Genomic DNA, 45,981 nt, shown 5'->3' on the forward strand with positions numbered 1-45,981 from the left:
CCGGTTATTAGGTGGCAGTAACTTTTTAAGAATGGCTTCGCGACGCTCCGGTGAATATTTCATGAAAACCTCTGTCTCTCGCCCCACTTTATTGAGAGAGTCTAACATCGGGTGGGGTTCCAACTACCTTGACAGAGGGGGATATTCACTTTGCGACCGTCCAGGCCACCCCAAAATTTCTAAACAAAAGCGAACATTTCCCCCCATCCATTCAACAATAGCGCTCGGCTCAAGAGGGGATAATCGGAAGATTTCTCTTTGGGCAGATTTCGAGTCTGTTCATAGGGGCTATATGTCAGCCAAAATGGGCCTAATTCAAAGGCGGTAGATCAGGCTTGGCGTTAAAATGAGTGAAGAATTTTATTTACCCCGAACACTGAACCATGAGGGTGACTGCCTCACCGAGGAACAGCTGCTTAAGAGCAGTTCTGTCATTATCGTTCTCGCAGAGCCCGGTGCGGGAAAGTCCGAACTTCTGAAAAGCTTAGGACTTCAATTGGGGGTAAAATCGGAATCTGCCAGATTATTCAAGCTTGAGACTGAACCACGTCAATGTGATTTCCTAGTCCTTGATGGGCTTGACGAAGTTGCAAGGCTCAACGAGTCAGGCCTTGATGAGCTTATTTTCAAGGCCAGAAAAAACCAACCTAAGAAGGTTATCTTCGCCAGTCGATCTAGCGAGTGGGAAGAGTCAAACACCCACCTTGTCAAAGAATGCTTCGCGACAGATCCTTATGTTACCTATCTGAATGCTCTTTCAGAGAATGAGCAGCAGGCATTTTTTGGACATCTCTTCCCCGAACAAGATTTTTCGAAGTTCCTACAAGCTGTAGATGCCTTCGATCTTGCTCCACTTCTTGGCAACCCGCTCTTTCTTAGTCTGTTCTCTGAAGCCTTTGTGGAAAGCCAAGGCAATTTTGTGGATAAGAGGCAGGTCTTTCATGACGCGGTTGAGAGGCTCGCCTTTGAGGCAAATAAGCAACGTCCCCAGAGAAACAGCTTTTCGTCTGATGTAAAAATCGAGATATCTAAAGAAGCTTTTACTGTACTTCTACTTTCGGGCGCCGTCGGCATCAGCATTGCGGATACGCTAAAGACGGATCTGTTCCCCCGTCTGCAAAGTATTGTGTCTTCTACCAGGCACAACCCTAACTGTGTCCTGGACTCAAGATTGTTTGTCCCAACTGACGATCAGAACTCTCACCGTCCAGTACACCGGGTTGTCGAGGAATATTGTGCGGCCGAGTATCTTGCTCAACGAATCGATGATCCATGTGATCCATTATCACTACGACAGTGTTTTGCCCTCATAGCCCCCAATTCCGTTGTGCGCGAAGAATTGCGAGGCCTCTTAGGTTGGCTCGCTGCCGTTGGCGGAGAAAGCATACAGCGGGGAGCGATACAGCTCGCTCCGTACGCAGTGTTAGCAAACGGGGACCCTTCCCGATTGACTACGCGCTCAAAAATATACTTACTTCATGCGCTGCGAAAGCAAGCGGATGATGATCCCTACTTCCGTGGTGGTGATGTATGGCGATCGCTCAACATTTCGGGTTTTTTCTCGGCCGATCTCAAGGAGCCAGTTCGCGAGTTATTGTTCGATATAAATGCTGGTATCCAAGTCAGAGCCCTGGTGCTGGATCTTTTGGAAGGAGCGCCTGCTGCAACTGAACTGGACCGGGATCTTACCAACCTGATGCTTGATGTTTCGGAGCCGGCCGGATTGCGCCGTCTCGCTGCTAACTGCCTCGTCGCTATTCACAACCGTGATCACAAGCCGAACCTAGGTGATTTGATAGCCAGAGGCGACGCGGTTTCTCTCGAACTAGGCGCCATGTTTTTCAGGGAACTCGGCAGCCAACAGTTTGGCCGAGAATCACAGAAGGCGCTTCTATTGAGCTCCGCCGTTCTTTATTCAAACGATGATGCACTGAGAGCGGATGACAACGTAGGTTCTCGACTTTTCATCACACGATATATCCACTCTCTCGACGGTAAAGAGGTTGCTTGGCTCCTAGACGAGCTGAGCAAAGGGCTACAATGCACGTGCGGTGCCGAAAACCGGTTTGAGTGCCATTGCAGGGACGGTATCAGCAAGATTATCGGGCATTTGCTCGATCAATTTTTTGAAAGCGAGCATGCCGATATCGAGGCGCCCAGAATTTATCATTGGATCCGAAACCTCAATTTCCACAACGATATCGATGGACAGCGTAGTAAGGCGACGGACGTACTTCAGAAGAACCATTCGCTTCGACAGGAACTATTGAAAATAGCCTGTGATGATCGAACTGCTTCCGAAACCGAAGAGCCTTTTCTCAACCCGTTTTTGTTCCATCCTCACATCCACTCTGGTATTAAGCTACAAGCTCAGGACTCGGTCGTCTTGGCTCGCCATGCCTTTACCGTGGGCAATATGCGCTTGTGGCGTGCTCTCCACATGAGAGCGCTTCCTAAAACACGCGGCAATTTTCAGGAAGTATCAAAGCTTAGACATCTAATGCGCCAACAAGCGGCTGAGGCCAGTGAATTCATGCGCCATTGGTATAAGTTGGAGCGTGAATCCAAGGCATGGTGGGAAGAAAACCAACTAAGGTGGGAGAGGAAAAGCCGCAAGTCCCAAGCAAAACAAGAAAAGCGGTTGGCGCGGAATAGGGCGGCTATGGAGCGTGATCGCGATTTAGTTGAATCCGGGAAAAATCTCGGTTTCCTGGGGAATATTGCTACCCTCTACCTTCACAATCCTGAGGAGATAGAAAGGCGCTTCGGGAATCTCGAAGCAATTCGCCGGTCATTTATCAATTGTCGTCTCCATCTTCAACCTCATCTGCCTTCCCTAGCGGAAACAGCAAACCTTCATTGCACAGGTCGGTTTTTGCCAGCGGAAAGGATCTTGATGGCATCAAGTGTTGAAATATTCCGGGAGACCGGTTCACTCGAAACGCTCGATCAGCAAGCCCTCGAAATACTTAGGGCGAATATCGATCTAAGATTCGATAGCGTCCAAGAAGACGAGTGGGCTCAAATCCGTCAAGAAGCGGATGCTCGCCTGTTCCAAAACGATGCAGACAAGCGCAGCTATTTGATTCGGTTCGTCAAAACACAGCTGGATAGCCATGGTCCCGATTCGAGGCCGGAAGGAGTTCATTTGCTTCGTGATGATCCGATGTTTTCGTCCATTGCCGGTCCGCTTGCTCTTGAGTGGCTCGACGACTATCGCGGCAATAATACTTGGGTGTTGGAATGCCTCTTTGACGCTGCTTTGAAGGCTGGTCGTATGGATGAGCTAGTCGGGCGGGTTCAACAGCGAACGCATGACTGTCTGGAGGCATGGTCGAGTGCGTGCGACAGGACTCCACGCGAGCCAGAACTTGTTTTTTGGTGCTTACGGCATCTTTACTTTGTACCTGACCTCCATCCGCTGATGTCAGATTGGCTTTCAAGCGACCAGGACCTTATTTTCGAGTTTGAGTCGCTGTTCGGCGGGCTAATGAGAACCGGGACTCCGTCCTGGCCACGCCTAAGCGCCCAAAAAATACGTTTGATTCTGGAATCGTTCATTGACGATTGGCCAGCGGTGCACTTACCCACCCATTGGGGTTCTGATAGTCCGAGAGAAGAGCGAGCCTATAGGCTTTTGAATGATCTGGTGTGGCAGATAGCAAATGACCACCCGGAGAGCAGCTTGTTGGTCTTGGACCAGCTCCAAGCTGACGGGCGCTTCGAATGTTTTCGGGAGAAGCTCAAAACGATGAAAAGTGGCGCTTATCGCACGATCGCGCTTAGAAACTATAGTCCGCCGTCCCCCTCCGACATTTTCAATGTGCTTCACCGAGATGAAGTAGTTACGGTTGAAGGCCTCAGGCAACTGGTGCTGGAAGAGCTCGAATCACTTCAGGGTGAAATATCAGGCGGTGAATTTGATACAGGCAATCTCTTTTACAACGGCGATAGGAGGGTCGGAGAAGTTGAGGCTTCTAAACGAGTTGCGGATCGCCTCTCCATCAAACTTCAATCCAAAGGCATTAAGATTGAAATCGAAGACCAGGTTAAGAGCGCAAATCGCTGCGACATCTCAGCAATCAAAATGTTTTCTGGCAAGGAATTAATGCTTCCCATCGAGGCAAAAGGACAGTGGCACGAGGATCTGTATACCGCCGCGTCGATGCAACTCGATCAGCTCTATGCTATTCATCCGGCAGCTCAGGGCCAGGGCATTTACTTAATCTTCTGGTTTGGATCCTGGGAGAAAGTCGAGGGTCGGAAACGGCATGGCCTGGAGACAGCCAGTCAACTAAAAGCAGCCATTGAAGAGCTTCTCGATCACGGACTTAAAGGGCGCATCGACGTCTTCGTCTTGGACGTGTCACGTGGATGAAAAGACCGTAGAACCATCCTAGGACCTCTCCATGCGGCGCAGAGCAAACGGGGTAGAACCCGACGACCGAGACTCGGCCGTGATAGGAAAATTTCTCGAGATGGAACCGGTCCTTGGTGCTCATTGCCACGCTGTCCTTTAGTCAGATCTAGGGGCAGTATGTGGAAAATGCAGTTCGCTAACCTGGAGTTGAAAAAGCTAGTTTTTAGCTATGCGGGGGCATTGAAGTGATCACACCTAACAATTTACGCCACACGGACGCATGAGAGTACGCTTGTGCGCTCTCGCGTTATTCCAAAATCTGAATGTTCGCTTTGCGACCTTTGTGCAGCTGAGCACCTTATAAATTGCATGTGCCAAATTGGCACACCCAAGTTGATTAAGGCAATTAAGTATGCCAACATGGCACACGTAGATTGGGTCCGTCGAATCACTTTTTATCAAGGAAGAGGGTTTTCTTGGGTTCCAGTCGAGCCTATCCCACCATCGGTGAAGAATATGATGAACACACAAGGTAAAGACACTCGCTTGGTCGCCCGTGTCGATGAAGAAACGCAGAGACTTATTGCTCATGCAGCAGAGTTAACGGGCCGCAGCTTGAGTCAGTTCCTGATCTACGCTGCAAAGAAAGAAGCACAAGAGGCCGAGCGTCAGGCGCTACAAATTCAGGTTTCCCGGCAAAGTGCTGATCTTATGCTGGAGCTACTGGATAACCCTGAGCCGATTAACCCAAAGCTTCGAGAAGCTGCACTCAACCACAGGAAGTTGGCTGGTGACTTTAAGAACCGAAGAAATCAGTAAAAAACACAATCGGCGAAAGTTTGACTGCGGTAAACCTGCACTCAACGAGTTCTTAAAGAAAATTGCCCGGCAAAGCAGCCAGAAGATGGCGACACGGACTTATGTACTGATTGAAGATGAGGTCGACCCGACGGAGATCCTCGGTTATTACACTCTTCTTCCCAGCACCGTTGTCTTCCCCCAGGGGTATCCCCTGCAAAAGCGGTTTCCGTCGGATCCGCCGGTTTACCGGCTGGCACGGCTTGCGGTTGATAACTCCGTGAAAGGATACGGATTAGGAGCATACCTGCTGATCGAGTGCCTGAGGCGGGTTGTTGATGCGTCGATTTCAGTTGGAGGTATAGGCTGTGCGGTAGATGCCAAAGACGACGACTCAAAAAGATTCTACGAAAAGTTTGGGTTCGTTGCTATTGATGCCGTTGAGGGTGACTCTTTAGCTCTTTGGCTACCTTTTGAACAATGTCTCGAAGCAGTCGAACTCTCACAGACAAGTGGACGGTAGTCGGGTTCTGCCCCGTTACTGCGGATCTCTCTAAAAAGAGGCGGAATTTCTCCCGGGGGAAAGTGTTGGTCTATCCGCCTGAACGTTCGCTTTGCGACCTATCTGTCAATCTACGGTGTCAGTCTCCGGTCACGTTGTGGCGACATGACCCGAATTATGGTTTCAAAATGAGGCGGCCAAAACTGCTAACGTAAGTCACCATAATGTGGCCGTTCCGGCCAATTTATGCTGACATGACCAATGAGTGGTAAGGAGGCTGGCAAATGGTGGGCCCAGCAGGACTCGAACCTGCGACCAAGGGATTATGAGTCCCCTGCTCTAACCAACTGAGCTATAGGCCCATTCAGCGAACGCTGTTTGGAAAGGTGTTTCCGGAGGGGGGAAACAAAGCGGGCGCCATTATACCGGTGAGGTGTGGCGCCCGCTACTGTTTGCGGGAATTATCCCTGATTACCCTGGTCGTCGATAAAGCCACGCAGGTGATCGGAGCGTGACGGGTGACGCAGTTTGCGCAGAGCCTTGGCTTCGATCTGACGGATACGTTCCCGGGTAACGTCGAACTGTTTGCCGACTTCTTCCAGGGTGTGGTCAGTGTTCATCTCGATGCCAAAGCGCATCCGCAATACCTTGGACTCGCGGGCTGTGAGCCCGGCCAGTACGGAGCGGGTGGCCTCGCGCAGGCCTTCGGCGGTAGCGGAATCCACCGGGGAGAGGGCCTGGATATCTTCGATGAAGTCGCCCAGGTGGCTGTCTTCGTCATCGCCGATCGGAGTTTCCATGGAGATCGGCTCTTTCGCAATCTTCAGCACCTTGCGGATCTTGTCCTCGGGCATTTCCATGCGTTCGCCAAGCTCTTCCGGCGTGGGCTCCCGGCCCATCTCCTGCAGCATCTGGCGGGAGATGCGGTTGAGCTTGTTGATGGTCTCAATCATGTGCACCGGAATACGAATGGTGCGGGCCTGGTCCGCGATGGAGCGGGTGATGGCCTGGCGAATCCACCAGGTGGCGTAGGTGGAGAACTTGTAGCCGCGGCGGTACTCAAACTTGTCTACGGCCTTCATCAGGCCGATATTGCCTTCCTGGATCAGGTCCAGGAACTGCAGGCCGCGGTTGGTGTACTTCTTGGCGATGGAAATAACCAGTCGCAGGTTGGCCTCGACCATTTCCTTCTTGGCACGGCGGGCCTTGGCTTCGCCAATGGAGACGCGGCGGTTGATTTCCTTGATGTCGGCGACATCCAGATCCACTTCGTTCTGCACGTTCTGGATCCGCTTCTGGAGGCGAACAATCTCGTCAATGCGCTCCGAAATCGGCGCTGCGTAAGGCTTCTTGCTTTTGGCGATCTTGTCGGCCCAGTCCAGGTTGACCTCGTTGCCAGGGAAGGATTTGATGAAATCCTTGCGCGGCATTTTGCAGTCACGCACGCAGATCTGCATGATCGCCCGCTCGTTCTCGCGCACGAGATCATTGGTGGAGCGAACCACGTTGACCAGTTCATCGAATGCCTTGTTGGCCAGCTTGAACGGCGCGAACACCTGGCCCAGCTCGTTCAGGGCTTGCTGGGTTTTCTTGTCGGAACGGCCGTGCTTGGCCAGTGCCTTGTTGGCGGCATTCAGCTTTTCGTTGAGCAGTTCGAACCGGAGACGGGTTTCTTCCGGATCGGGTCCGTTATCGGTTTCTTCCTCGTTTGAGGAATCGTCGTCATCGTCGGAGGATGAGCCGGAATCGTCCGAGCTATCGGTGGTGGTGTCCTCGCCCATGAACGGCTCGGCATCGTCCGGGTCCAGAAAACCGGTTACCACGTCGCTGATGCGGCCTTCGTTCTCGATAATGCGGTCGTAGGCCTGGCTAACGGTGCCGGTGATGCCGGGAAAGTGGGCGACGGCAGCCATGACATCGCGGATACCTTCCTCGATACGCTTGGCGATGACGATTTCGCCTTCACGGGTCAGCAGTTCCACAGTGCCCATTTCCCGCATGTACATGCGGACCGGGTCTGTGGTTCGGCCGGCGTCGGATTCTACGGCAGCCAGCGCGGCGGCGGCTTCGGCGGCAGCGGCTTCGTCGGCCGTGGAATCGCCATCGGTCATCAGAAGCGTGTCTGCGTCCGGTGCAACTTCAGACACCTGAATGCCCATGTCGTTGATCATGCGAATGATGTCTTCGACCTGATCCGGGTCAGCGATGTCTTCCGGGAGGTGGTCGTTTACCTCGGCGTAAGTCAGGTAACCTTGTTCCTTGCCTCGTGCAATGAGGTCTTTCAAACGTGATTTTTGCGAATTGCCTGACATAGACACCCTGTGAACTCGCTTTTCAGAAGGAAAAAAGTGAAACAGCCATTATAGCTGTCGCTCGGTTGCTCTGCCACCAAGGAGCCGCGGCTTCATGGTTAGATGGTGATCAGTGCATCAAGTTTCAAGTGCTGTTAGTCCCGGGTTCCACCACTCAGGGCTCTCAGCTCCTGCCGCTCCTCGGTTGTGAGGCTTGACAGGTTTCGTAACAGTGTTGCCAGTCGCAGCTGGCGCGATGCTTCCTCGTTCGGGCTTAGAAGCTCCCTCGCGGCGGCCAGCGTGCTTTCCCGCGCCGGAATGTGCTCGATCCCGTCAAACAGGTGGTAAAACCGCTCCCGGGCTGTGTTGTCCAGTGCCAGTCCGCGAACCAGTGCTTTTCGATCCCGGACGGCCTTCTCCAGAATCCAGCTTGCAAAATTACGGGCCTGGTTAAACTGTCTGGAGCCGCTGGCCAGCTCTGTTACTTCGGTGGCCAGATCCGGCGCCTCCAGCAGGGCAAGGCAGAGAATGCTGTCCTTGCTGAGTTTTACGTCGATGCGCTCTTCGGTAACCCGGTCCCTTCGCTCGCCGTTCCACCTGCCTTTTTGTTGTCCGTGCTGCCGGTTTTGCCACGGATTGCGCCCGCCGCAGAGGCGGAGCATTTCATGCCACATGGCATCCCGGAGGGTGCTTCTTGGCATCTTGTTGAGCATTGGCTCAACCCGGGCCCTCAGTTCGCCCCGGTGTTCTGGCAACTGCAGATCCAGGCCTTCGCTCTGCCGGTCAAACAGGTACCGGGACATGGGTGTGGCGCCGTCAATGCGCTTCTGGAAGGCCTCGGGGCCTTCCTTTCGCACCAGTGTGTCCGGGTCCTCACCCTGTGGCAGCATCAGAAACTGCAGGTGGAGGCCGTCGGCCATCAGTTCCAGCGCATTTTCCATGGCCCGGTCAGCGGCCCGGAAGCCGGCCTGGTCTCCGTCGAAGCAGAACACAATGTGTCTGACCTGTCTCAGCAGGGCCGTCAGGCTGTCCTGATTCGTCGCCGTGCCCAGGGTTGCAACGGCATAATGAATGCCGTGCTGGGCGAGGGCGATAACGTCCATATAGCCTTCAACCACGAGTAATTTGTCGAGCTGCCGGATTGCCTGCCTGGCCTCAAACAGTCCGTATATCTCGCGGCTCTTATGAAAGACATCCGACTCCGGGGAGTTGATGTATTTCGCCTTGTCGTCACCCAGTGTACGACCGCCAAAGGCGACTGTTTTGCCCCGGCTGTTGCGGATCGGGAACATGACCCGGTTCCGGAACAGGTCCCTGGGCCGGCCGTATTTGTCGGAAACCGTGCCGGTCTCGATCAGCGGGCCCTGGAGGTCTCTGTTCGCCGCATCGTACAGGGCGGTACCGGTTGAGGGTGCGTAACCCACCTGGTATTGCTCTACGATGGTGCTGTCCAGGCCTCGCTGCTTCAGGTAGTCCCGGGCATAGGCGCCCTGCTGGCCCTGCAGCGCTGAGTGATAGAAGCGGCTGGCAAAATCCAGAGCGTCTGTCAGTGTTCGGGCCTGCTGGATTTCCTGTTTCGCAGCCCGGTCATAGGGCACTTCCAGTCCGACCCGTTTGGCCAGTTCTTCAACTGCTTCGGTAAAACCCAGTCCGTCGAACTCCCTGACAAAACTGATGGCGTCGCCATGAGCTCCGCACCCGAAGCAGTGGTAAAAGCCCTTATCCGGCCGGACATTGAACGAGGGTGTTTTCTCGTCGTGGAACGGGCAGCAGGCCTTGTAATTGGCGCCGGCTTTCTTGAGTGTAATGCGTGAACCGATCAGTTCCGCCAGATCTATGCGGTCCAGCAGGTTTTCAACAAACTGTTGAGGGATCAGTCCGCTCATGGAGGCTCCACATCAGGCCGTCATCGGAATTGGCCAATAGCCAAAAATGCCGCCGAAGCCAAGCCTCGGCGGCATTTTTGAGTCGCTCTGTGCAGCCTGCGGCTGTACAGGCAATCAGTGCTTTGCAGTCAAGCGGCGTCGGAAAACTTAGTACAGACGCTCGAACTTGCGCTGTTCCCGCTGAAGCTTCTTGAGATGACGCTTAACGGCAGCGGCTGCTTTGCGCTTACGAACAGCGGTCGGCTTCTCGTAGTGCTCACGACGACGCACTTCAGAAAGTACACCTGCTTTTTCGCAGGAACGCTTGAAGCGACGCAGTGCTACGTCAAACGGTTCATTCTCTTTCACTTTAACAGCTGGCATTCGAAAATCACCTACCTGATAGATTCGGTTTCAATTTTGTCCGCCTGGCATGGCCAGATCGGTTCTCGATCCCTGGTCAGATTGGCTAAAACTCGACCAGTGCATAATTTAGGGCGGCAATGATAGCGCCTGGCTTATGGCGAGGTCAATGTTTGTTCGATGAATCTGCCAGTGGGTTTCGGGTTTCTGCTAAAATGCGCCTCGTTTTCAATTCTGCCAATCCATTTCTGCCAACCAATGTGGCCAGACACTATGCTGATACTTGGTATTGAAACCTCCTGTGATGAAACCGGCGTTGCACTGTACGACACCGAGCAGGGCCTGCTGGGCCACGCACTGTTCAGCCAGATAGCCATGCATGCGGATTACGGCGGTGTGGTGCCCGAGCTGGCTTCCCGGGACCACGTCCGCAAGCTCCTGCCACTGTGTGATCAGGTGCTGGCGGATGCCGGGCGAAGCCGCACCGATATAGAGGGCATTGCCTACACCGCGGGCCCCGGGCTGGTGGGCGCGCTTATGGTGGGTGGCGCTGTGGCTCATGCGCTGGGCTTTGCCCTGGGCATTCCCGTGCTGGGTGTGCATCACATGGAGGGGCATCTGCTGGCGCCCATGTTAGAGGACAATCCGCCCGCATTTCCTTTTGTGGCCTTGCTGGTTTCCGGCGGGCACACGCAGTTGGTGCGGGTCGATGGCATAGGTGCGTATGAAATGCTGGGTGAGTCGGTGGACGATGCCGCCGGTGAAGCCTTCGATAAAACCGCCAAGATGCTCGGCCTGGATTATCCGGGTGGCCCCCGGGTGGCGGCACTCGCCGAGAAAGGCACTGAAGGGCGCTACCGGTTTCCAAGGCCAATGACCGACCGGCCCGGGCTGGATTTCAGTTTCAGTGGCCTGAAAACCTTTACCCTCAATACCGTGAATGCTGCCCGGGATTCCGGTGGGCTGGATGACCAGACCCGGGCGGATATTGCTCTGGCTTTTGAGGCGGCTGTGGTGGACACCCTGACCATCAAATGCCGCCGGGCTCTGGAGCAGACCGGCTGCAAGCGCCTGGTTATCGCAGGGGGCGTCAGTGCCAACCGGCGTTTGCGTGCCGGCCTGGAAAAAATGGCGGCCAAACTGAAAGCGGATGTCTTTTATGCCCGCCCGGAGTTCTGTACCGATAACGGTGCCATGATTGCCTACGCCGGCGCCCAACGCCTCAAGGCGGGCCAGCAGGATGGCGAGCGGATCCTTGCGGTGCCCCGGTGGCCGATGAATAGGTTACCGCCGATCAGTGAGCCTAGGTCTGCAGGGCTGGTTGACTGATCTCTCGACGGAGCTTTAGAGGCCAGCCTCCCGGCCCTGTGTGAGCCGGATCAGGTTGTTGCGGTGGCGAACCACGATCAGGATAGCCAGCAGGCCAAACAGGGGCAGGGTTTCCGGCTCGATAAACGCGCTGATAAGCGGCCCGCTGATGATGGCCAGCAGCGAGGCGAGGGCTGAAATTCGCCAGCGCCAGATCACCGGCGTCCAGATGGCAGCCATCACCAGCGTGGTTACCGGCGCCAGGGCAAGACCGGCACCGAGCGCGGTTGCCACGCCTTTGCCGCCCTGAAACCGGTAGAACACCGGGATCATGTGGCCGGTCACTGCGCACAGCGCCACGATAGCCTGAACCATCACCGAGAGGCCGGCAGCGTGAGCCAGCCAGACCGGGAGCCAACCCTTGGCGGCGTCGAGTGCGAGCGTCATCAGGGCTGGCGGCCAGCCTCCGGTGCGGTAAACGTTGGTTGCGCCCGGATTGCCGGAGCCCTGGGTCCTGGGATCCGGTAGCTTCCAGAGCCGGCACACTGGCAGTGCGAACAGCACTGAGCCGGCCATATAAGCGGCGGCATAGAGCAGAACGGTTAATACCGGGTCACTGGGAATCATGCTGTGGGCTCGGAAGCGAAGACGTATCTGGTCATTGTGTGCGAAAATGCCGGCCCTGAAAACGCCGGCCAGCTTGCTCACAATATCCCCTGGTTGTGCGTTATTCAATCACGAACGAGTGGAAGAGTCCGGGAGCCCCCTTGGCAGACAGCGTATTTATCGAAGGCCTGGTTGTGGAGACAGTGGTCGGTGTCTACGACTGGGAACGGGAAGTCACCCAGAGCCTGGTCATCGACCTGGAGATGGCCTGGGATAATCGGGTGCCTGGCCGTTCCGATGATGTTGCCGACGCTCTGGATTACGCCACAGTCAGTCGTCGGATCGGGACCTGTCTGAAAGAACTCAGGCCAAAGCTGCTTGAACACGGCGCCGAGGTCCTGGCCGGGGTTCTGCAGGCAGAATTTGGCGTAATCTGGCTCAGGCTGGCCATACGTAAACCGGGTGCCGTGCCCGGCGCGAAGGCCGTGGGCGTGTGCATCGAAAGGGGGTCGCGGTAATGTCGGGGCCCGTCCGGGTCTACCTCAGTATTGGCAGCAATGTAGACCGGGAGCGATACGTTATCGCCGCGCTTGATGCCCTGCATGAATGGTTTGGTGAACTGAGTGTCTCACCGGTGTATGACAGTGAGGCCGTAGGGTTTGATGGCTCCCCGTTCCTGAATCTGGTCGTGGGTGTCGACACGGTACTGCCGGTTGCCGAGCTGTCCCGGCGCTTCAAGCAACTTGAGGCGGACAATGGCCGGCGCAGGGATGTCCCGAAGTTCAGTGCCCGAACCCTGGATCTGGACATTCTGACCTACGGCGACGTTGTCGGGCGGGTTGATGGTGTTGAGCTGCCACGGGGCGAAATCCTCAAGAATGCCTTTGTTCTTCGACCCCTGGCAGACATTGCGCCGGAAGCCGTGCATCCGGTGTGCGGTAAAGCCTATGGCCAACTGTGGCGTCAATACAACACCGGCCAGAAACTCTGGCCGGTGGATTTCAGCTGGCAGGGGCGGCAGATATCAAGAGCGGTCGCTGGCTGAGCGAAACAGCTCGATGAGGTGGTCGGTGGAGCTGTCGCTGTCCTGGTCGCCGGTGTCCTGGCCAAGCAAGCGAGGCAGAATGCTTTTGCCGAGCTGTTTGCCCAGTTCCACCCCCCACTGATCAAACGAATCCACATCCCAGATCACTCCTTGCACGAAGGTCCGGTGTTCGTAGAGCGCGATGAGTGCGCCGACGGTTTCCGGGGTTGCCTTCTCCATCGTCAGGGTGTTGCTCGGTTTGTTGCCCGCAATCACTTTGTGGGGGGCAAGCTGCTCAATCTCTGCGTCGGAGTGCTTTTCCGCCGCCAGTTCTGCCCTGGCTTCTTCCAGGGATTTGCCGGCCATCATGGCTCTGGACTGGCTGAGGCAATTGGCAAACAGGTCCGCATGATGGGTGGCAACGGGATTGTGAGTGGTCAGGGGAATGATGAAGTCCGCCGGAATCAGGCGGGTGCCCTGGTGAATCAGCTGATGGTAAGCGTGCTGGCCGTTGGCGCCAACCCCGCCCCAGATGACCGGCCCGGACTGCCAGGCCAGAGCCTCGCCGCCCTGGGTCACGCTCTTGCCGTTGCTCTCCATATCCAACTGCTGGAGATGGTCCGGCAGGCTGCGCAGGTAGTGATCGTAGGGCAGGATGGCGTGGGTTTCGGCGCCCCAGAAATTGTTGTACCAGACCCCGAGCATCGCCATGACTACCGGCAGGTTCTGGTGCAGTGGCGCCTCCCGGAAGTGCTGGTCCATAGCGTGGGCGCCGGCCAACAGAGCCCGGAAGTTGGCCATGCCGACGGTGAAGGCGATGGGCAATCCGATGGCGGACCAGAGGGAGTAACGGCCTCCGACCCAGTCCCACATGGGAAAGACGTTGTCCGGATCGATTCCGAAATTCTGTGCTGCCGGCACGTTGGCCGTAACGGCCATGAAGTGCCTGGAAATCGCCTGTTCGTCGCCGCAGTGGTCGAGCAACCACTGGCGCGCCACCTTGCTGTTTTCCAGGGTTTCCTGGGTCCGGAAGGATTTGGACTGGATCAGAAACAGAGTGGTTTCCGGATTCACCTGCCGGAGGGTTTCACAGATCTCGGTGCCGTCGATGTTGGCCACGTAATGGCACGGTACGCCAGACTGTCCGTAGGGCTGGAGTGCCTCGCCCACCAGCTTGGGCCCGAGATAGGAGCCGCCGATACCGATGCTTACGACGTCAGTAAAGGGTTTGCCGGTGTATCCGGTGCGGCTGCCGCTCAGCACGCCGTCTACCAGCGTTTCCATCCGTGCCAGGGTGCGCTGTACCTCGGCAACGACGTCCTGGCCGTTCACCATGATGGCCTCCGTGCCCGGATTGCGAAGCGCCGTATGCAGGGCGGGGCGGTCCTCGGTGACGTTCACGCGGTCACCCCGCAGCAGTGCCTCGCGCCGGGCTTCCAGGTTGCAGCTGCTTGCCAGTGCCAGCAGTGCCTCAAGCACCTCGTCGGTGAGCCGGTTCTTGGAGAAATCCAGGGACAGTCCCGCCGCCTCGATAAAGTAGCGCTTTGCCCGCTCGGGATCCTGTCTGAAGAGATCCGTCATGGCAATGCCGTCCAGACGTTCCCTGTGTTCCTTCAGTGTCTGCCATTCGGGTTTCGAGGTCAGTACTGCCGGATTTGCGGACATCAGAGTCTCCTTTTCTGTGGGCCTATCGGGTTACGGACAGGTTATCAATCAAACGGGTCGTGCCGAGGAAGGCCGCCGCCAGGAGAGTGATCTCCTGATCATCCGGGGTGGCCGGCTTAAGGGTCTGGCTATTCACGATGTTGAAATAATCCGGACGCAGCCCGGCCTTGCCCAGGCTTTGCTCAGCTTCGCTTTCCAGAGCCTGGAAGTCTGTACGACCATCGGCGATTTTTCCGGCCGTGGCCTGCAGGGTCTGGTACACAACCGGAGCGATTTTCCGTTCATCAGGTGTGAGGTAGCCATTTCGGGAGCTTTTCGCCAGACCATCGTCCTCCCGAACGGTGGGCGCCCCAACGACATCGACAGGCATCATCAGATCGCGGACCATTTTCCGGATGACGGCGAGTTGCTGGAAGTCCTTCTCGCCAAACACCGCAAGGTCCGGCTGAACCATGTTGAACAGCATGGTCACCACCGTTGCAACGCCTTCAAAGTGACCGGGCCGGCTGGCGCCGCAGTGGCCATCGCTGACATCCGGTACAACCACCTGGGTCTGTTTTGCCAGCCCTTCCGGATACACTTCGTCCAGAGTAGGGGCGAATACCAGAGTGTTGCCGGCCGAAGCGAGCTTATCCTGATCTTCAGCCAGGGTTCTCGGGTACTTGTCCAGATCTTCGCTGGCTCCGAACTGCATTGGATTGACAAAGATGCTGGTAACCACAACATCGGCCATCTCGGCAGCTTTTCGGACCAGGGAAACGTGGCCCTCGTGCAGATTTCCCATGGTTGGCACCAGGCCGATGGTTTTACCCCGCCCGCGGTAGCCGCGAAGGATGGTCCTCAGTTCTTTCAGGGAATGTATGGTTCTCATGCCTTGAACGTATGCTCCTCAGCGGGGAATGTGCGCTCGCCGACGGCGTTCACATAGGCCTCAATCGCCTCCTGTACCGAATGCGTCTCGGCCAGGAAGTTTTTCACGAACCTCGGTTTGCGGCCGGTGGTGATGCCGAGCATGTCATGCAGTACCAGGACCTGGCCGTCGGTATCCGAGCCCGCACCAATGCCAATTACCGGAGCCCTGACGGCCTGGGAGATTCGTGCGGCCAGCGGCGCCGGAACACATTCCAGCAGAATGAGGTCGGCGCCGGCTGACTCCAGTTCGCAGGCATGTTCGATCATCATCTCCGCTGCCTTTTCGTCACGGCCCTGTACCTTGTAGCCGCCAAACTTGTTGACGAACTGCGGTGTCAGGCCCAGGTGTGCACACACGGGCACGCCGCGTTCGCTCAGGGCGGCGATGGTGTCTTTCATCCAGTCGGTGCCTTCGAGTTTCACCATGTGGGCGCCGGCGCGCATCAGTTCCGCGGCGTTCTCCAGGGCGGCCTCAACGGTTCCGTAACTCATGAACGGCATGTCCGCCATGATCAGGGAACCGCGGTTACCCTTGGCGACACAGCTGACGTGGTACACCATCTGGTCCATGGTCACCGGCAGAGTGCTGTCGTGGCCCTGCAGCACCATGCCAAGGGAATCGCCAATCAGAATAACGTGAACGCCCGCTTCGCTGACGACCTGGGAGAAGGTGGCGTCGTAGGAGGTAAGGGCTGCGAAGGCTTTGCCCTTCTGCTTGAATTCACGCAGGGTATTGATGGTAACAGCCATAGAATCCTTGCCTTTTGGGTGGATGGGCCTAGACCGGGCCGGGGTACCGGCGCTGAAGTGTTAAGGGTAATCCGCGGGTGGAAGCTTGCGCAAGCGGTTGTCCGGGCATTGGCGGCGCAGAGCGGCAACGGGTGTTCCGTCCGGCAATGTCAGGCCTGGGTTCAGGTCCAGTAAGGGCTGGAGGGCAAAGTCGCGGTTTGGCAGTTCCCTGTGGGGTACGGTAAGCCGTTCATCATCCAGTGCTCGGTTCCCAAACAGCAGCAGATCCAGGTCGAGGGTTCGGGGCCCCCAGTGCCGGAGCCGTTCCCGGCCGTGGGCCTGCTCGATTGACTGTAGCTGGTCCAGCAATTGATGGGGGGCCAGCGATGTTTTCAGCCACACAGCGCCGTTGACAAAGTCTGGCTGGTCCTGCGGGCCGACGGGCCGGCTCGCATAAAAGGCTGATTGGGCCACGAGGGTGGTGTCCGGCAGGGCAGCCAGTTCGGAAACGGCCCGGGCGAGCTGGACGACAGGCGCTTCGAGATTGCTGCCCAGCCCGATGAACGCATCGGTCATCATTGCTGTGGCGGTCTTTGAACCGGTTTGCGGCGGCGTTTGCGCTTTTTCGGCGCGTCGCTGGCCAGTTCGGATAGCATCCGCTCCTGGCGCCGCTCATCCGCTTGCTGGAACTCGGTCCACCATTGGCCCAGACCTGGCTCAATCTCGCCAGAATCCTCCCGGACCAGCAGGAAATCGTAGGCAGCCCGGAACCGGGGATGCGTCATGGTGACAAAGGCCCGCTTGCCCTGGCGGCGAGGCAGGCGCATCTGGAGTTCCCAGATTTCCTTCATGGGCCCCGAGAAGCGTTTGGGAATTGAGGTTGCCTGCACCTGCCGGCCGATCACCTTGCCGATGGCGCCATGCAGTGCGGGTTGAACCGGGTCGCCGTTGTCCTGTCTGCGATGCCATTCCGCCTGGAGCGCCGGCCAGAGCATGGCGGCAAACAGGAAGTAGGGGGTGACCGATTTGCCCTGGGCAATACGGGCGTCGGTATTCCGTAGAGCCTGGCGGATCAGTTCATCCGGTTCGCCGGCCTCTATGGCCCTGACGGTTTCAGGAAACAGTGGCTCGAGCAGGTTGTAACGGGTTAACAGATCGTAGGTGGCCTCGCCGTGACCAGCGGAAAACAGCTTGAGCACTTCATCAAACAGCCGGGCAGAAGGGATATGACTCAGTAACGGAGCCAGCTCTTTTATCGGAGCTTCGGTTTCCGGTTCGATATCAAACCCGAGCTTGGCGGCAAACCGGATGGCCCGGAGCATACGAACCGGATCTTCCCGGTAACGGGTTTCCGGGTCGCCAATCAGGCGCAGTTGCCGGTTACGCAAATCTTCTATGCCGTTGGCGAAATCAATGATGGTGAAGTCGCGAATGCAGTAGTACAGGGCGTTTACTGTAAAGTCCCGGCGCAGGGCGTCCTCTTCCTGATTGCCGTAGACATTGTCCCGGAGCAGTAGCCCATGTTCGCTGGTTCTGCGATCGTCATCATCGGCGTCGGTATCGGCTTCTGTGGCGTTGCCCCGGAAGGTGGTTACCTCGATGACTTCCCGGCCAAACACCACGTGAACAATTCGGAACCTGCGGCCGATCAGCCGGGAGTTGCGGAACAGATCGTGTACTTCTTCCGGCGTGGCGTTGGTGGCGATGTCGAAATCCTTGGGTTTTCCACCCAGCAGGATGTCTCTGACGCCGCCACCGACCAGGTAGGCTTCATAGCCTGACTTGTTCAGGCGATGCAGGACCTTCTTGGCGGGCTCACTGATTACCGAGCGGGAGACGTTGTGCTGGTCCCGGGGGATTTCCCGCCGCTGGTAGATGAGGGCTTTCTTTTTTCCGTTGCCGGACATGAATGAACGGAATTTACCGACCGATTGCTCGACGAGTGTGAAAATTGATTTAGGCATTGAAATCCGTGGCCGCGATGAGCAAAAACCGAGAGTTTAACGGTTTGAGCAGGATTTGCACACGTCTGCCGTGGATTACAGTTCCGGTGCCCAGAAAATCAAAAGGCGGATCCGTTTACACGAATCCGCCCTGAAAGCGTTGACGATCTGCATTGTTTTTGTTTTTGCCGGGATTTTTCTTCGTTTTTGTACCCCACTGTCTATCCCCAAATCTGGGGCATATCAACAGTGCAAACGGAAAGCTTTGAATACACAGAGCAGCCAGAGACATCGGGCGGGTTTGGAGTAGCTGCAGCGTCACCTGTAAGGCAATTCTTCTCTGCATCTACAACTCGCACGTGCCGTGGGGCCACTAAAAAGCAAAGTACCCAAAACACTCAGTTCGCTCACGTCCTGTTTTTGTTTTTGTTACCGAACGTTTTTCCGCAGCTTTTTGTTTTTGTTGTGGCGCTGCTTTGTCACTCTTGTTTTTGTTGTTGTGCGCTTAATAGTCTGCAGTCCGTGTGCCAGTTTTTTTATTTCTTTTATTAACAATGCCTTACGATTTTGTAGGCTATAAGTGTTACCCCGTATCTGACCTAAGTGTTACTGAGATCACGTTACTCCTGAGGGGGAGTGTTACCGAGAGGAACAAAGAGTAACAACTGAGTTTCCGTTCACACTATTCCGGTTTCAGTTTCCTGAGGGTTTTTTCCGCGGGATCCCAAGGCGCTGGCGACGTTCCCACAGGGATTTCCGGCTGATCCCCAGTTTCTGGGCCAGCTCGGTCTCGCTCATGCGGTCCTGGTTCTCGAGAACAAAGTGCTGGAAGTAGTCTTCCAGGGAAAGGTCGTTGGCTGAATCTGCTTCCCGGGTCCGGGTTTGCTCATTGTTGCCTTCCACCAGCGTTTCCGGGATGTACTCGTCGCCACCTTCACTGTCGAGGTCCAGTAGTGCCGGAGTAATAACATCGCCATCACAGAGGATGGTGGCCCGCTCAATGGCATTTTCCAGTTCCCGCACGTTACCTGGCCAGCGGTGGCGTTCGAGAGCCCGCATGGCCTCAGGGCTGAGATTGAGGTTGGGTTTGCCCATTTTCTCACCCTGGCGCTTCAGGAAGCGGCGGGCCAGGCCGAGAATGTCGCTCTGACGTTCCCGTAACGGCGGAATCCGGATCTGCATGACATTCAGCCGGTAATAAAGGTCTTCCCGGAACTCGCCCGTGCGTGTCATGGCTTTCAGGTTCCGGTGGGTAGCCGCAATCATCCGCACGTTTACCTTTCGGCTCTGAGTGGAGCCAACCTTGCGGATCTCGCTCTCCTGCAGCACCCGTAGCAGACGGGCCTGGGCTTCTGCGGGTAATTCACCGATTTCATCCAGGAACAGGCTGCCGCCATCGGCCGCTTCGATCAGGCCCGTCCTCGCTGAAACCGCACCGGTAAAGGCACCCTTCTCATGGCCGAACAGTTCCGATTCAATCAGGCTTTCCGGAATCGCCGCACAATTCACCGAAATTAACGGCTTGGTGGCGCGCGGGCTCATCAGGTGAAGGGCGCGGGCGGCCAGCTCCTTGCCGGTACCGGATTGCCCCTGAATCAGCACGGTGGTTTCTGTGGGCGCAACCTTGCGGATCAGGGTAAACACGCGCTGCATGGGGTCGCAATCGCCGAACATGATGTTGGCGGGGTCGCTGCTTTCGGGTATTTCGGCGGTGGCGGCGGGTTCACCGCCAGTGTTCTGGCCAGACGGTTTTCGAGCCAGAATGTTCTCTACGGCAGCCAGCATTTCGTCGTGGTCGAACGGTTTGGCGATGTATTCAACGGCGCCCATTTTCATGGAATCCACGGCCGAGCGAAGGCTGGCGTAGCTGGTCATGATCAGCACCGGGGTGTTCGGCGCCCGGTTGATCAGCTCGGTGCCGGCAGCACCGGGCAGGCGAAGATCGGAGATGATCAGGTCAAACTGGTCCGGTTCGTGGTTCTGCTCGGCTTCTTCGACAGATGAGGCATCGGCGACTTCATAGCCGGCATGCTGCAGCAGCTTGCGTACTGCTGAGCGAATAATGTCTTCGTCTTCCACGATCAGAATTCGAGGCATAACAGTCTCAAGACCTTTGGTTCTGGCTGATGGTAGTGTTGCCGGTTTCGGTTTCGGTTTCGGTTTCGGATTCGTAGGCTGGCAATCTCAGCCGTACGCAGGTGCCCCTGCCTGTTTCTGCATTGGCGGGGCTCTCAACCTGAATGTTGCCGTAGTGTTCTTCAATAATGCTGTACACCAGCGATAAGCCAAGGCCGGTACCTTTATTCGGTGCCTTGGTGGTGTAAAACGGCTCAAAGATATGATCAAGCTGGTCTCCGGGGATGCCCGGGCCCTCATCGGCGACCTCGATAATAGCGGAGTAGCCGTCACCCTTTCCACTGATCAGGACGGTGCCACCTTCAGGGGATGCGTCCCGGGCGTTGGCCAACAGGTTGACGAACACCTGAACCAGGCGTTGTTCATCCCCGAGGATCTGCAGCGACGGTGGGCAGTCATTGATGTAATGGATGCCCAGCCCCTTGTCGCTGAGTGACAGCAGATTGATCGATTCCTCGACACACCGATGTATCGTTACGGGCTCGTACCGGTTCGCCTGGGCGTGATTGCCGGTCCGGGCGAAGTTCATCAGCGATTGCAGGATGGCAGAAATGCGCCGGGTCTGTTGCTGGATCTGTTCAGCCGTGTCCAGAATATCCGGGTTGTCTGTTTCCAGCTTCAGGTTCTGGGCCAGCGAGGAAATGCCGGTAACCGGATTCCCGATCTCATGGGCAACGCCTGCTGCGAGCCTGCCCACCGAGGCCAGCCGCTCACTGTGCATGAGCTCGTCCTCCAGCAGGCGGGTCTCAGTCTGGTCTTCCACCAGGATGATACTGCCACCTTCGGTGTGATCCGGCCCGCTCAGGGCGGCCTTGTGCAGGTTCAGCCAGTGTGGTTTGCCACGGAGGTCCAGTCGGTGTTTGTAACGGTGCAGATCTTCACCCCGATTGAACCCCTCCAGCAACAGGTGCCAATGTTCGGGCAGTGCCATCAGCCGGGCACCGACCACGTCGTCGGCTGTGATGCCGGTGAGTTCCTCCATGGTGTGGTTCCACATCAGGATCTCGCCATCTTCGCCCACCGAGCAGGCGGGAATGGGCAGGTTCTGCAAGGTTTGCCGGTAATGCCGGCGCAGGTTGTCGAGTTCTCCGGCCAGCCCGGTCAGCCGGTTCTGGTAATCGCCGAGGGCGCGTTCGACATACCGGATGTCCTGGGCGGTACCGCCCTGGGCCATGGGTTTGAAGCCCAGATGACGCTTGACCATGTCCCGGGCAACGGCGGGCCCGAGCAGGCCGGACAGGTTGATCTCAACCTGATCCCGGAGCCTTCGGAGCTGGTAGGGCCGGTACTCTATGTTCGGCAGCTTCAGCTGGGCGAGCGCCCGCTCCACTTCCCGTCGGGCCACCCCATAGCCCAGGGGCTCCGCCAGTTGCCGGACGAAATCGCTGGAAGAGGTGGCCAGCAGTTCCCGTCGTTGGGGGCGGGAGAGGGCGCCCAGCGAGCATGCCTGGGCGGCACTGGCCTCCTCGCTGGTGCTGGTGCTGAGTACCGAGATGAGGGCAAAGACGGTGATATTGGCCGTCAGACTCACGAAGGTGAAGATGTGCCAGTTGCTGTAATCCGGAATCAGCGGGGCGTCGAACCAGGCCAGTAAATTGGCGGTATGAGAGAAGGGCAGGACCAGGGTGACGACCCAGATTGCCAGCCCGACAAGCAGACCGGCGATGAGTCCTCGCCGGTTGCCCTCTGGCCAGTAAATCACGCCAAGGGCGCCGGGCAGCAATTGGAGGGTGCCGGACAGCGAAATGGCACCGAGAATGGACAGGTCAAGATTTTTGCCTATGGTCTCGTGGAACAGCAACGCCAGGAGAATAATCACCGCGATGAGCAGCCGTTTGATCCACTGCAGCCAGCGATAGATGTCGCCCTGGTCTTTCGGGGTTTTCAGTGGCAGCACCACGTGGTTCAGGGCCATGCCCGCCAGTGCCAGTGTGCTGACGATCATCAGGCCGCTGGCCGCTGACAGGCCGGCAATGTACATCAGCAGTGTGAGCGTGGGGCTGTCCAGGGCCTGAGGGGCACCAATGGCGAAGAACCCTGGCCCCGTTGTCACCGCCAGTTCCTGACCGCCCCACAGAATAAGGGGGACTGGCAGGCCAAGCAGCAACAGGTAAAGTGGCAGGCCCCAACTGGCCTTCGCCAGGGCTTTGGGGGAGGGGTTTTCGCTGAAGGTCATGTGGTACATGTGCGGAAGCACCAGCGCCCCGGCAAACGACATCAGCATCAGTGCCCGCCAGCTACCGTCGTCAATGCTGAGCGTCATGGTGGCGGCCGCGGAGGATCTGTTGTCGAGCCAGTGTTCCAGGCCGTCCATGCCATTGAAGACCCCGAACAGAATGACACCGCCGAGCACCAGTAACGCCACCAGTTTGATCAGCGAATCGAAAGCGATGGCCAGAACCAGGCCTTGATGATTCTCGGAGTTCTGGTCCCGGCGAGCTCCGAACAGCATGGCGAACAACACCACGATGAGGCTGAACATCACACTGATCAGCTTGGGTGAGGTATCCGGTGCCAGGATGCTGGCCGATGTGACCACAGCCTGAATCTGCATGCTCAGCAGTGCCAGAATGGCGCCGCCGGAGCACAGGGTTACCAGGGTGCCCGCCCACTGGCTGCGGTACCGGTAGGCAAACAGGTCTGCGAGGGAAGTAAGCTGGTAGGCGCGACCGATCCGCATGACAGGGTTCAGGAGCACGGGTGCCAGCAGGAAGGCGCCACTGATGCCCAGATAATAGGCCAGGAAGCCATAGCCGGATTCCGCCGCCATGCCAACGGCCCCGTAAACCGCCCAGATACCTGCGTACACGCCCAGGCTGAGGATGTAGACCAGGGGATGGCGGACCCATTGGCGCGGCAGCATGCCACGCTCGGTCACCCAGGCAATACCGAATAGCAGGACCAGGTAGAGCAGGCTGGCGAGCAGCAGGCCAGAGGTACTAAAACTCATTGGGATCCCGCCGCCATTCCAGCCAGAAACCGATGGCAATCAGCCCGGCCCAGATAACATACGGGCTATACCAGGCGTTTCCCGGCGAAGTCCACCAGTCGAGGATGTTGGGCGAAAAAATATAGATGGCCAGTACCAACAGGAAGACCAGACGGTAGATATACATCAGGCATGCTATCCGCGCTGAGGTGTGAGAAGGGCTTTATACCATGTCCCTCACCGGGATGTCAGGTGGATGGCGCCCCGTTGCCAGTTCGCCTGGCCCCAGTCCAGCAGGGTTTCCGGTGGGCCTTTTGCCAGCGCTTCCGGTGGGTTCTGGCCGAGGGCGACCAGTGCCCTGAACAGGTTCTGTCCGGGGGTGTTGTCGTCCAGGGCCGGCGCATGGGTCTGCTTGCTGAGTTTCTGGCCCGCTTCGTTGAGAACGACCGGAATGTGCAGCCAGCGCGGTGGCCTGGCACCAAGCGCCCGGTAAATCTGTTGTTGCTGGGCGGTCATTTCCAGCAGGTCCGAGCCGCGGACCACATCTGAAATGCCCTGGTCAATGTCATCAACCACCACCGCAAGCTGGTAGGCGTAGAACCCTTCCTTGCGGAGAATGACCGGGTCATCCAGTTCTGCTCTTACGATCTGGTGTTGTGGGCCCAGCAGCAGATCCTGCCAGTGGCAGGCCTGGTCTGTCAGGGCAAAGCGAATGGCAAAAGGGCGGTCGCCGGTTACGGCCCTGCCGCTGCGGCAATGATTGGGGTGGCGCCCCTCATTGGCCAGGAGTTCCTTTCGTGAGCACGGGCAACGGTAGCCGTCCCCCTGTTCCATTAGCCGGGCAATGGCGGTCTGGTAGGCGCTGTATCGTCGGGACTGGAACCGGACCGGTTCATCGGGGAGCAGGCCGTGGGCGTCGAGACTGGAGAGGATCTGGCCGGTTGCTTCCGGAGGTTCCCGCAGGGGGTCAAGGTCTTCAACGCGGATAAGCCACTGGCCACCCTGGCTTCGGGCTTCCAGGAAGCTGGCGAGTGCGGTTACCAGCGAGCCGAAGTGCAATGGGCCGGTCGGAGAAGGTGCGAACCGGCCGCGGTACCGGGGATTGGTCATGGCAGTCAGTCAGCCGGCCTTGCTGTAAGGGGCACAAAGCCGGCGGCTGTCGAATGGCTGGTTCAGATACCGGTCTGGCGTTCGCGAATCTCGGCCAGGGTTTTGCAGTCGATGCACAAGGTGGCCGTCGGGCGGGCCTCCAGTCGGCGGATGCCAATTTCCACGCCACACTGGTCACAGAAACCGTAGTCGTCCTTGTCGATGCGGTCGATGGTCTGGTCAATTTTCTTGATCAGTTTCCGCTCGCGGTCACGGGTACGCAGTTCCAGGCTGAATTCCTCTTCCTGGGTTGCGCGATCACTCGGATCCGCGTAGTTTGCCGCGTCTTCCTGCATGTGATGCATGGTGCGGTCAACTTCTTCCATCAGTTCCTGCTTCCACTGCAGCAGCAGATCCTTGAAGTGCTGAAGCATCTCAGCACTCATGTACTCTTCACCCTTCTTCATTTCGTAGGGGGTGAAGTTGGTAAAACGTTCGCGTGGTTGTTGTGCAGTATTTGCCATTGCACCCGGCCTCTTGTTTGTACTTCACAAGAACGCTTTGCTTCACTCCGCGTGAGCCCCCGTGGCTGCGCGGTTGTATCCTGGATGAAGCATTCGTCCTGAAACGGGAATTTGCGGAAAATAGCAGATTAGTCTCGGGGGTGCCAGCCTTGTGACATCTACTTTTGTACGGAGATCACATGAAGTTTCCAGAACCTTTGTTTGAAGGCCGTCTTATCCGCCGCTACAAACGCTTTCTGGCGGATGTACGGCTCCCGGACGGCACCGAGGTCACCGCCCACTGCCCGAACACCGGCTCCATGCTGGGCTGCCAGCCTGACAACGCCCGGGTGTGGCTCAGTCGCAGCGACAACCCCAGGCGCAAACTTCCATACACCTGGGAATTGGTGGAAACCTCGCCCGGGCAGCTGGCCTGCGTGAACACTGCCCGGCCCAATGCTCAGGCCCGGACGGCCGTACAGGCCGGAACGGTGGTGGAATTGTCCGGCTACCCGGAGTGCCGGGCCGAAGTAAAATACGGCTCGGAGAAAAGCCGGATCGATCTGTTGCTTTCCGGTCATGGGAAGGCGGCCGATGCATGGGTGGAGGTGAAAAATGTCACGCTGGCGGAAAACGGCCAGGGCTTTTTCCCGGATGCGGTCACCGAGCGCGGCCAGAAACACCTTCGCGAGCTCATGGCACAGGTACAGCAGGGCGATCGCGCTGTCCTGTTTTTCGTCGTCAATCACACCGGTATCGAAACGGTTCGTCCGGCGGACCACATTGACCGGAAATACGGCGAGCTGCTGCGCGAGGCCTGCGATGCGGGCGTGGAAGTGATCGCCTACCGCGCTGACCTGAGTCGGGGCAATGGCAATCCAACGGGCCTCCTGACCCTCACCGACTCGGTGCCGGTTATTCTGGAAGTCTGATTTTGAACTGACCGTCCCGCTCCCGGGCCTTTTCCCGGAGCCGGAACTCGATAAATTTGCCCGGAGCCGGGTCGGACACTGCGCAAACTGGTTGCTAGCCCCGCTTGTCGCTGGTCATTTTGGCAGTATGGCGTAACGCATGCGGGTCCCGTGATTCAGGGACATGACAATCTCATCGGCCTCCAGCCGGTGCGGGAAATAGCAGCCGGAAATCTTGGCGCTGGCAATGCTTGCGCCTTCCATTCTGGATTTCGAAAAATCTATCCCGCGCAGGTCCGTGCCGCGAAAGTAGGCATGGCGGAAATCCAATCCCTTGGCATTCATCCCGCGCAGGTCCAGACCCCGGAAATCGCCGTGGGCGAAACTGGGCAGCTCTGTGAGTTTTGCCTTCTCGGCGTTGAAGGCCTGCATGTCCTCACTGCGAAGGAGGGCATACAGGGGGTGGCTGATCTGATGTACTTCGTGTTCGCGGTTGTCGTCCATCTCATGCCTCATGCTGGCCAGTGGTAACCCATTGTTTTAATTTCCTGTTTTAGTGATGGAAATGCCCAGATGCTGCCGAATCCGGTCGGCCACCGCCTCTGCTACATGTTCCTGATCCGTGTGCAGATGGATGGTGTGGGTCTTTTCTTCCGCCGTCAGCGGTTCAAACCAGGTTTGCTGGGTGTCCAGGAGTTCCTCGGTTGCCTCTGAGGCGTCTCCCTTGCGGTTGCGGATCCATTCCCGGCGCAATGTCTCCGGCGCTTCGCAGTGTATCAGCGCAAACGGCACGCCCTGGGCTTCCGCCACGGAGGCCAGCAGCGACCGCTCGCTTTCTTTCAGGCTGGCGGCATCCACGATAACCGGTAAGCCGGCTGCCAGAACCTGTCCGGCGAGCCCTGCCAGCCGTTGGTAGGTTTTCGCCGTTGCTTGCGCAGTGTAGAGGTTGCCGCCCGTGGGGGAACGCGAACTTTCCAGTGGTGCAAGCCCGTGCAGACGCTTGCGCTCAACATCTGAGCGCAGGCGGATCAGGCCCAGTTCGCCGGCCATGGCAGCGCTGACGCAGGTTTTTCCGCTGGCGGACAGGCCAGTGGTTGCCAGCAGATAGTGATTGGGGATGGTGCTGTAATCCTCGGCCAGCTGGGCGTAATCACGATAGCGCTGCATCAGGTCGGCTTTTTCGCCCCCGCTGAGGGACGGATTGCCCATGGTGAACAGCGCAATCTTGGCCCGGACCATGGCCCGGTACGCCTTGTAGAGCGGCAGCAGGGGCAGGGCTTCGAAGTCGTCCCGGTATTCCAGATAGGTGTTGAGCACCAGATTGGCCAGCGCGCCTTCCCGCCGGAATTCCAGGTCCATCAGCAGGAACGCCAGATCGTTGATCACATCAATCCAGCGGAAAGGCTCGCTGAATTCGATGCAATCGAAAACCGTAACGTCGCCTTCAAAGCGGGTGATATTGGCCAGGTGCAGGTCGCCGTGGCACTCACGGACCATGCCGTTGGCCCGGCGACTGGCAATCAGCTCCCGATGGCGTTCGTAGGTAGACTCGGTCCAGGCCTGGAGGTTGTCCAGTTGCAGGAGCAGATCGGCGTCGTCAATCAGCGGGCGTATCTGGTCAAAATTTTCCTGCATCGCCGCAAAGACCGCTTCAGGGGTCCCAAGCGGCTTTTCGTCAGGGACCGGTGGCAATCGCTCGTGGAAGGCGGCGACCTGCCGGGCAAGGCTGGTCAGAAGTTCCGGTGCCAGCTCACCTTGTTCCTGAAGGCGGTCGAACAGCTGGTCCTGATCGAACTGGCGCATTTTGATGGCGTATTCGAAGGCCTCGCCGTCACCACCGAGAACGGGGTGATCCGGGGTCCCGGAAATCGGAAGGACCTCAAGGTACAGCGCTTCGGCCAGTCTTCGATTGAGCCGGAGCTCTTCCGCGCAGAAATGCTTTCTGCGTTCCAGGGTGGAGAAGTTCAGAAAGCCGAAATCCATTGGTTTCTTGATCTTGTAGGCGTAATCGCCGGTCAGGATAACCTGGGAGATATGAGTTTCAATGACCTGGAAGTCTTTGACCGGGTGGTCGTACAGCTCTGGATTCTGCAGTGCCAGAATCAGATTGCCTGGGGATGTCTCACTCACGGTGCTCTCCTCGCGTTCCCTGAACCCATTGATTTTTATTGCCCTATCATAACGGGCAGATTACAGAAATAACACACAGTTGGCCTGCCTTCCTGGCCGGTCCCTTCGTTATAATCCGGCCATGAAAAAATCCAGCTCATCTTCCCCGTCCAGGCGAAAGCCCTCCCGAAAGTCCTCGAATAGTGGTCGCCGGCCATGGTTCTGGCGTTTCATGTTCCGGTTTTGTGCCATTGGCCTCGTGTTGCTCGCAGGCTGGACGGTCTATCTCGATGCGGTTGTAACGTCCCGCTTCGAGGGGCGCCGGTTTGAAGTGCCGTCGCGGGTGTATGCCCGCCCCCTTGAGCTCTTTGAGGGCGCCAGTATCAGCGCCGGTGCCCTCGAACGGGAGCTCCAGCTATCCGGTTTTCACAAGGGCGCAGGCGATAAGCCCGGCAGTTATCAGCGCAATGGCCGCCGGTTCGTCATCAGTACCCGTGGCTTTTCCTTCCCGGATGGTGATGAACCCGCGCGCAGGATTTCATTGACGATCTCGGCTGACCGAGTCCAGAGCTTTTCGGTGATTCGGGGCGAGGCCGCACCGATCATTCGCCTTGAACCCGCCCGGATCGGCGGAATTTATCCGGCTCACAAGGAGGACCGGGTGCTGGTTGAGCTGAGTCAGGTCCCTGCCTTGCTGCCGGCGACATTGATGGCCGTGGAGGATCGCAATTTCTATGATCATTTCGGGATTGCCCCCTTGTCCATTGGCCGGGCAATGCTTGCGAATATCCGGGCCGGTCGTGTCGTCCAGGGTGGCAGCACCCTGACCCAGCAACTGGTCAAGAATCTCTTCCTGACCCGTGACCAGACACTGCTCCGCAAGGGTAATGAGGCCATCATGTCGGTTTTGCTGGAGCTCCATTATGAAAAAGACGACATCCTTGAAACCTACCTGAACGAAGTCTATATGGGGCAGGCAGGCACGCGCAGCATTCATGGTTTCGGCCTGGCCAGTCAGTTTTACTTCGGCCAATCCCTGGGCGATCTCGACCTGCACCAGATTGCCCTTCTGGTTGGGATGGTCAAGGGCGCGAGCTACTACAATCCCCGGCGAAACCGCGAGCGGGCAACAGAGCGCCGGAATCTCGTGATTTCGGAAATGGAGCAGGCTGGCCTGATCGAACCCGAGCGTGCCGCAAGGGCCAGGGGCCTTCCGCTCGGGGTCAGCGAGCGCCCCTCCTATTCCGAGAACCGCTACCCGGCCTACATTGATCTTGTGCGAAGGCACCTGGCCCGTGACTACAAGGAAGAAGATCTTCGCAGTGAAGGTCTGCGGATTTTTACCACTCTGGACCCGGCTATCCAGTACGCCGCAGAATTCGCCGTGACTGACACCTTGCCAAGGCTCGGTGGTGCGAAGCTGGCGGAATCGCTGGAGGCGACCCTGGTGGTGACAGCCAAGGATTCCGGGGAAGTCCTGGCCCTGGTCGGCGGGAAAGACCCCCGGTTTGCCGGTTTTAACCGGGCTCTGGACGCTAATCGCCAGATTGGCTCGTTAGTCAAGCCGTTTATATATTTGTCGGCGTTGCAGCGGTCCGAGCGTTATACCTTGATGACACCGGTACTGGATAAGTCCTTTACTCTGGAATTTGATGACGGCCGGCGCTGGCAACCGAAAAATTACGATGGCGAAGAGCGAGGGGAGGTACCGTTGCACAAGGCGCTTTCCCACTCCTACAACTTGCCTGCGGTGCGGGTCGGGCTGGATATCGGTGTGGATGTGGTCAGTGACACGTTGACTGCTTTTGGTGTCGATACGCCGATTTCGCAGTATCCGTCCATGTTGCTGGGATCGGTTTCCATGAGCCCGATTACCGTCGCCCAGATCTATCAGGGACTGGCGACTTCCGGCTTCAATACCCCGTTAAGAACGATTCGGGAAGTCACCGATGCCAGTGGCGAAGCGCTTTCCCGATACAGCCTTGAGGTGGAGCAGGTTGCCGATCCTGCGGCCGTGCATCTGGTACAGTACGCGATGCAGGAAACTATGCAGGAAGGCACCGGGCGTTCCACCTACAACATCTTGCCACGGCAATTGACCCTGGCCGGCAAGACGGGGACCACCGACGATGGTCGGGATTCCTGGTTTGCCGGGTTCAGCGGCGATCTACTGGCAGTAGCCTGGGTCGGTCGTGATGATAACGGAGCAACAGCGTTGACAGGTGCCAGTGGGGCGCTGCCGGTCTGGTCCCGTTTTATGGCGCAGGTGCCGCAGCATGGCTTTTCGCCGGTGGTGCCTGATGGGGTCAACTACCACTGGGTTAATACGGAGCGCCAGGCGCTGACAGATAAGTACTGCGACACTGCCCGTTTGCTGCCTTTCATCGCCGGCAGCGAACCGGCGCAGACAGTTTCATGCTCCGGAACCCTTGAACGGCGTATCCGGGGCTGGTTTGAAGGATTGTTCCAATGAAGATCAAAACGACGTTCAGAACAGGGCTCATCATGACACTGCTCGCCCTGGCGGGCTGCGCCTCCGGCCCGGGTGGCGGAATTTATGTGCCGGTGGGTGGTGAGCCCGCCAAGGCACCAGAGCCCCCACGAACCAGTGCCGGTGAGGATGAGGCGCCGGTCTGGCGAAAAAGCGAGCAGCCCGCGGCGGCGCCGTCAGAGCAGGAACCGCCTCGCAGCAGTTCTCCGAGCTACCGTGAAACAGGGGATGGGCTCTCGCCGGCTGCGCTCAGCCTGGTGCGTGAAGCTGACGGATTACTCAAACAGGGTGACGCCGCCGGGGCGATTGCACGGCTCGAACGGGCCCAGCGAATTGCGCCCCGCTCGGCGGAAGTCTACTTTAAGCTTTCGGAGGCCTACGTGGCCAGCAACCGGTTGGGCCCCGCTGAGCAGTTCACCCTTAAGGGGCTGTCCCTGGCCGGAAGCGATACCCGGCTGCAGCGGGCGGGCTGGTTGCTGCTGGCGGATATCCGTCGGGCAAGAGGTAATGTGGCTGGGGCGGATCAGGCGGAGGCCCGGGCAGCGGCACAGTAGATCAGCCTTAAGTCCGACAGGCAGCCCACTTGTTGCACATCGACAGTCAGGATAACAAACTGGTTCAGGATATCCTCAATGCCTCCTGATATCAGAAGCGTCCCAGACAAACCTCTGCTTTGCGAGAAACCAGTGTCTCTGACTACCCGGACGTGGCCATTCGAGAAATTCTGCTCAATGCCATCATGCACAGGGACTATCAGTCCAATACCCCGGTCAAGCTTTACTGGTTTTCGGACCGAATCGAAATACACAGCCCCGGCGGTCTCTATGGTGAAGTGACTCCCGAAACCCTGGAAAAGCGCAGCAGCTACCGCAACCCCGTGCTGGCCGAGGCCATGAGGGCCCTGGGCTACGTCAACCGATACGGTTATGGCATTCAGCGCGCAAAAGCGGCTATGGAGAAAAGCGGAAATCCACCCATCAAGTTTGAACTGGATGACCGAACCTTTTTGGCAACTTTGCCGGGGAGAGCGACATGAAAACCATAGCCTTTTTCAACAACAAGGGCGGAGTCGGCAAAACCTCATTGGTTTACCATTTGGCATGGATGTACGCTGATCGAGGGCTCCGTACCTTAGCCGTCGACTTGGATCCGCAAGCCAACCTCAGCGCGATGTTTCTGGATGAGGAGCGTCTGGCAGGGCTCTGGGAGGACAACGGCCAGGCCACGGTCTATGAAAGCCGGTTGCCTTTGATGAATCGTACCGGTGATATTGCGCCACCCCACGTTGAACAGGTGGCAGAACGACTGGGGCTGGTGTGTGGAAACTTGGCGCTCTCGCGGTTTGAGGACCTCTTATCCGAAAACTGGCCTAAGTGCCTTGACGGTCAGGAAGCCGCCTTCCGGGTGATTACCGCGTTTCACCGAATCATTGAACAGGCCGCGCGCGCATTCCGCAGATCTCGTGCTAATTGACGTAGGGCCCAACCTGGGTGCCATCAACCGTTCGGCATTGATCGCCTCGGAACAAGTTGTGCTGCCCTTGGCCCCAGACCTGTTCTCACTGCAGGGTTTGAAAAACCTTGGTCCCACTCTGCGTGATTGGCGCAAGGGTTGGGAGAAGCGCTTGGGCGAGCTACCCAACTCCGCAAGCATTTCTGTGCCCTCAGGCAAGATGATGCCGACCGGTTACGTAGTCATGCAGCACGGCATAAGGGACAGTCGTCCCGTAAAGGCCTACATGCGATGGATGGACCGCATCCCTTTTGTCTACCGGGAGGCTGTGCTGGATGAACAGCCCAGCGTGTAGCCAGTCATGCCGGAATTCAGGTGTCTTGATGCAATTGATCAAATCCCCAGAAAACTCATCGAAGTCGCCCTGCCACTGGATGATATCAACACCACCGCCGCGCGTTAGAAATCCATCTGCCATGGCCACCCCAGCACTCTGCACTTATGATGGGCCCGACGCCCCTTGGCGGCGGCGCGGGCGGTATTGTTTGCCCAGTTGGTGAATGACCCCGGCTACCAGCGTGATCAGCCCCTTTCATGCGGAGCCAGAAGGTTGGTTGCGGATTACAGACCGGCATTCCTCAGCCGGTTGGCGTGCTGCTTGTAAACGGATTTCGGGTCAGTTTCGAACAGGCTGTGCAGTCCGAGCGCCTGGTTAATCTCATCAAGATGGTTCATGAAGTAGTTGTCCCGGATAACCTTGCCGAACCGATTGCTGCAGCGCCCGACCAGACCATCGTTCTGGCTGAAACCGAAGGTCAGACTGGTGGTGCCGAGCAGGGCGTCAGACGGGTCCAGCACGTTGGTGAGAACGCCGGTGCCTCCCCAGGAATAGAAGCGAACGCCGTTCGCCGAGTAAGCCCCTTCTCCACACGCCGTCGCCGGAACACCGGCAGGGGCGAAGCTGTTGAACTCGGCACTTCCCTGGGTCGTCAGGGAGTAAAGGCTGGAGCGCAGGTCCTGGTTGTAGCCGCCGCTCGAAAGCAGATCGATAAGGCCACCAAGGGCATTGCCCAGGCTCGCTGCCAGACTTTCGGCGGGCGATCCGTAGATCAGATCAGCGACCGGAGAGCCCTTGTGGGGGGAGCCCACCGAGGTTACCGAAGCCACCAGATCAGGCCGGATCCGGGCGATGTAGCGGGCGGTTGGCCCGCCATGGCTGTGGCCAATCAGGTTCACCTTACCATGCACAGCGGCAATCGCCTGAACCTGAGGCAGCAGGGCTTCACCACGGGCAATAGTGCTATCAAGAGCCGGAACCTGGGTGGTGTAAACATCGGCGCCATATTTGCGGAGATCTTCAGCCACGCCGTACCAGTAATCCACACCGGCAATGGAATCAAAACCGAACATACCGTGCACCAGCACAACCGGGTAACGGGTATCGGTGTAATCTGAAGGGGTAGAGTCCCACCACCAGGCGGCGGAGGGCGCAGACCAGGCCACAGTCAGGGCCAGGGCCATTGCTTTAATCCAGGCTTTCATTGTCGTTCCTACAGTTTGATGTTGTGTTTGTTATCCAAACTGCGGCTCAACCTAACGGGTTGCTCCAGAGACTCCTTTCTCATACTGCATCTGCCTCAAGGCAGATCGAGTGCTTCCGTGCGCTGACTTGGTTCTTGTGTTTGTTAGGTTGATGCCGTCAGAGCATCTCGGTAGAGATGTGCCCATAATTTGATCAGTGACATGGGTAAGTCAACGGCAGAGGAGGCAAGCCGGGTGTGTTCACTCTGGAAGTGTGAGGCATATCACATGGATGGCCCCGCAGGACAAGCCTCGGGCTGACCTGCGGGGTGTGTTGACTGGCGAGCGCAGTCTCAGGGATCAGAGCGTGGCCATGACCTTCTTGGCCGCCGCGGTAGTATGGGCAATATCTTGTTCTGACAACGCAGCGCTGGTGAAGCCAGCCTCGAAGGCGGAGGGGGCCAGGTAGACACCCTCCTTCAGCATGCCTTGGAAGAACTTCTTGAATCGCTCGACATCGCAGGCCATCACCTGGTCGAAGCGGGTAACCGAAGGCTCTTCTGTGAAGAAGAAACCAAACATGGCACCGGAACCCTGAACGGTCAGGGGAATGCCGGTGGCATCGGCGGCCTCCCTGAGGCCTCGGCAAACGGCGTTGGTTTTCTCGGTCAGGCGGTCGTGAAAACCGGGCTCGGAAATCGCGTTCAGAGTCGCCAGGCCTGCACACATGGCGAGCGGGTTTCCGCTCAGGGTACCGGCCTGGTAGACCGGGCCCAGCGGTGAGATATGCTCCATGATTTCACGTTTGCCGCCAAAGGCGCCAACCGGAAGCCCACCGCCAATCACCTTGCCCAGGGCCGTGAGATCAGGCGTCACGCCATATAGCCCCTGGGCACCGCCGAGGGACACGCGGAAGCCGGTCATTACCTCGTCAAAAATCAGCACCGTGCCATGCTCGTCGCATACCTCACGCAGCCCTTCGAGGAATCCGGGCACCGGCGGGATGCAATTCATGTTGCCGGCAACCGGCTCCACGATGATTGCCGCGATCTGGTCGCCCATCTTGCTGAAGGTCTCTCTGACACTATCGATGTCGTTGTAGGTCAGCGTCAGGGTGAGTTCGGCCAGGCTGGCCGGGATGCCCGGTGAATTCGGCACGCCGAGGGTCAGTGCGCCGGAGCCCGCCTTTACCAGAAGGGAATCCACGTGTCCGTGGTAGCAGCCTTCAAACTTCACAATCTTGTCCCGGCCGGTGTAACCCCGGGCCAGTCGGATTGCGCTCATGGTTGCCTCGGTGCCGGAGTTCACCATGCGGACCAGATCGATTGAGGGCACCAGTTCGCAGACCTTCCTGGCCATCTCCGTCTCAAGCGCCGTTGGCGCGCCATAGCCGATGCCGAGATCAACCTGGGCATGGAGGGCATCCTTGATGCGCTTGTCCGAGTGGCCAAGAATCATCGGCCCCCAGGAGCCGATGTAGTCGATATAGCGTTGGCCGTCCTCGTCATACAGGTAGGCGCCCTGGGCATGGTTGAAGAAGATGGGTGTTCCCCCGACACCGCGAAAGGCCCGGACCGGGGAATTTACGCCACCGGGAATGTATTTCTGAGCCTGCTCGAAAAGGGTTTCGGAGTGCGTCATGTGTCTTGGCTCCTGTTATCATGGAAGTGAAAAAGTGGATGATGGTTTGCGAACAGTCGTTCAAAGGCTTTTGCCCGTTGCTCAATGTCATCAGGGCTGCCCCCGAACAGGCCGCCAACCACGGCAAGCATGTCAGCACCGGCACGAATCAGAGATTCGCCGTTTTCTGTGGTTACTCCGCCAATGGCAGCCAGGGGGCGACGGAAACGTTTCGCCTCGGTGAGCACCTCCGGCGATGCCGCCGGTGCCCCCGGTTTGGTCGAGGATGTGAAAAAGCGCCCGAATGCAAGATAGTCGGCACCTTCCTCCAGCCCGGCCTGTGCCAGTGCAAGGTCGGCATGGCAGGTTACTCCAATGATGGCCTGCTCCCCGAGTAACCGGCGGGCAGCGGCCAGTGAGCCGTCGGTCTGTCCCAGGTGAACGCCGGCAGCTCCGACCCGTTTTGCCAGTTCCGGATCGTCATTGATCAGCAGCGGCACACCGGCGTTGCGGCAAACAGCCTGAAGGTTTCTGGCCTGAGCGACTCTCTCGGCCAGGGGCGCGGATTTTTCCCGGTATTGTACCATTACCGCGCCACCCCGCAGTGCCGCTTCAACGGATTCAATGAGAATGGCACGCGGGGTGAGCTGGCTGTCGGTAATGGCATAGAGCCCCGGGCGAAGCCCCTTGCTCATCGTTCCCACAGAATGCCCCGGTCCGGTACTGGCTGGCCTTTGCCAACCTCAAGCGCATGCAGTATGGCGTGGTTTACGTAGTTCTGGGCCTGGGAGATGGCGGCGCGGGGCGACAGGCCCGACGCCCGGCCTGCTGCAATAGCTGCCGCCAGCGTGCAGCCGGTACCGTGGTACTCTCCGCCAATACGCTCAATCTCCCAGCGCATGGGCTCCGGGCCATGGTTGTAAAGCGTGTTGGTGATGTGGATGCCGGTGCCATGGCCCCCGGTTGCAAGAACCGATTCACACCCGCCTTGCAGCAGGTGTTCGGCTGCCTCGCCGGGATTATCGCTGCCTCCCAGCAACGCCAGTTCGACCCCGTTCGGGGTAATCATCTCGGCCAGCGGAAACAACCGCTCCTTCATGGCGGCAATCAGTTCGTCGTCGGCCAGATCGCCGCCACCCGCGGCCTTGATCACCGGGTCGGTGATGAGCGGCAGGCCCGGGCGTTCGGCCATAAACTCCACCAGTACGTCCACCACCGCAGCGTTACCCAGTGCCCCGGTTTTCACCGCATGAATCGGAGCATCGTCTGCAATGCACTGAAGCTGCTTGCGAATCAGCTCAGCAGAGACGGCTTCAGCGCCGTACACGTTCCGGGTGTCCTGAACGGTGAGGCAGGTTAGTACGGGCAGAGGGTGGCAACCCAGTGATGTAATCGCCTGGATGTCAGCCTGAATACCGGCGCCGCCAGAGGGGTCCAGACCGGAGAGTATCAATACCTGGGGACGATTATAGCGTTTGATGACCCACCTCCTTAGAAGGGTTTGACGACAGCCAGGATAACAACGGCCAGAAGGATAAAGACCGGCAGTTCATTGAACCAGCGATAGAATACGTGGCTGCGGGTGTTCCGGTCGTCCCGGAAGACTTTGACAAGATGTCCGCAGTAGAAATGGTAAACGATCAGCACAGCGACCAGAAGCAGCTTCACATGCAGCCAGCCCTGACTGAAGTAGCCAGAAACATTGTAACTGATCAGCCACACACCGAAGACAATCGTGGCAATCATTGAGGGCGTGGTGATGCCCCGATAGAGCTTGCGCTCCATGATCTTGAATCGTTCGCGCCCCGGTTCATCCTCGCAGGCGGCGTGGTAGACGAACAGCCTGGGCAGATAGAAGATGCCGGCAAACCAGCACACCAGTGAAATAATATGGAAGGCTTTGACCCACAGCATTCGTCAGCTCCGTCGGTATTGGTAATAACTTTCGATATCGGATTTGAGCACCACACCGTAAACCCGCTGGATCATGGGCGCTACGTGACGTTGTACGTACAGGGCCTCGGCGTTGGTTGACTCGAATTCGTCCAGGGCCTCCTCAAGGGTGGCCTGGTATTGTACCGGAGCGACATCACGACGATTGGCGGGAATATCCATCAGATCGATGGACTCCGGGGGCTCGATTTCTTCTTCGGAAACCAGCTTTTCGGTGTCTTCGAGATAGCGGGCGAGGTCGACCGCTGGCAGCAGGGCGGTCGGCCCGTTACTGCCCTCAACAACCAGCCACTTGGGTTCGGATTTCAGGACCTTCCGGGCGTCCCCGACAGTAAGGTGTCGCCCTGTGCGCAGAATGCTGCGGTCCATGATGGCTCCTACCGATACCCGGCGCAGGGCCTGGATAACCGGAGAATTCTGGTAGCTCAGGCCCTGATTCTTGAGGATGGTAAGGAACAGTGATTTCTTGCCGAACGCTTCACTGGTCACCAGGCTTGAGGTGGTAATGATGAGCATGCCCGGAAGGATGATGTTGGCGTTATGGGTCAGTTCCATCAGGGCCATCAGGGCGGCCAGCGGCGCCTGAAGCACTGCCCCCATCATGGCTCCCATGCCCAGTATGGCGTAGACCCCTACGGAGGAAGCGTGCTCCGGCATGATCTGGGCCCCGATCAGCCCCATTGCTCCCCCCAGTGTTGCACCCATAAACAGAGTCGGGCCGATGACGCCACTTGGCATGCCCAGCCCGATGGACAACGATGTAATGATCAGTTTGGCAACACCTGCGCCCAATAGCAGCCAGAATCCCAGCTGACCATTAATGGTTTCGTTAACAGTGTCGTACCCGATACCCATGGTTTCCGGAACCAGAATGGCGAAAGGCACCATCAGCAAACCTGCGGTGACAATCCGCAACAGGACTGGCCGGTGGTGATGTTTGCCCATGGTGTCCACTAACTGAATAAACAACGCAGCGGCAATGCCGATAATGACGGCAATAGCGAGAATCCAGGGAATCTCAAGCAGGGAATTCATCGTCAGAGCAGGCACGTTGAAGGCTGGCTCTGAGCCATACACCGCCTGGGTGACAACGGCGGCACTGACCGCTGCCAGGATGATAGGAGTGAAGCCGGCAATGGTGTATTCCATCATCACGACTTCCATGGCGAAAATGACACCGGATATCGGCGTATTGAACGAGGCTGAAATCGCCGCTGCGCAGCCGCAGGCAACCAGGGTCCGGATGCTGTTGTTCGGCAACCGCATCCACTGCCCCATCAGGCTGGAGAACGCGGCCCCCAGATGCACCGCCGGTCCCTCCCGGCCTGCGGACTGGCCACTGACAACCGTGGCGACGCCCGAGATGAATTGCACGATGGCGCTGCGGATGGATATGTAGCCCTGGTGGTAGTTCAGGCGCTCCATGACATGGACAACCCCCACCTTGCGGTCATGGGTGGACAGCCGGTGGAGCAGCAAACCGAGGCTGAGAGCCCCTGCAAGAGGAAGCAGGCCGCGGGTCAGCAGATCGAGGTTCTCAAACGACTCAGAGCCCTCTCCCGGAAGAAAGCGCTCCAGGGGCCATTCGATGGCCAGGCGGAAAACCAGGATGACACCGCCAGTGATAAGCCCCGATAACAGGCCAAGAACGGCCAGTTGCGGCAGCGCGTCGACACCGGAAAGCCTGCGCCGGAAAACAGGGATCAGGTGCTCGGTAATCTGGTACCAGATTTTCTGCATGAGGCCGGAGTTCCGGTGAATTTAGGCGGACCGCCAGAAGGTTTCTGGCAACGTTTCTGACAACATTGTAACGGTCGCCCTGAGGGCTGCAATAAGTCATTGGTTTATCATGGTAGACTACGCCGTCAAACCTCAAAATCCTGATACGACGTCGCTGGAGAGAAAGGTGATTAAAGTAGGCATCGTTGGTGGCACCGGGTATACCGGTGTGGAGCTGCTGAGAATCCTCGCGGTTCACCCTGAAGTTTCGGTCAGTTGCATTACATCCCGCTCGGAAGCCGGCCTGCCTGTGGCGGATATGTATCCGAACTTGCGCGGGCACTATGACCTCGCGTTCTCTGAGCCGGATGCAGGCATACTGGCAGCATGCGATCTGGTGTTCTTTGCCACGCCCCACGGTGTCGCCATGAGGATGGTGCCGGAACTGATGGCGGCCGGTGTGCGTGTGGTTGATCTCTCTGCGGACTTCCGCCTGAAAGATCTGGATGTCTGGGCAAGCTGGTACGGCATGCGCCACGAAAGCCCGGAATGGGCTGAGAAGGCAGTCTACGGGCTGCCGGAAGTGGTCCGTGAGGAAATCCGCGAAGCGCAACTGGTGGCGAACCCGGGCTGTTACCCGACTGCCGTTCAGCTGGGCTTTCTGCCACTGCTTGAGCAGGGCCTGGTCGATCCCGCCCGCCTGATCGCAGATGCGAAATCGGGAGCCAGCGGGGCTGGCCGGCAGGGCAAGATCGGCATGTTGCACGGGGAGGTTGGCGAGAGCTTCAAGGCCTATGGCGCTTCCGGTCATCGCCATCTGCCCGAAATTCGTCAGGGGCTGTCTGGCGCGGCTGGTGGTGACGTGGGGGTGACGTTTGTTCCGCACCTGATTCCGATGATTCGCGGTATCGAAGCAACTCTCTATGCTGAGCTGAAAGATCCAGCAGACTTCGACCGGCTTCAGGCGTTGTTTGAAGAGCGGTACAAGGCGGAACCGTTTGTCGATGTCATGCCCTTTGGCAGTCATCCGGAAACCCGGAGTGTGAGGGGCGCAAACCAGTGCCGTATGGCGCTGCATCGGCAGGAGCAAAGCAACATTGTTATTGTGTCTTCGGTCATCGATAACCTGGTGAAAGGCGCCGCCGGGCAGGCGGTTCAGAACATGAACATCATGTTCGGGCTGAAAGAAACCATGGGGCTTGAGGCTCCGGCGCTTCTGCCGTAATGCCGAAGGACAAACCGTGAGCGAGCAGAGAAAGCCGGCCGAAGAGTATGTTGTAATCCGGCATCGCCCGGGTTACCGCCTGCGCAGAACAGCAATCCTGCTGGTGTTCACCCTAGTCGCTGCGATCGCCGGGTATGCAACTGGCCTGGCGCAGGGCGGGTTCCGGTTCTCCAGTGCGGAAGAATCGAACCAGGTGCTGGAGAGCGAAGTCGAAAAGCTTCGGAAGGATTACCGGGAGGCCCGGCAGCAGTTGATCAATCTGGAGCGCGGGCGAGCCATTGATGAGCAGGCCCTGAACCGGGCCCGGAAAACCATAGTTGATCTTGAAACCCGGATTGCGTCACTGCAATCGGACCTGACTTTCTATAAAAACATCATGGCACCCTCGGAAACTAGCAAAGGGTTACAGGTCGACAGCGTCACGCTGACACCCAGCCGCAGTCAGGGTGCCTACGATTTCAAGTTGGTACTGACCCAGGTCGGTAATAACAAAAGTTACATCTCCGGCGTGGTGGCGGTGAACGTCATCGGGCTGCGTGACCAGGAAAAAGAGGTGATTGCCCTGCGTGATCTTTCTGAGGATATCGAGGATCTCGGGGTGAAGTTCCGTTTCCGGTATTTCCAGGATGTTGAAGGTACCCTGGCGTTGCCGGAAGAATTTGAGCCAATCGAGATTCAGGTGGTAGCCCAGGCGGAGGGACGGAAGTCCTCGCAGGCCGAGCGTACCTTTAACTGGGATGATTTAACGGAGAACTGACATGCTTGGCAAGAAAAAGCAGAAGCCACGCCGGCCTACCGGCCATTTTGATACCCTGGTTTCCTCCCGTACAACCATCGAGGGGGATGTTCACTTCTCCGGTGGCCTGCATGTGGACGGGCGTATTCGCGGCAAGGTGGTTGCTGATGAAGGGACCGATGCCGTGCTCAGGGTCTCGGAGGTCGGAGAGGTCACCGGCGATATCAACGCCCCTCACGTGATCATCAATGGTACGGTGAATGGTGATGTCTACGCCTCGGCCCATCTTGAACTGGCGGAAAAAGCGTCCATCAATGGGAGTGTTTTTTACAACCTTATCGAAATGGCGATGGGAGCTTCGGTTAACGGTAATCTGGTCCATCAGCGGGAACCGGTCGGGTTGCTTGCACAGGATGGTTCCGCCACCCGGCAGAAGCAGGAACAGGCCCACGGTGCTGACCAGCCGGACGAGGCTGATGAAGCATCGGTCGATGGTGGAAAGTCCGAATAGTTGATTGTTTTAGTCAGGAATACCATAATCGCCTGAGTTGTTAGCAATAATCCGGAGGCGAACTTGAGTGCAGTCCAGCAACAAATGGCCACACCGCTGTTCTTCAGTGACAGCGCCGTTGCCAAGGTGCGTGAGTTAATCGAGGAAGAGGGTAACGCCGAACTCAAACTCCGCGTCTTCGTGACCGGGGGCGGCTGTTCCGGGTTTCAGTATGGTTTCTCGTTCGATGAAAGCCAGGATGAAGAAGATACCGTTATCGAGCGTGACGGCGTTTATCTGTTGGTTGATCCGATGAGCTATCAGTATCTTGTCGGAGCCACCATCGATTATCAGGAAGGTCTTCAGGGTTCCCAGTTTGTCGTCCAGAATCCGAATGCCAGCTCAACCTGCGGGTGTGGCAGTTCCTTCTCCATCTGAACTCAGGAAGGCCTCAGGCCGGGTAGATGGCCCCCAGGATTCGCGGGCCTGACGCTCCGGTCACCTCAGGTAGGTTACCTGGTAATCCCTCCAGGGCCTGTTTTGCCAGCCAGGCAAATGCCACCGGTTCCACCATTTGCGGGTCCAGCCCCAGGTCTGATGTCAGCGTGAGCCGGCTTTCAGGCAAAGCTTTCTCAAGCTCCGCCATCAGTAGCGAATTCCGCGCACCGCCGCCGCAGACATAAATCCGGAGATCGCGGGCTTCGGGTAATTGATTCGCCACGCTTTCCACTGTCAGTTGCAGCAGGGTTCGCTGAATATCCTCGGCCGGGATGTCCGGATGGCGACTTACCTGCGTTTTTACCCAGTCCAGATTGAACCTCTCCTTGCCGGTGCTTTTCGGGGGTGTCCGCGAAAAATAGGCATCCGAGAGCATATCGCTGAGCAGTTCCTGATTCACTTTGCCTTCCCTGGCCCAGTGGCCATCGCTGTCAAAAGGAAGCCCGGTCTGAGCCAGGCACCAGGCATCCATCAGCGCGTTGGCTGGACCGGTGTCGAAACCGGTTACCGGGCTGCCTCTGTCGGCCGGGATCCAGGTTATGTTCGCAATGCCCCCCAGATTAAGGATGCAGCGATCCTCTGTGTCTGAACTGAAAAAGGCCTTGTGAAACGCAGGGACCAAAGGTGCTCCCTGGCCTCCGGCAGCCATGTCCCTTCTGCGGAAGTCGGCGACGGTGGTAATGCCGGTGGCTTCAGAAATAACAGACGGATTGCCAATCTGGATGGTAAAGGGCGCCGCACCTAAAGGTTGATGGCGAAGCGTCTGACCGTGACTGCCAATGGCGCGAATAGCTGATGCACAGAGGCCGGAGTGCCGTATCACCTCTGTCGCGGCCTGCGCAAACAGCGTGCCGGTGAGAGTGTCCAGTTCGCCGATTTCATCCGGGGTTGCCTGATTCTGGCTGGCGGCCAGGAGTCTGTGCCGGATCTGATCGGGGTAGGGTGCGGTGTGAGATGCGTGGATTCGTGCGGACTGTCCCTGGAACGACACCAGCACGGCATCAATGCCATCCATGCTGGTGCCGGACATCAAACCGATCCAGGTGTCCATAGCGCTCAGTCGTCTGAAGCCAGTGCGAGTTGCCGGTAGCTCTCGCGGAAAACATCAAATTGTGCGATTCGTTGTTCGGTGACCTGCTTGAAGCGGGCCATCTCGGAAGACGGTACAGGTTTTGCGTCCGGCAATTTCACAGTGCGTGAGTTGCGCGGAGCGCCGTTCAGCCGGAACTCATAGTGTAGATGTGGCCCGGTTACCATGCCGGAGGAACCGACATAGCCGATGGTTTCGCCCTGCTTTACCCGGGTGCCATTCTTAATGCCCTTTCCAAGGCGACTCATATGGGCGTAAAGCGTGGTGATGTTGTCGCCATGCTTCAGGATAACCGTGCGGCCGTAACCGCCTTTCCATCCTGCAAACTTCACACGACCTGCGCCGGCTGCCTTGATGGGGGTTCCTGGGGGGGCGCCATAGTCGGTGCCCTCGTGAGGACGAACCACATCCAGAACAGGGTGGCGCCTTTGAAGATTGAACGGCGAGGATACCCGCGCATTAATCGGCGTGCGCAGGAATGCCTTGCGCATGCTTTTGCCGTTGGGGTTGTAATAATCGCTGTCGCCATTGCTGTCGGTGTAGAGTAGGGCAGTGTTCTCCTCGCCACGGTTCACAAATCGGGCAGATAGGATGCGACCGGTATCGAACTTCTCGCCATCAAGGTAAAGTTCTTCATAGACCACTTCAAACTGGTCGCCCTTGCGGACGTCGTACACAAAGTCGATTTCCCAGCCGAAGATACCGGCCAACTCCATAGTGAGTTGGTCATTAAGTCCAGCTTCGCGAGCGGCAAGATAAAGTGAGCCGTCGATTGTTCCGGAAGCGAACGCCGGCCGTGCTTCAGGTTTGCGAACTTCCGTCTCGCCGGTGAAGCTTTCGCCTTCCCTGCTGATTTTCAGGGTTTCCAGGAGGTTGCGCTGCAGCTCAACGAAAGCCAGAGCGCCGTCACCAGCTGTGGCGAAACGGATCGTTTCACCGGCGTAGAGGCGCTGCAACTTTTCGGCTTCTCCGTCGCCGTGGATCACCGAGAGCATGATGCCGTCATTGAATCCAGCTTTCTTGAATAGTGAGGACAGGGTGTCGCCCGACTTGATGGCGAAGGTTTGCCACTCCAGTTCCGGTTGTTCCGGCGCGGCCGGGGCTGCAGGCTCGGTAACGCTGACTTGCTGGGAAGACTGCTCTGTGGAATCTGCCGTAGGCGATGCAGGCTGTTCGTCCACTGAGAGCGAACCCGGTTGCGCTGACGGCTCCGGTTCAGCGTTCGTCTTTGCGACGGTTCCCTGCTCCAGATCCAGTGAATAGGACATCCGCTTGGCTTCGACATTGCTGCTGGGGCTCATCAGAACAGTGGCGGTAACAATCACAGTCGCCGCTGCAGCAATGGTAATGTGTGTTTTTGGAAACATTTTCAGCACGTGTCACACCCGTTTTAATCGGTATTCCGGCAGCTTGTACTATCTAATTAAAGCTGCTGTTCAAGTATAGTCCAACAGATTACCGTATAAAATGCATGCGGGACAGCGTGAAATATTACGGTTACTGCCCCATCCTCCGGATTTCTTTTGGCAGCGTTGTTATAATGCGCCGCCCTTTTGTTTCGGTGTTGGTCAAAATCTGGTCAAACCACTCTAGCAGGAGAGCGGGTAACTCACAGATTTCTTTTGTTGAAGTCTGTAACCGATGAAATCTTTCAAGATCAAGATTGGGGACGTGTTGGTCATGGCATGCACTGATGAAGCGTTGGCGATTATCAAGCGCGGAGTAGACGAACTCATTCCGGAAGGTGAGTTGGTAGAAAAACTAAGGAAGGGCCGTCCTCTCAGGATTAAGGCCGGCTTCGATCCCACTGCGCCCGATCTTCACCTTGGACACACCGTCCTTATTAACAAGCTTCGTCAGTTTCAGGATCTGGGTCACGAGGTCATCTTCCTGATCGGTGACTTTACTGGGATGATTGGTGATCCGACCGGAAAGAGTGCCACCCGGCCCCCTCTGACAGAGCAACAGGTAGCCGATAACGCGGTCAGCTATAAAGAGCAGGTGTTCAAGATTCTCGATCCATCGAAAACCCGTGTGGTTTTCAACTCCGAATGGATGGGCAAAATGACCGCGGCCGATATGGTCAAGCTGGCGGGACAGTATACCGTTGCCCGTATGCTTGAGCGCGATGATTTTACCAAGCGCTACCGGGCGGAGCAGGCCATTGCGATCCATGAGTTTCTCTATCCCCTGGTGCAGGGGTACGATTCGGTCGCCCTTGAGGCAGACGTTGAATTGGGTGGGACCGATCAGAAGTTCAACTTGCTGATGGGACGGATTCTTCAGAAGCATTATGGTCAGTCTCCCCAGGCGATTCTCACCATGCCTATTCTGGAGGGGCTTGATGGCGTTCAGAAGATGTCCAAGTCCCTTGGGAACTATGTGGGCGTTAATGATTCTCCGGGTGAGATGTACACCAAGCTGTTGTCGATGCCGGATGATCTTCTCTGGCGTTACTTTGAGCTGCTGAGCTTCCGTCCGCTTGCAGAGGTGGAGACGTTCCGGAAGGAAGTGTCGGTGGGGGGCAATCCCCAGGATTATAAAAAGTTGCTGGCGGAAGAGATTATTACCCGCTTCCATGGTGAAGAGGCTGCAAAGACGGCGCACAAGTCAGCTGGGAACCGTGTTTCTCTTGGGGAGATTCCCGAGAACCTGCCGACCATTGAGGTTTCACTTGAAGGTCAGTCCGGGATGCCAATGGCTTCGGTATTGCGTTTGGCAGGCCTGGTAAAGAACGGTGCTGCCGCCCGCGATGTGCTGGGGCGTGGGGCGGTTTTCGTCGATGGCCGGAAATTCGAGGGCGACCGGGTGTTCGTGAAAGGTGACGACTGCGTCATACAGGCGGGAAAGAAGAAGATAGCCCGGGTTTTGGTCACTGCGTAACCGGGTTTCGGCGATTTTGAAATTTTTTTCAGGATCGCCGTTGACACCTTGGCGCAGGTCTGTAGAATGCGCATCTCTTTCGAGGGGCAGGCCAGTTGGGAGGCTCTGGATTCGAAAGACAACTGTTTGAAAGTATTCGAAAATTTGATATTTAAATTGTTCGAAATAAACGGTTGACAGGGTGGCGGAACGATGTAGAATACGCCTCCTTGATTGAGCCACGGCTCAACCGCTCTTTAAAAAGTTAACCAAGTAATTCG

At 57.6% G+C, this 45,981-nt stretch carries 41 protein-coding genes, 1 tRNA gene and 1 pseudogene; 18 read left to right on the top strand and 25 right to left on the bottom strand.

Annotation, left to right across the window (positions count from 1 at the left end):
• The first annotated feature begins 346 nt into the window (after positions 1–346).
• The 3 genes from AC13C0_RS11700 (at position 347) to AC13C0_RS11710 (ending at position 5,681) form a co-directional block, all read left to right on the top strand.
• Positions 347–4,378 carry an NACHT domain-containing protein gene (locus tag AC13C0_RS11700; protein WP_341581279.1) on the top strand — a complete coding sequence of 1,344 codons (4,032 nt, stop codon included), beginning with the start codon at positions 347–349 and terminating at the stop codon, positions 4,376–4,378.
• Positions 4,379–4,876: 498 nt separating this feature from the next.
• Positions 4,877–5,179 (top strand): type II toxin-antitoxin system TacA family antitoxin, encoded by a 303-nt coding sequence (locus AC13C0_RS11705; protein ID WP_106672860.1) that lies wholly within the window; start codon positions 4,877–4,879, stop codon positions 5,177–5,179.
• Positions 5,151–5,681 (top strand): GNAT family N-acetyltransferase, encoded by a 531-nt coding sequence (locus tag AC13C0_RS11710; RefSeq protein ID WP_341581280.1) that lies wholly within the window; start codon positions 5,151–5,153, stop codon positions 5,679–5,681. The genes AC13C0_RS11705 and AC13C0_RS11710 overlap by 29 nt, the downstream gene beginning before the upstream one ends.
• Positions 5,682–5,945: 264 nt before the next feature.
• Here the strand turns inward: AC13C0_RS11710 and AC13C0_RS11715 are convergent.
• The 4 genes from AC13C0_RS11715 to rpsU form a co-directional block, all read right to left on the bottom strand.
• Positions 5,946–6,022 (bottom strand) — tRNA-Ile (locus AC13C0_RS11715).
• Between the two features lie 99 nt (positions 6,023–6,121).
• Entirely contained in the window at positions 6,122–7,972 is a 1,851-nt protein-coding gene (gene rpoD, locus AC13C0_RS11720; protein WP_117619426.1) for an RNA polymerase sigma factor RpoD, read from the bottom strand.
• Between the two features lie 134 nt (positions 7,973–8,106).
• Positions 8,107–9,837 (bottom strand): DNA primase, encoded by a 1,731-nt coding sequence (gene dnaG / locus AC13C0_RS11725; protein WP_117619427.1) that lies wholly within the window; start codon positions 9,835–9,837, stop codon positions 8,107–8,109.
• Positions 9,838–9,984: 147 nt separating this feature from the next.
• Positions 9,985–10,200, bottom strand: coding sequence for a 30S ribosomal protein S21 (gene rpsU, locus AC13C0_RS11730; RefSeq protein ID WP_007153483.1), 216 nt, complete (start codon positions 10,198–10,200; stop codon positions 9,985–9,987).
• A gap of 252 nt (positions 10,201–10,452) precedes the next feature.
• On the opposite strand from rpsU, the gene tsaD reads away from it, so the two are divergent.
• Positions 10,453–11,508, top strand: a complete 1,056-nt coding sequence (gene tsaD / locus AC13C0_RS11735; protein ID WP_341581281.1) for a tRNA (adenosine(37)-N6)-threonylcarbamoyltransferase complex transferase subunit TsaD — start codon at positions 10,453–10,455, stop codon at positions 11,506–11,508.
• A 15-nt stretch (positions 11,509–11,523) separates the two neighbouring features.
• On the opposite strand, the gene plsY is transcribed toward tsaD, so the two are convergent.
• Positions 11,524–12,114, bottom strand: coding sequence for a glycerol-3-phosphate 1-O-acyltransferase PlsY (gene plsY / locus AC13C0_RS11740; protein ID WP_341582820.1), 591 nt, complete (start codon positions 12,112–12,114; stop codon positions 11,524–11,526).
• Positions 12,115–12,254: 140 nt separating this feature from the next.
• Between plsY and AC13C0_RS11745 the strand changes: the two genes are divergently transcribed.
• The gene (locus AC13C0_RS11745) at positions 12,255–12,611 is read left to right on the top strand and encodes a dihydroneopterin aldolase (protein WP_117619429.1); all 357 of its coding nucleotides are present in this window, start codon (positions 12,255–12,257) and stop codon (positions 12,609–12,611) included.
• Positions 12,611–13,138: a 2-amino-4-hydroxy-6-hydroxymethyldihydropteridine diphosphokinase gene (gene folK / locus AC13C0_RS11750; RefSeq protein WP_117619430.1), complete on the top strand. Its 528-nt coding sequence runs from the start codon at positions 12,611–12,613 to the stop codon at positions 13,136–13,138. Before AC13C0_RS11745 ends, folK (AC13C0_RS11750) begins: the two co-directional genes overlap by 1 nt.
• Here the strand turns inward: folK (AC13C0_RS11750) and pgi are convergent.
• From pgi to dksA, 10 genes are all read right to left on the bottom strand, one after another.
• On the bottom strand, positions 13,118–14,782 hold the full coding sequence (gene pgi, locus AC13C0_RS11755; RefSeq protein WP_341581282.1) for a glucose-6-phosphate isomerase: 1,665 nt from the start codon (positions 14,780–14,782) through the stop codon (positions 13,118–13,120). The genes folK (AC13C0_RS11750) and pgi overlap by 21 nt on opposite strands.
• 22 nt (positions 14,783–14,804) lie before the next feature.
• Positions 14,805–15,653: a pantoate--beta-alanine ligase gene (panC, locus tag AC13C0_RS11760; protein WP_341581283.1), complete on the bottom strand. Its 849-nt coding sequence runs from the start codon at positions 15,651–15,653 to the stop codon at positions 14,805–14,807.
• Complete coding sequence (gene panB, locus AC13C0_RS11765; RefSeq protein WP_117619433.1) at positions 15,650–16,444, bottom strand: 3-methyl-2-oxobutanoate hydroxymethyltransferase; 795 nt, start codon at positions 16,442–16,444, stop codon at positions 15,650–15,652. The genes panC and panB overlap by 4 nt, the downstream gene beginning before the upstream one ends.
• Positions 16,445–16,504: 60 nt before the next feature.
• Positions 16,505–17,002: a 2-amino-4-hydroxy-6-hydroxymethyldihydropteridine diphosphokinase gene (gene folK, locus AC13C0_RS11770; protein WP_341581284.1), complete on the bottom strand. Its 498-nt coding sequence runs from the start codon at positions 17,000–17,002 to the stop codon at positions 16,505–16,507.
• Positions 16,999–18,330: a polynucleotide adenylyltransferase PcnB gene (pcnB, locus tag AC13C0_RS11775; protein WP_205422346.1), complete on the bottom strand. Its 1,332-nt coding sequence runs from the start codon at positions 18,328–18,330 to the stop codon at positions 16,999–17,001. Before pcnB ends, folK (AC13C0_RS11770) begins: the two co-directional genes overlap by 4 nt.
• Before the next feature lie 729 nt (positions 18,331–19,059).
• Positions 19,060–20,463 carry a sigma-54-dependent transcriptional regulator gene (locus AC13C0_RS11780; RefSeq protein WP_117619436.1) on the bottom strand — a complete coding sequence of 468 codons (1,404 nt, stop codon included), beginning with the start codon at positions 20,461–20,463 and terminating at the stop codon, positions 19,060–19,062.
• 7 nt (positions 20,464–20,470) lie between these two features.
• Positions 20,471–23,452, bottom strand: a complete 2,982-nt coding sequence (locus AC13C0_RS11785; protein ID WP_341581285.1) for an ATP-binding protein — start codon at positions 23,450–23,452, stop codon at positions 20,471–20,473.
• Entirely contained in the window at positions 23,442–23,618 is a 177-nt protein-coding gene (locus AC13C0_RS11790) for a hypothetical protein (RefSeq protein WP_007153470.1), read from the bottom strand. Before AC13C0_RS11790 ends, AC13C0_RS11785 begins: the two co-directional genes overlap by 11 nt.
• A 50-nt stretch (positions 23,619–23,668) precedes the next feature.
• Positions 23,669–24,541 carry a tRNA glutamyl-Q(34) synthetase GluQRS gene (gene gluQRS, locus AC13C0_RS11795; protein WP_341581286.1) on the bottom strand — a complete coding sequence of 291 codons (873 nt, stop codon included), beginning with the start codon at positions 24,539–24,541 and terminating at the stop codon, positions 23,669–23,671.
• A 62-nt stretch (positions 24,542–24,603) separates the two neighbouring features.
• Positions 24,604–25,044, bottom strand: coding sequence for an RNA polymerase-binding protein DksA (gene dksA, locus AC13C0_RS11800; RefSeq protein WP_117619439.1), 441 nt, complete (start codon positions 25,042–25,044; stop codon positions 24,604–24,606).
• A 179-nt stretch (positions 25,045–25,223) separates the two neighbouring features.
• On the opposite strand from dksA, the gene sfsA reads away from it, so the two are divergent.
• A complete protein-coding gene (gene sfsA, locus AC13C0_RS11805) occupies positions 25,224–25,955 on the top strand; it encodes a DNA/RNA nuclease SfsA (protein ID WP_341581287.1) in 732 nt (243 codons plus the stop codon).
• A gap of 114 nt (positions 25,956–26,069) precedes the next feature.
• Here the strand turns inward: sfsA and AC13C0_RS11810 are convergent, their stop codons facing one another.
• Complete coding sequence (locus AC13C0_RS11810) at positions 26,070–26,438, bottom strand: pentapeptide repeat-containing protein (protein WP_117620430.1); 369 nt, start codon at positions 26,436–26,438, stop codon at positions 26,070–26,072.
• Positions 26,439–26,474: 36 nt separating this feature from the next.
• Positions 26,475–28,064 carry a bifunctional aminoglycoside phosphotransferase/ATP-binding protein gene (locus AC13C0_RS11815; protein WP_341581288.1) on the bottom strand — a complete coding sequence of 530 codons (1,590 nt, stop codon included), beginning with the start codon at positions 28,062–28,064 and terminating at the stop codon, positions 26,475–26,477.
• A 121-nt stretch (positions 28,065–28,185) separates the two neighbouring features.
• Here AC13C0_RS11815 and mrcB point away from each other — a divergent pair, with 121 nt between their 5' ends.
• The 6 genes and pseudogenes from mrcB to AC13C0_RS11845 all read left to right on the top strand — a co-directional run.
• A complete protein-coding gene (gene mrcB, locus AC13C0_RS11820) occupies positions 28,186–30,516 on the top strand; it encodes a penicillin-binding protein 1B (protein ID WP_341581289.1) in 2,331 nt (776 codons plus the stop codon).
• A complete protein-coding gene (locus tag AC13C0_RS11825; protein WP_341581290.1) occupies positions 30,513–31,088 on the top strand; it encodes a tetratricopeptide repeat protein in 576 nt (191 codons plus the stop codon). Before mrcB ends, AC13C0_RS11825 begins: the two co-directional genes overlap by 4 nt.
• A 119-nt stretch (positions 31,089–31,207) precedes the next feature.
• Positions 31,208–31,570 carry an ATP-binding protein gene (locus tag AC13C0_RS11830; protein ID WP_341581291.1) on the top strand — a complete coding sequence of 121 codons (363 nt, stop codon included), beginning with the start codon at positions 31,208–31,210 and terminating at the stop codon, positions 31,568–31,570.
• The gene (locus AC13C0_RS11835; protein WP_341581292.1) at positions 31,567–32,007 is read left to right on the top strand and encodes a ParA family protein; all 441 of its coding nucleotides are present in this window, start codon (positions 31,567–31,569) and stop codon (positions 32,005–32,007) included. Before AC13C0_RS11830 ends, AC13C0_RS11835 begins: the two co-directional genes overlap by 4 nt.
• Positions 31,997–32,341, top strand: coding sequence for an AAA family ATPase (locus AC13C0_RS11840; protein ID WP_341581293.1), 345 nt, complete (start codon positions 31,997–31,999; stop codon positions 32,339–32,341). Before AC13C0_RS11835 ends, AC13C0_RS11840 begins: the two co-directional genes overlap by 11 nt.
• Positions 32,342–32,500: 159 nt before the next feature.
• Positions 32,501–32,650 (top strand): annotated as a pseudogene (locus tag AC13C0_RS11845) (DUF1156 domain-containing protein); the annotation flags it as partial.
• Here AC13C0_RS11845 and AC13C0_RS11850 read toward each other — a convergent pair.
• The 6 genes from AC13C0_RS11850 to AC13C0_RS11875 form a co-directional block, all read right to left on the bottom strand.
• The gene (locus AC13C0_RS11850; protein WP_341581294.1) at positions 32,608–33,528 is read right to left on the bottom strand and encodes a lipase family alpha/beta hydrolase; all 921 of its coding nucleotides are present in this window, start codon (positions 33,526–33,528) and stop codon (positions 32,608–32,610) included. The pseudogene AC13C0_RS11845 and the gene AC13C0_RS11850 sit on opposite strands and share 43 nt — an antisense overlap.
• Before the next feature lie 339 nt (positions 33,529–33,867).
• Positions 33,868–35,148: a glutamate-1-semialdehyde 2,1-aminomutase gene (gene hemL / locus AC13C0_RS11855; RefSeq protein ID WP_341581295.1), complete on the bottom strand. Its 1,281-nt coding sequence runs from the start codon at positions 35,146–35,148 to the stop codon at positions 33,868–33,870.
• On the bottom strand, positions 35,145–35,822 hold the full coding sequence (thiE, locus tag AC13C0_RS11860) for a thiamine phosphate synthase (RefSeq protein ID WP_376788095.1): 678 nt from the start codon (positions 35,820–35,822) through the stop codon (positions 35,145–35,147). Before thiE ends, hemL begins: the two co-directional genes overlap by 4 nt.
• On the bottom strand, positions 35,819–36,577 hold the full coding sequence (thiD, locus tag AC13C0_RS11865; protein WP_341582821.1) for a bifunctional hydroxymethylpyrimidine kinase/phosphomethylpyrimidine kinase: 759 nt from the start codon (positions 36,575–36,577) through the stop codon (positions 35,819–35,821). The genes thiE and thiD overlap by 4 nt, the downstream gene beginning before the upstream one ends.
• 41 nt (positions 36,578–36,618) lie before the next feature.
• Positions 36,619–37,041: a protoporphyrinogen oxidase HemJ gene (gene hemJ, locus AC13C0_RS11870; protein WP_117619450.1), complete on the bottom strand. Its 423-nt coding sequence runs from the start codon at positions 37,039–37,041 to the stop codon at positions 36,619–36,621.
• Between the two features lie 3 nt (positions 37,042–37,044).
• A complete protein-coding gene (locus tag AC13C0_RS11875; protein ID WP_341581297.1) occupies positions 37,045–38,820 on the bottom strand; it encodes a chloride channel protein in 1,776 nt (591 codons plus the stop codon).
• Between the two features lie 166 nt (positions 38,821–38,986).
• On the opposite strand from AC13C0_RS11875, the gene argC reads away from it, so the two are divergent.
• The 4 genes from argC (at position 38,987) to erpA (ending at position 41,688) form a co-directional block, all read left to right on the top strand.
• Positions 38,987–40,024, top strand: a complete 1,038-nt coding sequence (gene argC / locus AC13C0_RS11880) for an N-acetyl-gamma-glutamyl-phosphate reductase (RefSeq protein ID WP_117619452.1) — start codon at positions 38,987–38,989, stop codon at positions 40,022–40,024.
• A 16-nt stretch (positions 40,025–40,040) separates the two neighbouring features.
• Positions 40,041–40,781, top strand: a complete 741-nt coding sequence (locus AC13C0_RS11885; RefSeq protein WP_117619453.1) for a DUF6776 family protein — start codon at positions 40,041–40,043, stop codon at positions 40,779–40,781.
• Between the two features lies 1 nt (position 40,782).
• On the top strand, positions 40,783–41,271 hold the full coding sequence (locus AC13C0_RS11890; protein ID WP_117619454.1) for a bactofilin family protein: 489 nt from the start codon (positions 40,783–40,785) through the stop codon (positions 41,269–41,271).
• A gap of 84 nt (positions 41,272–41,355) precedes the next feature.
• Positions 41,356–41,688 carry an iron-sulfur cluster insertion protein ErpA gene (gene erpA, locus AC13C0_RS11895; RefSeq protein WP_205422348.1) on the top strand — a complete coding sequence of 111 codons (333 nt, stop codon included), beginning with the start codon at positions 41,356–41,358 and terminating at the stop codon, positions 41,686–41,688.
• A gap of 13 nt (positions 41,689–41,701) precedes the next feature.
• Here erpA and AC13C0_RS11900 read toward each other — a convergent pair whose 3' ends face one another.
• The gene (locus tag AC13C0_RS11900; protein ID WP_341581298.1) at positions 41,702–42,799 is read right to left on the bottom strand and encodes an anhydro-N-acetylmuramic acid kinase; all 1,098 of its coding nucleotides are present in this window, start codon (positions 42,797–42,799) and stop codon (positions 41,702–41,704) included.
• Positions 42,800–42,804: 5 nt separating this feature from the next.
• Positions 42,805–44,214, bottom strand: a complete 1,410-nt coding sequence (locus AC13C0_RS11905; protein ID WP_341581299.1) for a peptidoglycan DD-metalloendopeptidase family protein — start codon at positions 44,212–44,214, stop codon at positions 42,805–42,807.
• A 304-nt stretch (positions 44,215–44,518) separates the two neighbouring features.
• Between AC13C0_RS11905 and tyrS the strand changes: the two genes are divergently transcribed.
• Positions 44,519–45,721: a tyrosine--tRNA ligase gene (gene tyrS / locus AC13C0_RS11910; protein WP_341581300.1), complete on the top strand. Its 1,203-nt coding sequence runs from the start codon at positions 44,519–44,521 to the stop codon at positions 45,719–45,721.
• Positions 45,722–45,981: the final 260 nt, after the last annotated feature.

This window comes from Marinobacter sp. B-21 (assembly GCF_056857895.1).

What these genes read in the sequence shown, in the direction of transcription:
- hemJ (WP_117619450.1), bottom strand. Translation starts at nt 37,041, where the DNA reads ATGCTGTGGGTCAAAGCCTTCCATATTATTTCACTGGTGTGCTGGTTT.
- AC13C0_RS11890 (WP_117619454.1), top strand. Translation starts at nt 40,783, where the DNA reads ATGCTTGGCAAGAAAAAGCAGAAGCCACGCCGGCCTACCGGCCATTTT.
- AC13C0_RS11850 (WP_341581294.1), bottom strand. Translation starts at nt 33,528, where the DNA reads ATGAAAGCCTGGATTAAAGCAATGGCCCTGGCCCTGACTGTGGCCTGG.
- AC13C0_RS11835 (WP_341581292.1), top strand. Translation starts at nt 31,567, where the DNA reads ATGAAAACCATAGCCTTTTTCAACAACAAGGGCGGAGTCGGCAAAACC.
- dnaG (WP_117619427.1), bottom strand. Translation starts at nt 9,837, where the DNA reads ATGAGCGGACTGATCCCTCAACAGTTTGTTGAAAACCTGCTGGACCGC.
- pcnB (WP_205422346.1), bottom strand. Translation starts at nt 18,330, where the DNA reads ATGTCCGGCAACGGAAAAAAGAAAGCCCTCATCTACCAGCGGCGGGAA.
- pgi (WP_341581282.1), bottom strand. Translation starts at nt 14,782, where the DNA reads ATGTCCGCAAATCCGGCAGTACTGACCTCGAAACCCGAATGGCAGACA.
- gluQRS (WP_341581286.1), bottom strand. Translation starts at nt 24,541, where the DNA reads ATGACCAATCCCCGGTACCGCGGCCGGTTCGCACCTTCTCCGACCGGC.
- AC13C0_RS11900 (WP_341581298.1), bottom strand. Translation starts at nt 42,799, where the DNA reads ATGGACACCTGGATCGGTTTGATGTCCGGCACCAGCATGGATGGCATT.
- AC13C0_RS11875 (WP_341581297.1), bottom strand. Translation starts at nt 38,820, where the DNA reads ATGCAGAAAATCTGGTACCAGATTACCGAGCACCTGATCCCTGTTTTC.
- mrcB (WP_341581289.1), top strand. Translation starts at nt 28,186, where the DNA reads ATGAAAAAATCCAGCTCATCTTCCCCGTCCAGGCGAAAGCCCTCCCGA.
- hemL (WP_341581295.1), bottom strand. Translation starts at nt 35,148, where the DNA reads ATGACGCACTCCGAAACCCTTTTCGAGCAGGCTCAGAAATACATTCCC.
- dksA (WP_117619439.1), bottom strand. Translation starts at nt 25,044, where the DNA reads ATGGCAAATACTGCACAACAACCACGCGAACGTTTTACCAACTTCACC.
- rpsU (WP_007153483.1), bottom strand. Translation starts at nt 10,200, where the DNA reads ATGCCAGCTGTTAAAGTGAAAGAGAATGAACCGTTTGACGTAGCACTG.
- AC13C0_RS11785 (WP_341581285.1), bottom strand. Translation starts at nt 23,452, where the DNA reads ATGAGTTTTAGTACCTCTGGCCTGCTGCTCGCCAGCCTGCTCTACCTG.
- AC13C0_RS11825 (WP_341581290.1), top strand. Translation starts at nt 30,513, where the DNA reads ATGAAGATCAAAACGACGTTCAGAACAGGGCTCATCATGACACTGCTC.
- thiE (WP_376788095.1), bottom strand. Translation starts at nt 35,822, where the DNA reads ATGAGCAAGGGGCTTCGCCCGGGGCTCTATGCCATTACCGACAGCCAG.
- AC13C0_RS11700 (WP_341581279.1), top strand. Translation starts at nt 347, where the DNA reads ATGAGTGAAGAATTTTATTTACCCCGAACACTGAACCATGAGGGTGAC.
- rpoD (WP_117619426.1), bottom strand. Translation starts at nt 7,972, where the DNA reads ATGTCAGGCAATTCGCAAAAATCACGTTTGAAAGACCTCATTGCACGA.
- folK (WP_117619430.1), top strand. Translation starts at nt 12,611, where the DNA reads ATGTCGGGGCCCGTCCGGGTCTACCTCAGTATTGGCAGCAATGTAGAC.
- AC13C0_RS11810 (WP_117620430.1), bottom strand. Translation starts at nt 26,438, where the DNA reads ATGGACGACAACCGCGAACACGAAGTACATCAGATCAGCCACCCCCTG.
- plsY (WP_341582820.1), bottom strand. Translation starts at nt 12,114, where the DNA reads ATGATTCCCAGTGACCCGGTATTAACCGTTCTGCTCTATGCCGCCGCT.
- sfsA (WP_341581287.1), top strand. Translation starts at nt 25,224, where the DNA reads ATGAAGTTTCCAGAACCTTTGTTTGAAGGCCGTCTTATCCGCCGCTAC.
- erpA (WP_205422348.1), top strand. Translation starts at nt 41,356, where the DNA reads ATGGCCACACCGCTGTTCTTCAGTGACAGCGCCGTTGCCAAGGTGCGT.
- tsaD (WP_341581281.1), top strand. Translation starts at nt 10,453, where the DNA reads ATGCTGATACTTGGTATTGAAACCTCCTGTGATGAAACCGGCGTTGCA.
- folK (WP_341581284.1), bottom strand. Translation starts at nt 17,002, where the DNA reads ATGATGACCGATGCGTTCATCGGGCTGGGCAGCAATCTCGAAGCGCCT.
- AC13C0_RS11780 (WP_117619436.1), bottom strand. Translation starts at nt 20,463, where the DNA reads ATGCCTCGAATTCTGATCGTGGAAGACGAAGACATTATTCGCTCAGCA.
- AC13C0_RS11705 (WP_106672860.1), top strand. Translation starts at nt 4,877, where the DNA reads ATGATGAACACACAAGGTAAAGACACTCGCTTGGTCGCCCGTGTCGAT.
- AC13C0_RS11790 (WP_007153470.1), bottom strand. Translation starts at nt 23,618, where the DNA reads ATGTATATCTACCGTCTGGTCTTCCTGTTGGTACTGGCCATCTATATT.
- panC (WP_341581283.1), bottom strand. Translation starts at nt 15,653, where the DNA reads ATGAGAACCATACATTCCCTGAAAGAACTGAGGACCATCCTTCGCGGC.
- tyrS (WP_341581300.1), top strand. Translation starts at nt 44,519, where the DNA reads ATGGCATGCACTGATGAAGCGTTGGCGATTATCAAGCGCGGAGTAGAC.
- panB (WP_117619433.1), bottom strand. Translation starts at nt 16,444, where the DNA reads ATGGCTGTTACCATCAATACCCTGCGTGAATTCAAGCAGAAGGGCAAA.